Source organism: Catenuloplanes sp. NPDC051500 (genome assembly GCF_044454585.1).
GTDB lineage: Bacteria > Actinomycetota > Actinomycetes > Mycobacteriales > Micromonosporaceae > Catenuloplanes.
On sequence record NZ_JBITDX010000009.1, the window covers coordinates 167663 to 224762 of the forward strand.

The window sequence follows — 57100 nt, forward strand, 5'->3', positions numbered from 1 at the left end:
GCGGCCGCGCTGTGGGCCACCTACCATCCGGGGCAGGTGAGCCGGGCGTCGTTCCTGTCGCGCTGCGCGGAGCTGGACGCGCTCGGCGTGCGGTACTCGGCCGGCGTGGTGGGACTTCCGGCGCACCTCGCGGAGGCGCGGGCGTTACGCGCCGCGTTGCCGCCGCACGTGTACCTGTGGGTCAACGCGGCCGAGGGGCACGTGTACAGCGCCGCCGAGGAGGCGGAGTGGACCGCGCTCGACCCGCGCTTCGGTGACAGCGTGCGGCCGCATGCCTCGTTCGGGCTGCCCTGTCACGCGGGCGAGACAGCGATCTCGGTGCGCGGCGACGGGACGGTGCGGCGCTGCCACTTCGTGCCGGACGTGATCGGCAACCTCTACGACGGGAGCTGGGAGGCCGGGCTGCGGCCGCGCACCTGCCCGAACACCGCCTGCGACTGCCACATCGGATATGTGCACCTCAAGCCGCTCGGCCTGCGCGAGGTCTACGGAGACGGCCTGCTGGAACGGATCCCGCAGACCTTTGTCCACAGGCTCCGGGAGTTAACACCGGGACGTATTTAGATCTACTAACATGCTCGTAGTCAATCGTAGATGATCATTGGAGTGCGGATGGTACGCAGGCCCGTGGTGGTTCTCCTGGCAGCGCTGACCGCCGTGTTCGGCGCGGTCGCACCGGCCTCCGCGCACGGCGGCCCCCGGCACGTGCGCGGCACCGAGACCGTTCCCGTCTACGACTACGCCACCGCGATCCGCGAGACCGTGTGGGTGGAGACGCCGCTCGACTCCGACAACGACGGCGTGCGCGACCGCATCGCGGCCGACATCGTCCGCCCGCGCGAGGCCACCACCCGCCTGCCCGTGGTCATGGAGGCCTCGCCGTACTACGCCTGCTGCGGCCGCGGCAACGAAAGCGAGCTGAAGCAGTACGACGCGGCCGGAAACGTCTCACTGATGCCGCTCTACTACGACAACTACTTCGTGCCCCGGGGGTACGCGTTCGTCGGCGTCGACCTGTCCGGCACCGCCCGCTCCACCGGCTGCGAGGACGTCGGCGGCCCGGCCGAGGTCGCCAGCGCGAAGGCCGTGGTCGACTGGCTGAACGGCCGCGCCAACGGCTTCACCGCTGACGGAAAGCGGGCCACCGCGTCCTGGACCACGGGCAAGGTCGGCATGATCGGCAAGTCCTGGGACGGCTCGGTCGCCAACGGCGTGGCCGCGACCGGCGTGCGTGGCCTGGAGACGATCGTCCCGATCGGCGCGATCTCCAGCTGGTACGACTACCAGCGCTACAACGGCATCCTGCGCTCCGGCGATTACCCGTACTTCCTGCACTCCTACGTGAACGCCCGCCCGGCCGGGACCTGCGCCGCGCTTGCCGAGCGCCTGCGCACCGCGAGCGGCGAGGACACCGGCGACTTCACCGAGTACTGGGCGGAGCGCGACTACCGCACGGCCGCGAGCAAGGTGCGGGCGTCGGTCTTCATCGCACACGGCGTCAACGACACAAACGTCTCCACCCGCCAGTTCGGCACGTGGTGGGACGCGCTCGCCGAGAACGGTGTGGACCGCAAGCTGTGGCTCTACCAGGCGGGCCACGAGGATCCGTTCGACGTGCGCCGTGCCGAGTGGGTGGACACGCTGCACCGCTGGTTCGACTTCTACCTGCAGGACCTGCGGAACGGCATCGACCGCGCGCCGCGGGCCACGCTTGAGACCGCCCCGGGTGTCTGGCAGGACGAGCGCGACTGGCCGGCCCACGGCGCCCGCGACCGCAGGCTGCCGCTCGGTGGCGGCACGCTCGGCGCCGGTGCCAAGGGCAACGGCGTGACCAAGGCCTACACCGACGAGTCGCTGGGGGAGGACGAGCTGGTGGCGAACCCGACCACTGTCGTGCCCGGCCGTCTCGCATTCGTCTCCGCGCCGCTCACCGCCCCGCTGCGGATCTCCGGCGACCCGGCCGTGACGTTGCGGATCTCGGTGGACAAGCCGACCGCCGCGCTCTCCGCCCGCCTCGTCGACTACGGCTCCGCGTCGCGCGTCGACTACTTCCGCTCCGAGGGCATCGTCACGCTCGGCACCGAGTCCTGCTGGGGTGCTGCCTCAGCTACTGACAACGCCTGCTACCGGGACACGGCCGAGGTCACCGCGACCGCCGATCACGCGGTCCTGACCCGCGGCTGGGCCGACGCCGCCCACTACCGGTCGCTGCGCTTCACGACGCCGCTGCAGCCCGGCCGCTGGTACGACGTGACCATCCCGCTGATGACCTACGACGTCACGCTGCCCGCGGGTCACGTGCTCGGCCTGGTCCTCGGCCAGAGCGACCCGGACTTCACCGAGATCAACGACCAGAATGCCACGGTCACTGTCGACGCGGCCCGCAGCAGCGTCACACTTCCGGCCACCGGCGCCACAGTCACCGCCCCGGCCGCCCCGCAGACGATCAACACCACGACCGCGGGCCCCGGTGCTACGGCCGAGCGCCGGGCCACGCAGTTCGGCCCGGTGGTCCCGTAACGGCCGTCCGGCGCCGGGACCGCGGCCAGTCCGCAGCGGTTCCGGCGCCGGACGACACCGACGCCCGCGCGAGCACCTCGTCCTCAGGACCCGGCGTCGTCCTCAGGACCCGGCGTGGTCCGGCCGTCCCCCTTCGCGTACCGCGTGCGCCTCGGTCAGGTCCGGCGCCTCCCACTTGCCGATCAGCCGGTCGATCACCGCCGGTGGCACCGGTGCGTCGCGTCCGGTGTTCTGCCGGCGGATCGTGTCCCGCGGCGCCTCAAGCGCGACGATCTCCACCCGCGCGTGGTAGGCGGCACCGAGGCCGATGCACAGGTCGCGGTGCTGCCGGGAGATGTTCGTGGCGTTCCAGATGAAGTCGCGGTGGGCCCGCAGGTGCACCCGGGCCTCCTCGTGCGCGGCCGCGGCCACCGCCCGCTGCCCGTCCGCAGGCGAGATGCCCAGCCGGGCCCGAATCGCGTCCAGGCTGACCACCGGCCGGTCGCCCGCGTGCGCGGCCACCCAGGTGTCCTTGCCGACGCCGGGCAGCCCGGACAGTACGGTCATGGTCAGGCGGGTGTCGTCATAGGCCGCGTAGCGCGGGTCACGGCCGGGCGTGCGGAAGTACATGAACCGCGCGTGGTCGGAGGCGAACGGCCACGGCCGGTCCAGCACGCCGAGGTCCGCGCAGTACTCACTGAACATCGCTATGTTCTCCAGCACCTGTGGCAGGTCGCCGCAGATCCGGCCGGTGATGTCCGCGCGCGCGAGCATCGCCAGGTCCCGGTTGCGGGTGACCAGGCTGGCGCGCAGCACGATCTCCTCCAGATCCGGCCGCTCGAGCGCCCAGAACGGCACCTGATGGTGCCGGACCAGCGCGGCGACGTGCTCCCGCCAGGCCCGCGGCGCGCCCAGGTCCCACAGGATCCGCCGGACGGCCAGATCGCCGCGCCGGGAGTGCCCGTGCGCGGTGATCCGCCCGTTCTCCTCGGCGCGGGTGCAGTCCGGCTTCGCCACGTCGTGCAGGAGCACGGCCGCGAACAGCCGCACCCGCTCGTCCGCCGGTAGCGACCGCCACTCGTCCTGCGCGGCCAGCGCCTCCGCGGCCATCCGGGTGTGGACGGCGACGTCGCCCTCGGCGTGGTGCAGCGGGTCCTGCGGCACCCCCGCCAGCCGGCGGATCCAGTCGAACGCGTCGGTGATCTCCGCCCACGGCACCGTCCAGGAGGGGGCGGTGGGGCACAGTCGCTCAAAGATCCGCATACATCACCTCCGGTGCGGCCAGCCGGTTCGGCACGATGGTCCGGTCGGCCCAGTGCGAGCCGGAGTCCAGCACGGCCTGCAGGAACCCGGCGCGTACCCACTTGTAGCGGCCCACGACCCGCCCGTCCGCCTCGTCCTTGATGTACAGGCCTTCCATGTCGTCGCCGGGGTCCGTCTCGGCCACGGCACGGTCCGGGTCGGCGCCGGCCTCACGCGCGGCCGCGCGAAGCGAGTCCCGCCAGGCCGGTGTGCGCACTGTGGACGGGCCGACGAGCGAGGTCAGTGCCGCGAGTGAGGCGAACGTCCCGGCGCGTAGCACCGGCACGCTCACCACAGGCGTGCCGGCCAGCAGCGCGCGCCGGCCGGGCGTGTCAAGGAACGTGCCGGTCGGCAGGTCCAGGATGTCGAACTCGCAGAAGTAGTGCGGCAGCGCGTCGTAGTAGACCGTGTGTTTCGCGTACATCCACTCGCCGTAGAGCACGAACCGGTCGGTCAGCCGCGGCCAGAGGAGCGGCGCGACAGTGGCCGCCCACGACTTCAGCGGCGCGAACTGGCGCTCGCGCGGCCCGCCGCTGAGGTAGTGCCCCCGGGACTGCAGGCGCAGCTCGCCGGACGCGGTGAAGCTGATAGCCGCGTTCGCACCGTCCAGTTTCTCCTCGACGACCAGGTGCCGTCCGCGGATCTCGGCGAACGGGGTCTGCGACAGGTCCTCGTCGCCCGGCTGGAGGCGCGAGCCGGCCAGGTGCGGCGTCCGGGGGTACTTCGTGATCACGACTGTCATTAGTACAGGTGAGCGCCGTGACCGGCCATCGAAATACGCTCGACGTGGGAATCCCATATGCACAAGCTCTTGGCGACAATGGTACGAAAGTCCGATACCTGACTGTCGGATCATCCAATCGGCGGTAGAACTTCGGGAGTGCCGATGTACGTCTGGGTGGCGGCGACGCTCGCCGTCGCCTCGTGTGGCTTCATGGTCGTCTCGCTCGTGACATTACGTGCGGTGCGCCGGGAGCGGGCTCTGCTCGCCGCGACCCGTGCGGTCGTGGCGACCTCCGAGGCGTCCGAGGATCCCTCCTACGCCGGCGCCGGCCTGATGGCGGACGAGAACGTCGCCACCGGGGCCATGCTCGGCACGATCCTGGAGGCCGACGTCGCCGCGCTCAACGCCCGGCTCAGCGCCGCGCGGACCGGCGTCGCGGACCTCGGTGCCAAGGCCGAGCTGGACCGCGTCGCGGACAAGCTGCGCGAGGCGACCACCGAGGCGCACCTCTGGCGGACCGTGCCCGAGGGGCGTGAGCACCTGACCGCGGCGACCGGCGCGCTGGCGTCCGCCGGCCGGCACCTGTCCCGGGCCGCCGCCCTGTCGATCGGGCGCCCGGCCCCGGAGGACGCGCCGCCGTGCCTGTTCGATCCGGCGCACGGCCCGGCCAGCCGCGAGGTCGAGTGGGCGCCGAACCGGTCGGCGCCGCCGCGCCGCATCCCGGTCTGCGAGGCGGACCACGCGCGGGTCGCGGCCGGCCGCTCCGGCGCGATCCGTTCCGTCATCGGCCCGCGCGGCCAGCAGCCCTACTACGACACACCGGGGTACGGCGACTGGCTGCTCGGCTACTTCGACGGCTACGACCCGTACCAGGTGGCGCGGCTGCTTGACGGCACCGTCCTCGGCCGCCAGCTCCCGGGCCGGATCACCGGCCGCACCCGCTCGGCCGGCGGCTCCAGCGGCGAGTTCGGCACGGTCCACTTCGCGTGAGGACTGCCTACACCGCCGGCTCGTAGTCGTACAGCCATCCGGTAGCGCGCTCATAGCCGTGCCGGAGAACCAACGGCATGATCAACCCCTGGAGGGTACGACTCAGGGACCCCGCCGCCTTGAGATTGCGGTTGTCGTCCGCGGTCCGGAGCACCTTGGCGATCCGTGGCCGCCGCACCGCCTCGTAGACGGCAAGCGCAGCCTCCACGGTGGACGCCCCGCGCACCGCCCCGGTCAGCGCCGCCGCGTCCTCGAGCGCCATCGCCGCCCCCTGCCCCGCCCCGATCGGGTGCAGCGCGTCCCCGAGCAGCGCCACCCGTGACGACGTCCAGACGGACGGCGCCGGATCGAGCAGGTGGTGCGGCTGCGGCCGGTCGACGGAGGTGGCCGCCGCGATGATCGCAGACGGTACCGCCGCGTCCGCGAACGCCTCGGACACGTCCAGTGCGGCAAGCGCGCCGTTGATCTGCGCCTGCCACCAGATCGCCCCGTCCGGCGCCCGCAGGTGGATGAACGCGCCGTTCCGGCAGATCGTCATGTTGAACGCGGAGTCGCGCGCGGAGTCCCGCGGCAGGTCGAGCGCAGAGGTGCCGGCCACTGTGTACAGCCCGGCATAGACCGGTTCCGCCGAGGCCGGGTCGAGCGCCGCGCGGATCGGTGACCGCAGCCCGTCCGCCGCGACGATCAGGTCTGACTCCAGGATCGTCTCGTCCGCCAGCCGTACGCCGAGGAGGTCGTCGGAGAGCCCGGCGACCCGGGAGCCGGGCCAGATGGTCGCGCCCGCGGCACGGCAACGGTCGCGCAGCGCGTTGACCAGGCCGGCCCGCGGCGCCGTGATGCTGAGCGTCGGGTCGGACGCGCGACGGCCGCGGGCGACGTCGCCGAGCAGCCGCCCGGACGCCGTCCACATGCGCTGCCGGGCCACCGGGAACCCGACCGGCAGCTCGGGAACGCCAAGCACGTCGAGCGCCCGCAGCGCGTTCGTGGCCAGGCTGATGAACGATCCGCCGGTGGCGACGGCCGGCCCGGCTTCGCACACGGTGACCTGATGCCCGAGTGCGGACAGCCCGATTGCGGTGGCCGAGCCCGCGATCCCGGCTCCGACGATGGTGACCTGCATGAACGTACCCCCGCTGGTTTTAATGAATGTAAATTCACCGAATTGCGGTTCACTGTAGCGGGTCTCATTCTGGAATGGGAAGAGGCGTTGAGCGAAGGAGCGGGCCCGTGGGTGTGCGGCAGGAGAAGGCGGCGGAGACCGAGGCGGCGTTGAAGACGGCGGCCCGGCAGCTCTTCGCGGAGCAGGGCTACCTCAACACGAAGATCACCGACATCACGACCACTGCCGGGCGGGCCACCGGGTCGTTCTACGACCACTTCGCAAGCAAGGAGGAGCTGCTCCAGGCGCTTGTCGCGGACATGAACGCGCACGCGGACGCCACCATCGCGGAGGAGGCCCACCCGGAGGACCACGACCTGCGTGACCGCGGCCAGCTGCGCGCGCACATCGGCACCGCGTGGATCGTGCTCCGCGACCACCTGCCCGTGGTCGTCGCGCTGATGCAGTCCGCGATGACCGACAACCTGGCGGCCGGGCGCGGCTGGCGGGCGCTGCTTGAGGACACCGACATCCTGCGGCAGCACCTTGAGGCGCTGGAGGCGCAGGGGCACCCGCTGCCCGGCTCGCCGGAGCTGGTCGGGGCCGCGATGGGCGCGATGCTGTCCATGTTCGGATATGCCCTGCTCACGGCGGGGGAGTTCGCGCCGCGTGCCACCGAGGAGGAGATCGTGGACATGCTCACCGGCCTGCTCCTCTACGGCCTGACCGGACCGCGTTCGGACGAGCGGCAGGACGAGGAGCACAGCGAGGGTAAGGAAGCGGTCGCCGTAGGCTAAGACGCCACCGCCCCCGGCCGATCGGGGGAGTGTGCCGCGTCGAGCGTTGTGGCCGATCGTGCTGCCCGTGCTGACCTTCGCGGGCGGCCTCGGCGGCATGCTCACCGTCCTGATCACGGATGCGCGCCCGGAGCCGCTTGTGGGCGGCGCGTTCATCGGTATGCAGGCGCTCGGCATCGGGCTCACCGGGTGGGCCGCCTTCGACCGGCTCAACACGCTCCGCGAGCGTGCCCCCTGGCTGCTCATCCTGCTGTCCTGGCTGCTCTGGCTGCCCGCCGGCCCGGGCCTGGCCGCGGCCGTCAGCGGCGGCTCCCGGGCCTCCGGCGTGCTGTGGTGGGGGACCGTGGCCGGCACGCTGCTGCAGGGCGTGGCGCTGCTGGCCGGCGTGCTGCTGTTCCCGCAGCGGCCACTGAGCGGGCGCGAGCGGCTCACGTTCGCGCTCGACATGGCGACAGTGGCCGGCGGCGGGTTCATGCTCACCTGGTACTTCATCCTCGGGCCGGCGCTGGCCGGGCCGATCCACCTGGACGCGATCTCGATGGCCACGCTCGCGTTCCCGCTTGAGGACCTGCTCGTCATCTTCGGCATCTGCGCGGTGCTGATGCGCGGGGCGGTGCGGAGCCTGCGGCACCCGCTGCCGACGCTGCTGGCCGGGCTGTTGATCTACCTGGCGTGCGACGTCTACACGTCGTACCTGACGGTGCGCGACGGCCTGCACCCGTACCGCAGCGAGAACCAGCAGTTCGGGCTGGGTGTGTGGCTGCTGACCGGGATGTTCCTGATCGTGCTCGCAGCCGGGCGGCAGATCCGGCACGTGCGCCTCGGCCGGGATGCCGGGCGGCGGGTCCACGCGCGCGGCGTACCCGGGATCGCTCATCTGCCTTTTCTGGCGCTCGGCATGGGCTACGGCCTGCTGGTGGCCGCGCTCAGGTACGACGACCTGTTCCCGTGGGCCGGGCTGGTGCTCGGCGTGATCGTGATGACCGGCGCGGTCGCGGTGCGCCAGTGGTCGTCGCTGCGGGAGAACCAGCGGCTCGCCACCACGGACAGTCTCACCGGGCTGGCCAACCGGATCCGGCTCCGCGAGGCGCTGGCCGCGGCCGTCGAGCGTGGCGACGCGGCAGTGCTCCTCTTCGACCTGGACGGCTTCAAACAGGTCAACGACCAGCACGGACACGAGGCCGGCGACCGGGTGCTGACCGAGTTCGGCGCGGTGCTGACCCGGTCGCTGCGCCGGGCGGACGTCGCGGCCCGGCTCGGTGGCGACGAGTTCGCGGCAGTGCTGTCCGACATCAAGGCGCCGGAGCAGGCCGTCATGGTCGCGGAGCGCATCCTGGAGAGCGCCCGCGCGGCAGGCATCCGGACCAGCGTCGGCATCGCGCTCACCGAACCCGGGTTGGTTCCCACGGAGGTGCTGGCGCACGCTGACTCCGCCATGTACGCCGCGAAACGCCGCCACTCGCACGGACTGCAGCTCTACGCGCAGACCGCCGCGGACCTGGCCGAGGGCCTGCTCGCGGACGAGCTGACGAACGCGATCCGCGGCCACCGTCTGGCCGTGTTCTACCAGCCGATCGTGGACCTGGCCGGCGGCCGCATGATCGGCGCGGAGGCGCTTGTCCGCTGGCCCGACCGGGAGATCTTCCCGGACGTGTTCATCCCGCTGGCCGAGAAGATCGGGATGATCGGCGAACTCGGCATGTTCGTGCTTAGCGAGGCCGCGGAGCAGGCGGCGCGGTGGCGGGTCGCGATGCCGGACTTCTACGTGACAGTGAACCTCAGCGCCCACCAGCTGCGCGAGCCCGAGCTGGCCGAGCGGGTGGCCGGCGTGCTGGACCGGGCCGGCCTGCCGCCACGGCACCTGGTGCTCGAGCTGACCGAGAGCGCGCTGGTCAGCGAGCGAACCGACATCCCGGTCCTGGAACTGCTGCGCGCACAGGGGATCCGGATCGCGATCGACGACTTCGGCACCGGGTACTCGTCGCTTCGTTACCTGACCCGGCTGCCGGTGGACGTGCTGAAGCTGGACCGGAGCTTCGTCGGGGAGCTGAACGGCGAACCTGAGGGCTCCGCGGTCACCGAGGCGGTGATCCGGCTGAGCCAGATCCTCCGGCTGAGCCTGGTCGCGGAGGGCGTGGAGACGGAGGCGCAGGTCCGCGAGCTGCTGCTGCTCGGGTGCATCACAGGTCAGGGCTATCACTTCTGGCGCCCGATGGACGCGGCGGCGATGGACCGGCTGATCACTCAGCCGGCCCACACCTGAGGATCACTTCAGGTCGACGAGGTCCACCACGAAGATCAGCGTCTCGTTCGGGGCGATCAGACCGCCACCGGCGCCCTGCGGGCCGTAGCCCAGGTGCGGCGGGATGACCAGCCGGCGCCGGCCGCCCACCTTCATGCCCACGACGCCCTTGTCCCAGCCGCCGATGACCCGGCCGCCGCCGAGCGGGAACGAGAACGTGTCACCGCGGTTGTACGACGCGTCGAACTCGGCGCCGGTCGAGTGCGCGATGCCCACGTAGTGAACGATCGCGTGGCGGCCGGGCGTGGCCTCCTCGCCGTCACCGACGGTGATGTCCTCGACGATCAGGTCCGCCGGCGGCGGACCGTCGTGCGGGGCAACCTGCGGCTTGCTCATGGAACGGCTCCGTTCGCTGTGAATGCTTACCGTCCCAACCTATCCGGAGGTCGCGGCCGAGAGCACCTCGGCGTGCAGCGAGGCCGTCATCTCCGGGATCTCGTCACCCGGACGGTAGGCGAACCGGATACGCACGGTGTCGCCCGCGGCCACCTCTGCCGGCTCGGGCAGCGGCACTACCAGGTAATTCATCAGCCACTCCACCGGCTCGGGGCCCTCGGTGAGCAGATTTTTCGTGATCATCCGCACCGCGTTGAGGACGCCGGGGGTCTCAATAGCAAACTGGACATCTCCGGCGCAGGACGATGGCAGCGCGTCACCGTAGAAGAAGCTCTGGAACACGGCCGGCGGGGCCAGCTCGACGGTCCGCGGCTGCACCACCGCCGGTTCCTGAAACAGCGGCGCCGGCACGGTGTACCCATAAAACGTGAAATTTTGGGACAAAGGCTGGACTGCCTGGATGGTGGCGCAGGGGAGGAACAGTGGCGGCGGGCCGGCATACGACGCACGGAACGCACGGATCACCTCCACCTGACGCTCCCGCAGCAGCCCCACGTGAAGCATCTCGCAGATCACCACGTCCACCGGCCCGGGCGGCACGAACGACCGCGCGTCCCCGTGCACCACACGCACCTGGTCCCCGTGCGCGGCCAGCGCCCGCGACGCCGCCTGGTACACGCTCAGCTCCCGCTCGACCGCGGTGACGAGCGCCCCGGCCGACGCCGCGAAGTGCGCGAGCACCCCGGTCCCCGCGCCCAGCTCAAGCACCCGCATCCCCGGCCCGACCACCCGCGCGATCGCGTCCCGGAACGCGCTCATCCGCCGGTCGTCGAGCAGCATCTGCGCGTGATACTGCAGCGGAATGATGTCCGCCGGACTTCCCCTGTGGTGCATGAAACCGAAATTACAGCAGGTCAGCCTCGGTGAGCAGCTGCGACAGACCGGCACCGTCCGGCGCGCCCAGCCACTTGCGGCCGAACCGGGCCGACGACACCGACGTGTCCGACTCCGGAAGCGACGGCAGGCCGCCGGCAAGCACCGCCTGCGCGGGGGAGAGGCGCCGGATCGCGACAGCCGCCACATTGTCCGGATGCTTCGACGCGAACTCCGCGTAGATCTCCGGGTCGTGCTGGCCGTCGTCGCCGATCAGCAGCCACCGGACCCGCGGGAACTCCTGGGACAGCCGCTCAAGCGTCAGCCGCTTGTGCTCCGGCCCGCTGCGGAACCACCTGTCCTTCGTCGGCCCCCAGTCCGTGAGCAGCAACGGCCCGACCGGGTAGAGGTGCCGCCGCAGGAACCGGGTCAGCGCGGGCGCCACGTTCCACGCGCCGGTCGACAGGTAGAACACCGGCGCGCCCGGGTGCGCGGTGCGCAGCCGCTCGTAGAGCACAGCCATGCCGGGCACTGACGCGCGCGCGTGCTCGTCGAGCACGAACGTGTTCCACGCCGCGAGCATCGGCCGGGGCAGCGCCGTCACCATCACCGTATCGTCGATGTCGGACACCACGCCGAACGTGAGATCGGGCTCCAGGATCTGCACCGGCGCCTCGACCGGCTCGCCCGAGCCGCTCTGGATCGTCACGGTCTGCCAGCCCGGCTCCAGATCGGCAGGCACCACCGCGTCCACGAAGCCGCCGCGGTCGCCGACCGCCTGATGCTCCACACCGCCCGCGGTGATCGTCACCGGCGCGTTCATCTGGCTCACCGTGGCGAAGCTACGCCACCCGCGCACGCTCTCCGGCCGCTGCGATGCCGCGCGGCGGGCCCACCAGCCGGTCTTCGGCACCGGCCGGCTGAGCAGCACGCGCGCCATCACCCGCACCCAGCCGGGCGCGCCGTAGCCCGCATAGCCGATCACTGTCGGCTCCCACCCGCGCCTCACCAGTCGCCGCTCGACGACCTCGTGCACCGCGTCCTCAATCCGGGCGGCGCGATGCAGCTGGGGTCCGTTGCCGTGTCCGACGGGGATAAGCGCCACCGTCACACCTTGCCACACCCACATCCGTCCGGCCACGGATGGTCCGATCTTGCACCCGTCGTTCACACAGGATTCAAACCCCCAAATCACATTCCCCCGAGGGTACGACCAGAGTCACGCCCCAACGGCCCGGTTCTCCTGGGGCCTCGAAAGACCGCAGCAGCCCCAGATCTTCTTCTGCAGTTCCCCCCGACCCCAGCGAATCCGGACCACGTCGTGAGGCGCGGGCGACCAGAGGTGACGCATTCTCCCTCAGGAAAATGTGTCACCGCCGGGAGTGGCGCCGAGCCCGGAGGAGCGAAGCGACGACCATCAGCAATCACCATCAAGACAAAGCGATCACCACGTCGCCGCCGAGCCTCCCGTGCTCCGGCTCGCGCGTCACCGCCTCGCTGTCCAGCAGTCCGTGCAGCGCCCGTACCGTGTCCGCGGGCCGGTAGACCGTGTCGGTCATGGTGAAGTGCTTGAGTTCGGTGACCGTGCACGCGCCCACCTCGTCCAGGTGTTCCTGCAGCGCGCGGCGCAGCGGGCCGGGGTCGGGGCTGAGCGAGATGTCCAGCAGCCGCCCTTCGGGGTCCTTGGGGTCGCGCAGCCGTACGCCCGCGTACTCGTCGACGGCCCACAGCTCGCTCTTGAACGCCTCAAGGCTCTTCGCGGACGGCGTGCCGAGGCTTAGCAGCAGCGCGCGGCCGTCCGCGTCGACAAGTTCCACGGCCGCGTGCAGGGAGAAGCCGGCGTTTCGTACCCCCTCGGAGCCCTGCTCTGTGATCATCAGCAGTTCGCCCGGGCGCCCGGCGCGGACGATGCGGAGCGTTTCCCGGTCGGCGGGCCCGTCCAGTGCGACGAGCAGCGGCGCACTTCCGGCCCGGGCCGCGTTGAGCCCGGCCGGGAGCAGCGCCGCGTCCGGGAGCGTGTGGACGGTCAGCCCGGCCGGTGTGCGCAGTTCCGCCTGGACGTCGGCCAGCCGCACCCGGGCGTCCTCGGCGCCGGGTCCCGCCACGAGCATGGTCAGCTCGCGCCCGCGCAGCCGGTCGCCGAACTCCGCGAACACCCGCACCGCCGCCTCTGCGGCCGGCACGCTGATCGCAGTGCCCGAGACAAGCGCGAACGTGGCGCGCCGCCCGCCGGAGAGCGCGCCCGGCGCCCACGTGTCGAGGTAGCGGATCAGCAGTTCGCGGGTGACGTCGGTGAGGGGCACGCTCCCTATTGAAGCGGACGCGCTCCGGCCGGTGACGGCGCCCGGGTCATCCGGTTCCGGCCGGCGGCCTTGGCGGCGTAGAGCGCGGTGTCCGCGCGGTGCAGTACGTCGTCGGGGCGGTCGACGCCGTTCCAGACCGCGAGTCCGGCCGAGAACGTCTGGCCGTCTGGCGTGGCGCGCCGCAGCCGGTCCAGCAGGCCGGCCGCCTCCTCCTCGGTGCATCCGGGCATGAGCAGCACGAACTCCTCGCCGCCGTATCTGGCGAGCGTGTCCCGGTCGCGGAGCAGCAGACTCCATGCGGCCGCGGCGCCGGCCAGCAGGTCGTCGCCGGCCTGGTGCCCGAGCGTGTCGTTGTACCGCTTGAAGTGGTCCAGGTCGAAGATCGCCACTGACAGCGGTGTGCCGTCCGCGGCAGTCGATGCCATGTCCCGCACGAGCTGGGCGGCGAGGGTACGCCGGTTCGGCAGTCCGGTCAGCATGTCGGTACGGGCCAGTTCGTCCAGCCGGCGGGCCTGCTCGGAGAGCTGCCCGGCCTGCTCCTCGAGGCGGCGCACCATGCCTGCCATCCGTGCCACGACAAGGACGAAGAGCCCGGCGGAGGAGAGTGCGACGGCCCAGGTGCTCGGTGCCACGCCGATCAGCAGTTGCATGATCAGCACGCCCGGCGCGAGCAGCACGGCCAGGGTGAGCGTGATCAGCCGGCGGTGGGTGAGTATCGGTGAGCGTGGCACCGGATCGCCGAGCGACCCGGCGGACGGCAGCAGCGCACCCACGCCCCAGAACAGGTACGAGGCGAGGAAGGCCACGGTGCCGCCGACCGTGTCCTCGGTGAAGGTGAACGTCACGTCGGCCACCAGCAGCGTCAGCACTGCCGCGGTGACGAGCCGGAACGACGGGTTGCGGGCACCCGCGGTCAGCAGCAGCCGTACCACGCCGGCGAGCAGCAGCACGTCGCCGAGCGGGTAGCCGAGCGCGATGAGCGTGCCGAACGTGGAGCCGCCGTCGGTAAGCGCCGGCGCGATAAGCAGCACCCAGTAGGGCAGCGCCAGGCCGGCCACCAGGATGGCGCTGTCCAGTCGTGCGAGGCGGTCGTCGGCGGTGCGGTGCCGCCGGGCCAGCATCAGCAGACTCAGCGTCAGCAGCGGGTACTCGGCGAGGTAGAACCCGTCCGCGGCGGATGGGAACGGGTCGGTGTGGGCGATGTTGGCGTAGTAGAGCCAGAGCAGGTCGCCGACGACCGCGGCGCCCTGCCCGGCAGCGAAGAGTCCCCAGGTCCAGGAGCGCCAGCGCCGGGCCGCGACCGCGTTGGCGGCCACGCTGAGGGCGCCGATGACGGCGTAGAGCACGTCGCGCGGCAGGCCGTCGGGCAGCAGCAGCCAGACGGCTATGAGGAGGGGCCCGCCGATCAGCAGGAAGCGGCGGAACATGGTGATCACGGCTCACCATCGACCACCCCCGCTGGTCACTGAGTGTCTGTGAGCCGACACTCACTCTCGGTGGTGCGATGCGGTGGTGCGGTGCGACGGCGGACGCGCGGTCCGCCGTCGCCGCGCGGGCTCAGGCGCCGGACCTGACCAGCCCGGCGTCCTCCTCGGTCTCGTTGGACTCGGCGAGGCCCGCGCGCTCCTGGAGGCGGCGCAGCGGCCCGGGAGCCCACCAGGCCGCGTCGCCGAGCAGGCGGATCACGGCCGGGACCAGAAGCATCCGGACCACTGTCGCGTCCAGGACCAGCGCCAGGATCATGCCGACGCCGATGAAGCGCATCATGGTCAGCGAGGAGAGCGCGAACGCGCCGGTCACCACGACGAGCAGGATCGCGGCCGCGCTGATCACCCGGCCGGTGCGGACGATGCCCGTGGTGACCGCATCGACCGTCGACGCGCCCCTGGCCCGTGCCTCCACCATCCGGGAGAGCAGGAACACCTCGTAGTCGGTGGAGAGGCCGAACACCACGGCGGCCATCAGCACCACGATGCCGACCTCGAGCGGCGCGGGCGTCACGTTGAGCAGGCCGGCGCCGTGGCCCTCCTGGAACACGAAGACCAGCACGCCGAACGTGGCGGTCAGGCTCAGCGCGCTCATCACCACCGCCTTGATCGGCAGCAGGATCGAGCCGAACGCCAGGAACATCAGCACAAGCGTGGCGCCGGCCAGCAGCAGGACCATCCACGGCAGCTGCGCGGTGGTCGCCTCCAGGCTGTCGACGTTGCGGGCGGTGAAGCCGCCGACAAGCACCTCGGCGCCGGACGGCGGGGTCAGCCCGCGGATCTCCTCGACCGCGTCCTTCGACGCCTGGCCGAGCGCGTCCTCGGACTCAAGCGCCGCGGTGATCACCGTGACGTCGTTCTGCGCGCCGGAGACGGTGGCCTCGCCGATGCCGTCCACGGCCGCGACCTGCGCCGCGAACGGGGTGGCGGCGGCCGCGTCCGCGCCGCGGAGCACGATCTGCACGCCGGTGCCGCTCATCGCGGGGAACTCGGCCTTGAGCTCGGCGAGGGCCTCGCGGGCCGGGTCGCCGGACGGCAGCACGCGCTCGTCGATCTCGCCGAACTCGACGCCCTTGATCGGCACGGCCAGGAAGATCAGCAGCGCGAGGATGGGCAGCGCGATCAGCACCGGGCGCTTCATCACGAAGCGGGCCAGGCGCTCCCAGCCCGTACTCACGAGATGTTTTTCGCCCTCGATCTGCTTCTTGCGGCGCGGCAGCGCCAGCTTGTCCACGCGCGGGCCCAGCAGCCCGAGCATGGCCGGGAGCAGCGTCAGGGAGGTGAACGCGGCCAGCGCGACCGCGGACATGCCGCCGTAGGACAGCGACTTGAGAAAGCCCTGCGGGAACAGCATCAGGCCGGCCAGCGCGATGATCAGGAGCGTGGCGGAGAACGCGACGGTACGGCCCGCGGTGGCCACCGTGTTGCGCACCGCGGTCGCGGTGGCCCGTCCGGCGGCTAGCTCCTCCCGGAACCGGCCCACCATGAACAGCCCGTAGTCGATCGCCATGCCGAGGCCGAGCAGGCTCGCCACGTTGACGGCGAACGAGTTGACCTCGGTGGTCAGCGCGATCACGTGCAGCACGCCGAGCGCGCCGAGCACGGCCAGGCCGCCGACCAGCACCGGGAGCGCGGCGGCGACGAGCGAACCGAAGATCACCACCAGCAGGATGAGTACGACCGGGAGCGACACCCCCTCGGCGAGCGTCAGGTCCTGCTTGGAGCGCTCGGACGTGGAGTCCTGAAGCGCGGCCGCGCCACCGACCATCGTCTCGACGCCGTCCACAGTGAACTCGTCCTTGAGCTCGCGGTAGTTCGCAAGCTTCTCGGTCTCGTTCGCGCCGGCAAGCGTGACAAGCGCGATCGCGCTGCGCTTGTCCGGCGTGGCGAACTGCGCGGCCTGAGCGGCGGCCTGGGCGGCCCGCGGGTCCTGTGGGTTGGCCTGCGCGGCCTGGCTCGCGAGCGCGGCCAGCTGCCAGTAGGAGTTGACGCCCTCGATCCGGCCGGCCGGGAGCGCGGACAGATCCGCGGTGACGGACTGTGCGACGCCCGGATCGTCGACGGTGCCGGTGGCGGGCGTGTAGATGACGATGACGTCGCCGCCCTGCGGGCCGAGCGCCTCCTCTGCGACCTCGGCCGCCCGGGCCGACTCGCTGCCCGGGTCGATGTAGCCGCCCTCGGAGAGCTGGCCGAAGACGCCGAGACCCCACACGCCGGAGGCGATGGAGGCGGCCACGACCACGATCACCGTGGTCCAGCGCAGGCGGTACATGAGTGAACCCCATGACGCGAACACGAGTGCGTACCCTCCGGTGTCCCGATGATTGTCAAGCGGCGTGATGGCGCGCTGCCAACCGATGCCGAAAAGTAAACACGTTTCACGACCGGTCGCGGGGGCCGGGGGGTGCTTACCCGCTTTTCCCGATTCGACCCCCGGACCACCGCGCGCGCGTTAGCGTGAGTTCGTCCTCTTTTATGCCTTTATAACGTCATCTTGACGGATGTTTCTCGCGGGAGGTGGTGGCCCGTGGCCTCCCAGCCGCGACCCTCCGCCGCGGGCCCCTCGGCGCCGGGCCCGGAGATGGCGGCCGCGCTCGCTGATCTCGAGGCGCGCGCGGACGAGATCGCCCAGGCGATCGGCCTGCGGCGGGTGCTTGAGACCACCACCGAGGCGTTCGTGTCGATGGACTCCAAGGGACTGATCCGCGCCTGGAACCCGGCCGCGGAACGCCTGCTCGGCTGGCACGCCGCCGAGGTCATCGGCCTGGTCCTGGCCGACACGATCATCCCGGAGCCGCTGCGCGAGGCGCACGCGGGCGGGATGAAGCGCTACATGGCCACCGGCGAGGCGCGCGTCGCGGGCGAACGGCTGGCGCTGCCCGCCCTGCACCGCGACGGCCACGTGGTCACTGTCGAGGTGGTGATCTGGCCGAACGAGGTCGACGGCGTGTGGTGGTTCCACGCGTTCCTGCACGACATCAGCGACCGGGTGGCCGCTGAGGAACGGCTCCGGCGCGAGCGGATGTTCCTCGCCACCGTGCTTGACAGCCTCTCCGACGGCGTCATCGCCTGCGACGCGGACGCGGTGATCACCACGGTCAACCCGGCGGCCCGGCACCTGCACGGCAACCCGGCTCCGGCCGTACCGATGCGGCAGCTCTTCGGGAAGATCGACGTGCGTCACGCGGACGGCTCGCCGATGGAGTACGAACAGCTTCCGCTGATCCGTGCGCTGTGCGGCGAGGTGGTCACGGACGCGGAGATCCTGCTCGACGACCGCCGCCTGGTCTGCGCCGCCCGCCAGCTGCGCGACGCCACAGGCGCGGTCTCCGGCGCGGTGGTGGCCGCCCGGGACGTCACCGCCGAACGCGCGGCCGAGTCGCATGCCGCGCTGCTGGCCGCGCGGCTCCGGCAGACCATCGCGGTGCAGCGCGAGGTGATCGAGGCCGCCGCCGACCGTGCCGAGACGCTGCGGCTGGTCGCGGACCGGGCGCTGGAGATGTTCCCGCTCGCGGACGGCGCCGCGGTGGCACTCGTCGACGGCGACGACCTGCTCTACACCGCGGTGTCCGGGGCGATGACGCCGCTCGCCGGGCTGCGGCGGCCGATCGCCACGTCGCTGAGCGGGCACGCGGTACGCCACGCGGCCCCGATGCGCTGCGACGACCCGGAGAACGACCCGCGCGTGGACCAGGACGCCCGACGGCGGGCCGACGTCGCGTCCGTGCTTGTCGCGCCGCTGCTGTCCGAGGACCACGTAACAGGCGTGCTGCTGGTGACCGGGCGGCGGTCCGGCGCGTTCGACGACAGCGACATGCAGCACCTGGAGCTGCTCGGGCACAGCCTGAGCGGCGGGCTGCGGCACGCGGACGACTACGCCGAGATCAACAAGCTGCTTGCCGAGCGGACCGCGGCGCTGTCCGAGCTGGAGGACGCGAACCAGCTCAAGCTCGACCTGATCGGCATGCTCGGCCACGAGATCGCCACTCCGCTGATGTCCATCCTGGCCACTGTCGAGCTGGCCGGCCCGGACGCGGGACCTGCCGAGACCACCGAGGCGCTGGCGCTGATCGGGCGGCAGGCCGGGCGGCTGGACACGCTCGTCCGCGAGGTGCTGACCCAGGTCGCGCTGGACGCCGGCCGGCTGCACGCGGACCGGGAGCCGGTGCCGCTCCACACCGCAATCGCGGCCGCGATCGACCTGACCGGTTCGCCCGCCGCAAGTGGCGAGGTGTCGGAGCTGGTCCTGGTGAATCGCGGCCATCTGCAGCAGATGCTTGTCAACTACCTGACCAACGCGGCCAAGTACGGCGGGGGCGCGGTAGCCGTCGATGTCACCCGTACGGCTGAAAACACGGTCCGGATCGCGGTGCGGGACGAGGGCGAGGGGGTGCCCGAGGGGTTCCGTGACCAGCTCTTCTCGCAGTTCAGCCGCGCCCGCCGGACCGCGTCCAGCCGGCCCGGCACCGGGCTCGGGTTGTACATCGTCCGAGGTCTCGCGCGTGCGAACGGCGGCGATGCCGGATATCTCCCGGCCGTACCGCATGGGTCGATCTTCTATCTCGACCTGGAAACGGCGTGATGTCCTGATCGTCCCGGTCCCGGCGGGTTGCTGATGATGCTTTGCCAGACTGGGTGCTGTGCGGACCCGCCCAGCCACCGTCAGCGACGCCAGCGTGCTCGCCGACATCCACGTGCGCACCTGGCGGGACACCTACCGCGGCTTCGTCCCCGACGAGTACCTGCGGGCCCTCGACCCGGTCCGCTGGCGCCCGTTCTGGCAGGACCGGCTGCGCGGCCAGGAGCACCCGTCCGGCACGGACCAGGCGTCACAGTTCGGCACGGATGGAGCAAACCAGGCCGCACCGTCCGGAACGCTCGTGCTCATTCAGGTCAACGGCGGCAAACCGATCGGGTTCGTCTCCTACGGCCCGTCGCGCACGGGTTCGCCGTCCGGCGCCGGGGAGATCTACGCGATCTACGTGCTGCCGCAGCATCAGGGCGGCGGCGGGGGACGGATGCTGATGGCCGCCGCACTGGACGCGCTCGCCGCGGCCGGCTTCGACCGGGCCACGCTCTGGGTGCTGGACGGCAACGCACGCGCCCGGCGCTTCTACGAGCACGGCGGCTGGCGGCCGGACGGAGCGGTGCAACGCGACGAGACCCGCGGCTTCCCGCTGGACGAGGTGCGTTACGCCAGAGCGCTGTAACTCCCGCCGGAATTAACGTATATCGCGTGGTGGGGCTTGCCGCAAGACCCGGGTCCCGGCGCAGAATCGTCGACCGTGACTGATGTCCTCATCGTCGGCGGTGGGCCGACCGGGTTGCTGCTCGCCGCCGAGCTGCGCCTGCACAACGTGCACGTCGTGGTGCTGGAACGGGAGGCCGCGCGCCCGCCCTACGTGCGGTCGCTCGGACTGCACGTGCGCAGCATCGAGCTCCTCGACCAGCGCGGCCTGCTGGAACCGTTCCTCGCGCTCGGGCAGCAGCACCGGATGGCCGGCTTCGCCGGGATCATGAAGCCGTGGCCGGCACACCTGGACACCGCACACGGGTACGTGCTGGGAATCCCGCAGACCGTCACGGAACGTCTGCTCGAGGAGCATGCCACCGCGGCCGGCGCGGCGATCCGGCGCGGGCGAACCGTGACCGGCCTCCGCCAGGACGACGACGGCGTGACCGCGGAACTGGCCGGCGGCGAACGGCTCCGGGGCCGCTACCTGGTCGGCTGCGACGGCGGCCGGAGCACGGTCCGGAAGCTGCTCGGCATCCCGTTCCCCGGCGAGCCGAACCGGATCGACACGCTCATCGGCGAGATGGAGGCGACCGCGGCACCTGAGGAGATCGCGGCCGTGGTGGCGGAGGCGCGGAAGACGACGCTTCGCTTCGGTCTGATGCCGCTCGGCGACGGCGTGTACCGCGCGCTCACCCCGGCCGCGGGCGTCGCCGAGGACCGGGCCACCCCGCCGACAATCGACGAGTTCCGGGCGCAACTCGTCGCGGTGGGCGGGACCGACTTCGGCGTGCACTCGCCGCGCTGGCTCTCCCGGTTCGGCGACGCGACCCGGCTTGCGGACAGCTATCGGGCGGGACGCGCGTTCCTGGCCGGCGACGCCGCGCACATCCACCCGCCGACCGGCGGGCAAGGGCTCAACCTCGGGCTCCAGGACGCGTTCAACCTCGGCTGGAAGCTGGCCGCGGCGGTCGGCGGCCGGGCGCCGGCCGATCTGCTTGACACCTATCAGGCGGAGCGGCGCCCGGTCGCGGCCGACGTGCTCGACAACACGCGCGCGCAGATGGCGCTGATGTCCACCGAGCCGGGTCCGCGGGCGGTGAGCCGGCTGCTGTCCGAGCTGATGGACATCGAGGAGGTGACCCGCCTGCTCACCGAGAAGATCACCGCGATCGGGCTTCGGTACGACTTCGGGGCGGACGACAACGCGCTTGTCGGCCGCCGTCTGCGCGATCTGCCGCTGAAGCAGGGCCGCCTCTATGCGCTGATGCGTGCTGGCCGCGGCCTGCTGCTGGACGGCACCGGCCGGCTGTCGGCCGACGCGTGGTCCGCCCAGGTCGACCGCGTCGCCGACGCCCCCGCGGACATCGGCGAGGCGGTTCTGCTCCGCCCGGACGGCCACATCGCCTGGATCGGCGCGGACCAGGCGGAGCTGGAGACCGCCCTGTCCCGCTGGTTCGGCGCGGCCCACCACACCGGTCCCGGGCGGCCCGCCGGGTCGGACCCGAACACGCCCCAGGCGCTGTCCACGGACCCGGGCTAGCGTGCCGGTTCCGCGCAGCCCGGCCCGACCGCCCGGCCGTCCTCGATCCGGTATTCCGCCACCTCGCCCAGGTCGTATTCTCGCAGCTCCGCCACAGTGACGGGGGTCCGGCCGTGCGCGGTCGTATACGCCAGGATCGCGAAATCGACGGCCCGGCACTCGCCCTGCGCCGCTGCCACCGCCGCACGTTGCCGGTAGTCGTTCATCAGCGCCGGAACGTCCGCCGCTGCCAGGCCGGACACCCCCGCGCCCCCGGCGATCGTCATGGACACGAACAGCCTCGTGATCGCCCGCATCTCGCCGACCCGCTTTCCGCAACACCGTCACCCACCGTGGGCTCGGACCGGAGCCTATGGCGACGAACCGCTGAGAGAATCCGCAGGTCAGAAAGCCGATAGCGGCTTTTGCTTGAGGCGCGGCCGACCACGGAACGTGCAGGGAGGAGCGCCAGCGACGACCGCAGCCCGCGGGAGCGTGCGGGCCGGACCACCCGCAGAGCGGGAAGATGTCCTTGATCGTGAACTCAGAGGTCCCACTCCGCGCGCAGCGCGCCGAACACCTGGTGGAACTCGGGGAACGTCTTCTTCACGCACGCCGGATCGTCAAGCGTGATCTTCGGGGCGCGCAGCGACGCGACCGAGAAGCTCATCGCGATCCGGTGGTCGCGGCGGGTGCCGATCTCCGCCGGCGCGGGCACGCCCGGGTGGATCTCGATCCAGTCCTCGCCGGTCTCGACGCGGATGCCCTGGCGGCGCAGGTTGTCCGCGCACGCGTCGAGCCGGTCGCACTCCTTGACCCGCGTGTTGTAGACGTCCTCGATGCGCACCGGCCCGTCCGCGAACGGCGCGATCGCGGCGAGCGTCGGCATGGTGTCCGAGATGTCGCGCATGTTGGTGGTGATGCCGGTCAGCCGGCCGGTGCCGCGGACGGTGGTGGCGTCCGCGCCGATCGTGACCTCCGCGCCCATCCGGCCCAGCACCTCGACGAACCCGAGGTCGCCCTGGAGTGCGCCGGCGCCGAGCCCGGGCACGGTGACCTCGCGGCCGGTGAGCGCGGCCGCGGCGAAGAAGTAGCTTGCGGTCGACGCGTCCGGCTCGATCGCGTAGCTGGTGGCCTTGTAGCCGCCCGGCGGGACGTGAAGCGTGGCGCCGTCCCGGACCACTGTCACGCCGAACCGGCGCATCATGGCGAGAGTGATCTCCACGTAGGGCGCGCTGACCAGGCCGGTGACCGTGATGGTGAGGCCCTCGCGGGTGAGCGGCGCGGTCAGCAGCATCGCGGTGAGGAACTGCGAGGACAGGCTCGCGTCAAGTTCGAGGTCGCCGCCCTTGATGCCGTCCGCGACCACTGTGAGCGGCAGGTGGCCGTCCTCGCCGGTGTGCCGGACGTCGACGCCGAGCGCACGCAGCGCGGCGGTGAGCGGCGCGACCGGGCGGCGGCGCATCTGCGCGGACGCGTCGAACCGGAACGTGCCGGTCCCGGCCGCGACCAGGCCGGGCAGGAAACGGGCGGCGGTGGCGGCGTCGCGGCAGAACACGTCCGCGTCGTCGCGCGCCGGTCCGGCCGGCCGGCCGGTGATGGTCCAGTCCTCGCCGCCGCGCCGGACGTCGTAGCCGAGCACTGTCAGCCCGTTCGCGAACGCCTCGGTGTCGTCGGAGAGCAGGGGACGGCGCAGCACCGTGTCGCCGTCCGCCGCGGCCGCCAGGAACAGCGCCCGCGCGGTGATCGACTTCGACCCCGGAATCGCCACCACAGACACGGAATTACCCCCTGCGCTCGTGAACCCACTCGTCACAGATGGTATCGGTCGGGGAGAGGCACGCTGACGGACTCACTGCCCGTCCCGCCGGTCGGGAGTCCCACCACAAACGAGCATGCGGGGGTACGGAGAGGAGCCCCGCGCGGACGGCGACGTCCACGCGGGGCCCGGTAGATCTAGCGCTTCTTCGCGTCGCGCGAGTCGCCGCCGGAGCTGAGACCCTTGTCGAGTCCGGCCCGCTTCAACGCGTCCGCCAGGGCGGAGTTGCCGAAGTCCGGGCGGGCGCCGTGGCCGCCGCCGGACCTGTTGTCCCGGCCACCGCCGCCACCGCCGCCACGCCGGTCCTGGCCGCCACGCTCACCGCCACGGCCGCCACCGGCACCCTGACCGGCGCGTTCGCCACCACGGCCACCGCCGCCGCTCTGACCGCCACGGCCGCCGGGACCGCTGCCCTGACCGGCACGCTCGCCGCGGCCACCCGCGCCGCCGCCCTGCCCGGCGCGCTGACCGCCGCCACCGGCCCCGCCACTGCCGGCACTGCCCGGCGCTCCGGTCTGGGCGCGCGGACCACGCTGCGGCCGTTCTCCACGAGGCGGCCGCTCGCCGCGCGGCGCACCACCGCCCGCGGTCTCCGGCTCGTCGTCAAGCCGCAGCGTGAGCGAGATGCGCTTGCGCGGGATGTCCACGTCGAGCACCTTGACCGTGACGATGTCACCCGGCTTGACCACCTCGCGCGGGTCCTTGACGAACGTCTTGGACAGCGCGGACACGTGGACCAGTCCGTCCTGGTGCACGCCGACGTCGACGAACGCGCCGAACGCGGCCACGTTCGTCACGACGCCCTCGAGCTTCATGCCGGGGACCAGGTCGGAGAGCTTCTCCACGCCGTCCGCGAACGCGGCCGTCTTGAACGCGGGTCGCGGGTCCCGGCCCGGCTTCTCCAGCTCCTTGATGATGTCGGTGACCGTGGGCAGACCGAACGTCTCGTCCACGAACTGCTGCGGGGCCAGCCGGCTGAGCGCGCTGCCGTTGCCGATCAGCGTCTTCAGGTCACCGCCGGCCGCGTCCACGATCCGGCGGACCACCGGGTACGCCTCCGGGTGCACGCCCGACGCGTCGAGCGGGTCGTCGCCGGCCGGGATGCGCAGGAAGCCCGCGCACTGCTCGAACGCCTTCGGCCCGAGGCGCGGCACCTGCTTCAGCGCGCTGCGGGACCGGAACGGCCCGTTCGCGTCGCGGTGCATCACGATGTTCTCCGCGAGGCCGGCGCCGATGCCGGAGACCCGGGTGAGCAGCGGGGCGGACGCGGTGTTCACGTCCACGCCGACGCCGTTCACACAGTCCTCGACGACCGCGTCGAGTGAGCGGGAGAGCTTCACCTCGGACAGGTCGTGCTGGTACTGCCCGACGCCGATCGAGCGCGGGTCGATCTTCACCAGCTCGGCGAGGGGGTCCTGGAGGCGGCGGGCGATGGAGACCGCGCCGCGCAGCGACACGTCAAGGCCCGGCAGCTCCTCGGACGCGTACGCCGAGGCGGAGTAGACGGACGCGCCCGCCTCGGACACCACGATCTTGGTGAGCGGCAGCGCCGGGAACGCCTTGATCAGGTCGCCGGCCAGCTTGTCCGTCTCCCGGGACGCGGTGCCGTTGCCGATCGCGATCAGCTCGACCTTGTGCTTCTCGGCCAGCACCGCGAGCGTGGCGAGCGACTCGTCCCACTTCTTCCGCGGCTCGTGCGGGTAGATCGTGGCGGTGTCGACGACCTTGCCGGTGGCGTCCACGACCGCGACCTTCACGCCGGTACGCAGACCCGGGTCGAGACCCATTGTCACGCGGGTGCCGGCCGGCGCGGCGAGCAGCAGGTCACGCAGGTTGGCCGCGAAGACGCGGACCGCCTCCTCCTCCGCCTCCTGCCACAGCCGGGACCGCAGGTTGATCTCCAGGTGCACAAGGATGCGGGTGCGCCAGGCCCACCGTACGGTGTCCTTGAGCCAGCGGTCGCCCGGCCGCCCCTGGTCCTCGATGCCGAAGCGCGCCGCGATGGCCTGCTCGTACGTGGTCGGGCCCTCGGTCTCGGTCGCGTCGGGGGAGAGCGAGACCTCGAGCACCTCCTCCTTCTCGCCGCGGAACAGCGCGAGGATGCGGTGCGACGGCAGCTTGGTCAGCGGCTCGGAGAAGTCGAAGTAGTCCTTGAACTTCGCGCCGGCCTCCTCCTTGCCCTCGCGGACCTTGGAGCCGATCACGCCGCGCGCCCAGACCTGCTCGCGAAGCGTGCCGATCAGGTCCGCGTCCTCGGCGAAGCGCTCGACAAGGATCGCGCGGGCGCCGTCAAGCGCGGCCTGCGCCGTGGCCACGCCCTTGTCCTCGGACACGTAGGCCGCGGCCTCACCGGCCGGGTCCCGCGTCGGGTCGCCGATCAGCAGGTCGGCGAGGGGCTGCAGGCCGGCCTCGCGGGCGATCTGCGCCTTGGTCCGCCGCTTCGGCTTGAACGGCAGGTAGATGTCCTCCAGCCGCGCCTTCGAATCGGACGCGAGGATCTGCGCCTGCAGCTCCTCGGTCAGCTTGCCCTGGCCGTGGATCGACTCGAGGATCGCGGCGCGCCGCTCCTCCAACTCGCGCAGGTACCGCAGGCGCTCCTCGAGCGTGCGAAGCTGCGCGTCGTCGAGCGTGCCGGTCACCTCCTTGCGGTACCGCGCGATGAACGGCACGGTCGAGCCGCCGTCCAGCAGGCCGACCGCGGCGGCCACCTGGGCCTCGCGCACGCCGAGCTCCTCGGCGATGCGCTGGTTGATGGCGCCGGCGCTCGCGGCGACGAACGCCGCGGTGGTCGCCGTCGGCGTCACCGCCGCGGGCTCGGCCGCCGCGAGCACCTCGGGCTGCGCCTCGGGCAGGGGCAGTGCAGGGTCCACAGACGTTGTCACGGCCGCCATTCTGCCCGCACCCACCGACACTTGTCGCGGCACCCCGCTCCGCCCGGCGGGTCGCACCGGGCCACCCCGGGGGCGCCCCCGCACCCCGATCCCGCCGCGTGCGTGGTGGTCACGCGGCGTCGTTCTTCTAGATCAAGATCTCTCGCGGGTACGCGGTGAGGAGCCCTTCCCCGGCGCCGGGCCGATCCCGATGTTGATCAACAGGCTGTTAGCGTGGCGGAATGGCCGACTCCGAGGACCCCCGCGCACAGCGCCTGTCCGGCGCCGGGCCCGCGCCGGGTGATCTCGCCTCCTCGCCGTTCCGTGCGGACCGCGACCGGATCGTCACCTCGACGTTCTTCGCCCGGCTGGCCGGCGTCACGCAGGTGATCAGCCCGGGCGGCTCCGGCCTGCTCGTGCACAACCGGCTCACGCACAGCCTCAAGGTCGCCCAGGTCGGCCGCGCGATCGCGGAACGGCTGCTGGCGCACCCGGAGCATCAGGCGCTGCTGGACAAGCTCGGCGGCTGCGACCCGGACGTGGTCGAGGCCGCGTCGCTTGCGCACGACCTCGGCCACCCGCCGTTCGGCCACCTCGGCGAGCGGGTGCTGGACCGGCTGGCCCGGGAGCGGCTCGGACTCTCCGACGGGTTCGAGGGCAACGCGCAGTCGTACCGCATCGTCACCAGCACCGAGATCCGCGGCGAGGCCCGGGGCCAGACGATCATCGGCCTGGACCTGACCGCCGCGGTCCGGGCCGCGCTGCTGAAGTACCCGTGGACCCGGCGCGGCTATCCGGACCCGCACCCGTCGACGCTCGACCCGGCGCCGCGCGGCGCGAAGGCCCCGGCCGCCGAGCCGGAGAGCGGGTCGTCGAAGTTCAGCGCGTACAGCACTGAGGTCCGCGACCTGCGCCAGGCGCGGGCGCCGTTCGAGGGCCGGATCGCGGACTGGCAGCAGACCGCCGAGGCGTCGATCATGGACACCGCGGACGACATCGCGTACGCGATCCACGACGTCGAGGACTTCTACCGCGTCGGCGTGCTCCGGCAGGGCGAGGTCGCGGCCGAGCTGTCCGCCTGGCAGCGGCACGCGGGCGAACTGGCCATCGAGTCGGACGAGGCGCTTGAGCTGCACGCCCGCCGGCCCGGCCGGTCGATCGAGCGGTTGCGCCGTACCCTCCATCGCAAGGACGCCTGGGTCAGCGACGACGAGGCGTTCGGCACCGCTGTCGCGCACGTGCGCCGCGAACTTGTCGACGGCCTGCTCTCCGCGCCGTTCGACGGCTCGGTCGAGGCCGAACACGCGGTCTCCCGGTTCTCCGACACGTGGACGCGCGGCCTTGTCGACGCGATCACCGTGACCGAGCGCCCGTCGCTGCGGTCCGGGCACGTGTTGCTGTCGCCCGTGCAGTGGCACGAGGTGCAGGTTCTCAAGTTCGTGCACCACCGCTTCGTGCTGGAGCGCCCGGACCTCGCGTTGCACCAGCGCGGCCAGGCCCGGCTGCTCGGCACGCTGGTCGAGGCGCTGCTCTCCTGGCTTGAGGACCCGGACGAGGTCACCCGCCTGCCCCGCCGCCTGCACGACCTTGTCGAACTGGCCCACGCCGAACTGGACCCGGCCACGCCGCGCCGTGCCGCGCTGGCCCGCGGCCGCGCGATCGTCGACTTCGTCGCGTCGCTCACCGACCGCCAGGCCGTAGCCATGCTCGACGCGCTCTCCGGCCGCTCGGGTCAACTGTGGACGGACGCGTTCGTGCTCTGACCGGCGGCGTCTCCGGGCGGCGGAGAACGGGGTGTCGCACCGAAGATCATTTCGGTAGCGTGCGCGCGTGCAATCACCCACCCCCGATCCCGCCGCGCGGCCACAGCCGTCCGCCGGCGACCCCACGGCGCAGTCCTGCCAGCCCGGCCAGGCCGTACCGGACGCCACCGACCAGCGGCCGGCGCCCGCCGCCGGCGATGCCCCGCCGCAGCCGGGCATCTCGATCCAGCCGGCCAAGGCCGCCGCACCCACCGCCGCGCCGACCAGCGCCCCCGATGCGGCCACCGGGCCGCCGATGGGGACGCACCCGCAGCCCGGCCCGCCGAAGTTCGCCGGGCCGCTGCGTGGGCCGCGGCCGGCCACGGTGAATGTCGCGCTGATCATCCAGTATGTGGTGGTCGGGCTGCTTGTCGTGTTCGCTGGCTGGGCGCTGTGGGAGGGGATCGCCTACAACAACCTGATCACCGATGCCGCGAGTGTCGGCGGCGCCTCGCAGACGGACGCGGCGGCCGAGCGGCTGTCGAACTGGACGTTCACCGCGGTGGCCGTGTCGCTGCTCATCCTGCTGGCCGGGTGGCTGCTCACCACCATGCTGCTGCTCGCCCGCGGCCTGACCGTGGCCCGCATCCTCAACCTGGTCGGGCTCGGCACACCGATCGTCATGATCGCGCTGCTCCTCTGCGCCACGGGCGCGTTGAGCACGATCGTGTTCACCCCGTTCGGCACGGGTGACGACTACTCAAGCGCTGATCCGTATGCGGCGGACCCGTTCGGCGAGGACTTCGAGGGCGGGCTGCCGTCGCCGGACAGCTACTACCACGAGGACGCGTTCTACTCGCGGCTCTACGATCTGGTCGGCGAGCGGAACACACTCGTTCCCGATGTGGCTCTGCCGGTGCTGTCGATCACCGCGCTGTTCCTTGCGGTCGCCGCGTTCGTGCTGCTCGTGGTGCCGACCACGCACCGCTGGTTCAGCCCGGCGGACGCCCGCCCGCGCCCGCAGCGCTTGACGCCATCGCCCGCGTTCACCGGTTACGGCCCCCTGCCACAGCACCTGCTGTACCAGGCGCACCCGTTCCCGCCGATGCCGCACCAGCCGTTCCCACCGCACCAGCCGTTCCCACCGCACCAGCCGTTCCCGCCACAGCAGCCGTTCCCACCTCACCAGTACCCGCACCGGCCGCACCAGGGCAACTTCCCACCGCAATAGATCAGAAGCATTCGGGGGTACGGGGTGAGCGCGCGCTCACCCCGTACCCCCGATGCGTGTTGTTCCTAGTTCGTCAGCTCGCGGAGCAGCGCGTCGAGCGCGACGTAGGACTGCTGCGCCCCGTCGGCCATGCCGGACTCGACCATCCCGTCGCGGTCCGCCTTCGTGTCGAAGCGGGACGTGGTGGTCACCGTGGTGCGGCCGTTCTCCTCCGTGAGCTCGAGCGAGTCGGTGACGACGTGGCCGGGCATGCCCTCGAACTCGAACGTCTGCACCAGCCGGGACGGCTCCTCGATCTCCAGGAACTCGCCATGGAACGCGTAGGCGTTGCCGTCGTCCGCGTGCTCCACGAACCTGTACTTCCCGCCGACCCGGAAGTCGATCTCGACGTCCAGCGGGTGGCCGCGGCCCCACCACTTGCGCAGGTGCTCCGCCTGGGTCTGGCAGGCCCAGACAAGTGTGCGCGGCGCGTCCAGGACCCGGGTCATGACGATCTCGGTGTCGGACAGTGTGGTCACGCTGAGCTGCTCGGTCATTGCTCTGTCTCCCTCTGTTGCAGGTCGCTGAGGTAGGTGTCGAGGCTTGCGTAGCGCTCGTCCCAGAAGCGGCGGTACTGCTCCATCCAGTCCGCCACCTCGCGCAACGGCGCCGGGTCGAGCCGGCAGGGCCGCCACTGCGCGTCCCGGCCGCGGGTTATCAGGCCGGCGCGTTCAAGAACCTTGAGGTGCTTGGAGATCGCCTGCAGGCTGACCGGGAACGGCGCGGCCAGGTCGTTGACGGTCGCCTCGCCCTCGGTGAGCCGGGTCAGGATCGCCCGGCGGGTCGGATCCGCAAGCGCCCCGAACACCTCGCTGAGCCGGTCGTCAGTCGTCATCGTTCCCAACCATTCGGTTAATCAACCACTGCGTTGACTATATTCGCGCTGTCAACCCTCGGGTTGAATGCGCTGGCCAAGCCGCCGTCAGCCCGGCTCACCACCGTGTGCGGATGCGGCCCGCCGCTAATCGGCTCGCCGCGGACGGACGCCTGGATCATCATCGTCGGATGACCGAGGAGATCTGGCGGCGCGCCGTCGCGCACGTCGCCGCGTCGGCCGCCGGGCCGCCGCTCACGCCGGGCCTGACCATCACGCTGCACTTCCATCCGGACCGGCCGACCGTGTCCGGGCAGCCGATCCTCGCCGCGATGCGGCGGGACAACCGGTACCGCTCCCAGTTCGAGACCGGGACCGGGAACGGCGGGCTCACCGCGCACCCCGGCGGCGACAGGTGGCGGTGGGAGAGCCGGCTGTTCGGTGGTGTTTACGACGACGCCGGGCCGGAGCACCGGCCGGTCTACGGCTCGCTCAACCATCTCGGCAGCCCGGCCGGCGGGTCGCCGCGCTTCGGTTCGTCGTACTTCCGGCTCGCGCCGCACGTGCTTGACCGGGTCACGTTCTGCTACCCGGACAGCTTCGCCGATCCTGCGGACTTCGGCGTGCGCGAGCGGATGGGGCTCGTCGCGCTGCTCGAGGCGACCCCCTCGGAGGATCCGCTGAACGACTACGTCGAGGCGCACGTGCACGGCCCGGTGCTGCTCGACCGGGACGTGGACGCGCTCGTGCTCGACCCGAGCTTCGCCGGCACCGCGGTGGAGGAGGCGGCCCGCGCGCTGCCCTGCCCGCTGGAGTGGCATCCCGGGTTCCGCGCCACTGTGGACGCGCTGGAACCGGGATACCGGCCGGACGCGGGCCGGGACTGCGCCCGCCGGCTCGCCCGGGACGGCGTGCTGGTCCCGCGCCTGATCGGTACGGCCGACGACGACCCGCAGCTGCTCAAGTGGGCCTGGCACTATCTGGCCCGGTTCGGATCTCCTACAGTTTCCATAGGGATAGGAGGTCGTTGAGGAACGGTACGGACCGGGCTACCAGGGGGCGAACCACATGACTGTCGCAATCATCGGCGCGGGCGCGAGCGGCATCCTCACCGCCCGTGCACTGCGCCGCCGATGTCCGGGCGTGGACCTGATCATGGTCGACGACCGGGCGCCCGGCGGCGTCGCCTACCGTGGCCCGGAGCCCTGGCACCTGCTCAACTCGCGCGCCTGCGTGATGGGGGCGGACGACGCGCGCGGCTTCGCCGACTGGGCCGGCCTGGACGGGGACGCGTACGCACCACGGCGGCTGTTCGGTGACTACCTGCGCGCGGTCCTGGCGGAGACGCCCGTCGACCTGCGGGCCGGGCGTGCGATCCGGATCAGCCGAGGGCCTGGCGGCCTGACGATCCACCTCGCCGACGGGCTGCCGATCCGTGCCGATCACGTGGTGCTCGCGCTCGGGCCGCCCCGGACCGCGGTGCCCGCGTTCGTCGACGGACATCCCGAGCTGGTTCCGGACCCGTGGCTGCCGGGCGCGCTCGACGTGATCGACCCGGACCGGCCGGTGGTCGTCGCCGGCACCGGGCTCACCGCTGTCGACACCGCGCTCACGCTGCTGCGACGCGGCCGGAGTGCGCCGATCACGCTTGTCTCCCGGCACGGGCTGCTGCCGCGCGACCACGTGGAGCCCCGCGACGAGCCCGCCACCGAGGCCGTCGGCGCGCTGGTGGCCCGATCCGGGTCGCTGCGCTCACTCGTCCGGGGGATCCGGGAGATCGCGGACCGGCACCCGGGCGGCTGGCGCCCGGTGGTGGAGGCGGTGCGCCCGCACGCGAACCCGCTCTGGCTCGCGGCCGGCGACGCGGACCGGGAGCGGTTCCTGCGGCACTGCGCGCGGCACTGGGACGTGCACCGGCACCGGATGGCCGCGCCGGTGGCGGCGGAGATCCGCGCACACCTGCGGAACGGCGCGCTCCTGGTGCGTACCCCCGCAGATGTTGACCTTGAAAGTGTGCAGGTGGTGAACGCGACCGGGCCGGGGCGGCTGCCGCACGCGGCGGACCCGCTGACAGGTGCGCTGCTCGCTGACGGGCTGGCGCGCGTCGGGCCCTTCGGGCTCGGACTTGACGTGGGGCCGGACGGGCGCGCGACCGGCGGGCCGCTGTGGGTGATCGGGCCGCTGCGGCGCGGGCGACTCTGGGAGACCACAGCGGTGCCGGAACTCCGCGAGCAGGCGCTCGCGCTCGCCGAAACGCTCGGCGCGGCATACAGGTCGAATGTTGCGGCCTGATTCCGGCTAGTTTGTGGGAATGACTGATGCGGCGACGATGCGCTCCCGGGCGGAACAGATTGCCGAGGAGATGTTCCTGCCGGCGGCGGCCGAGGTGGACCGGGCCGGGCGGGTGCCCCAGTCGCACCTGGACATGCTCAAGCGGTTCGGCTTCTACGGCGTCGCCGCCCCGGCGGAGCTCGGCGGCCTCGGCATGGAGGACATGGCCACGGCCGGCTACCTGCTTGAGGTGCTGGCCAGCGGCGACCTGACCACCACGCTTGTCTGGATGCAGCACCACGGCGTCGTGCTCGGCACCGCGGCCAGCCGCACGCCCGGCCTGCGCGACACCTGGCTGCGCAGGCTCGCGTCAGGTGACGTGCGCGGCGGCGTGGCGCTCGCCGGGCTGCGGCCGGGCGGCGAGGGGATGCGCGCACGGCGGGTCGACAGCGGCTACGTGCTCGACGGCGAGGTGCCGTGGGTAAGCGGCTGGGACATGATCGACGTGGTCCAGGTCGGCGCGCGCGACGAGAGCGGCGCCGCCTGCTTCTTCCTGATCGACGCGGTCCCGTCCGGCACACTGACCGGAACCGTGCAGGACCTCGCCGCGCTGCGGGCCAGCCGGACCGCGGTGCTGCGCTTCTCCGAGCACCTGGTCCCGGCGGACCGGCTGATGCACGCGCTGCCGATGGACGCGTGGACCAGGGCGGAGGCGCCCGGGTCCGCCCTCAACGGCTTCCTGGCGCTCGGCGTGGCCCGCCGCTGCCTCGCGCTGCTCGGCCCGTCGTCGCTTGACAAGGAGCTCGACTCGGCCCGCGCCGGCCTGCTCGCCGCCGACCCGGAGCGGACGCCCGCGGCCCGCGCGGTCGCCTCCGAACTGGCGCTGCGCGCGGCGACCGCGCTGATCGTGCACCAGGGCTCGACGGCCGTACTTCGCGGCGGCCACCCGGAGCGGCTGCTGCGCGAGGCGGGAATGCTGCTCGTCTACGGCACGCGGCCGCTCATCCGCGACGAACTCCTGTCCCGGTTCTCGGTTACTACAGAGTGACGATCGGGTCGTGCAGCGGCAGCGCCCCGCTCGTGAACCCGGCAAGCGCGTCGCCGCCGATCACCCGGCCCGGGTCCTTCTCCCGGGCGGCCCGCGCGGCCAGCCGCTCACGCGGAATGCGATCCGCGGCCGGGCTGCCGACAAGCACCGTATTGCCGAACCGCCGCCCGCTCAGCATGCCGGCCGCGGCCATCACACACACGTCCGGAAGCACCGCGGCGAGCGTCGCGGTAAGCACCCGGGTGCGGGCCAGCGGCGGGCTGTCCACCACGTTCACCGCGAGGAGGCCGCCGGGCCGCAGCGCCCGCCGCGCCTCCCGCACGAACCCGGTGCTGGAGATGCTGCGCGGCATGACGGCGGCCTGATAGACATCCGCCACGATCAGGTCGAACGTCTGGTCGGGCAGGCCCTCCAGGGTCTCGCGCGCATCGCCGAGCAGCATGGTCACGCCCGCGTCGTCGGCCAGCGGCAACCGATCCCAAATCAGCGCCATCAACAGCTCGTCCCGGTCCACCACTGTCTGCGCCGACCCCGGCCGGGTCGCCGCAACGTACCGCGGCAGGCTCAGCGCGCCCCCGCCCAGGTGCAACACGCTCAGCGGCGCACCCGGAGCCGCCGCCAGGTCGACCACCGTGACAAGCCGCTGCATGTAGTCGAACTTCATCCGCGTCGGGTCACCGAGGTCGACCCACGACTGCGGCACATCGTCCACCGTGAGCGTCCACGCGCCCGGCACAGTCGGATCGGGCGACAACTGCGCCCGGCCGAACCCGGTCGGCATGGTAATCCCCGCGGCGGGATCAGGCAGATTCACGCACCCAAACTACGCCGACACCAAAGGGCCGGCACGCTTGCCGGCCCTTTCGGTCACGGTCGTTACTTCGACGGCTCGGGCGCCTCACAGTTGAGCTTCGGGTTCAGCCCGACATAGTTCAGCGGCCCCGCCACGATCGTCACCGCAGTCGTGGACACCTCCGCACAGTTGTCCGCGTCATTCGCGAAATATCCCCGCTGCCCCGCCGCCAAGGCCCCGATGATGAGCCAAACGATGATGACGACCGCTCCGATGCGCACGGAAATCCTCCTATATCGAGCGTTGGGCATTCCCGCCCGCACGCTGCCTGCCGTGTGGTAGTGACCCCCTTCTACCCACCCGCGCTTCGCGCTACACGAACGTGAGAACCGGGCTTTCCCGCTCTGCGCATGGTGCTGCCCGCACGCTCCCGCGGGCACCGCTCGGCCCCCAGGGGGCCTCCCTTCCACTCCCGTCGCCGCTCCCGCCGCACCCCCAAATCCGCCCGGTGCCGGAGAGCAGCGGCAGCCATTCCGACCCCCCGGCGGCTCACCCCGTCGCGAGTACGCGCTGGACACCGCTTACCTGCTCGGCGTCGGGGTTGAGTCTCGGACGCTCCGCGTCGGATGCCGCGTACTGGGTGTTCGGCGTCGGGGTTGAGCCGCGAACGCTCCGCGCCCGACATTTCGGCAGGCCCGGCTTTGGGGATTCCGCGCCCGAAATTTCGCCATATAGGTGCTGCTGCCGCTCGCTACCCCTGACCGCCCCAGAGGCCAGTAGACGCATTGAAGATCCTTGCGATTCTGGTGGCCCTTTGAAGGCACCCGAATGGGCCACCAGAGTCGCAAGGATCTTGATTCCCGCCAGATGGACACCCGATCCCCGGATCTTGCCTCGCACGGCCCGGCCGTTGCCCTACCCGCCCACCCTTGATCTTGTGTTAAGTGCGCAGCACACACAGGTGACCGCCTGGCTGCCCCGTCTGCCATCGACCCGCCCCACGGGGAGCAGATCATCGGCAGGGCCGCCACCGACGGACAGATACCAACACTGCGAACCGCGACCAACAGCGCGCGCCCACCCACGGGCCGGAGCCCGGCGAACTCAGCGTGACCAGCAGACTCGCGAGAACCGATCAAGCCGCTGCCAACACCACTCAGCCTGGCGGCCCTGCCGATGATCTGCTCGGCTCTGCCCGGGTCGATGGCAGACGGGGCAGACAGGCCACACGAAACCCAGCCACCCCGGGTCGGAAGGCGAAGCCGCAATGCTCTTTCGGCTGCCCCGGAGCCGGAGCGCTCCTCCCGGAGGGCCGCCGGAGGCGAGACCGCACCCACCATCACCCAGACCTCCTCTGATGATCTTCGATGTCGGCCGAGCGCCGCAGACGATTGCGAAGCGCCCGCGCACAGCAATTAGCCCAGCCTCCTAGGACGACTCACGCGACGTGCGCCACGCGACGTGCGCCACGCGACGTGCGCCACGCGACGTGCGCCACGCGACGTGCGCCACGCGACGATCAGTCCAAGCGTTTGTGGAAGTGGTGTTTGCCGACGCCGCCGGGCATGTCCGGCGTGTAGCCGACCTCGCGGTATCCGTGGCGCACGTAGAACTCCGGCGCATGGAACGACATCGTGGCGACCACCACCCGGTCACAGCCGCGGCGCCGGATCTCCTCCTCGGCCGCGATCAGGAGCCGGCTGCCGAGCCCACGCCCGCGGTGCTCCGGTGCTAGCCACAGTGAGTTGATACCGCCGCATCCGCCCCAGGTGTAGCCGGTGATGCCGCCGATCAGCGCGCCGTCGTCGCCGGTAAGGCGGATCGCCAAGTTGCGGTGGTCGTCGGCGCCGACCGCGGCGTCGTTTATCGCGTCGAGTTCGTCGGAGAGCCGCTTCTCGAGGTCCGGATCGTCATCGGTGAGGCTGAACATGTGAGTGAGTCTCGGCCAGCGTCACCGGCCGCGCATCCGGATTAGGCGGTGCCGGCCCGCGCGAACTGGCGGTGCCGACCCGCGAACGGCGGTGCCGACCCGCGAACGGCGGTGCCGACCCGCGAACGGCGGTGCCGACCCGCGTTAACCGTCGGTGAGCCGGGTGACCGCGGCCTCCAGCAGTGGCCGGATCGCGTTCGCCTCGGCGCGCAGTACGCCCATCGCCGTCGTCTCGGGCAGGTGGCCGGCGCGGATCTCGTCCTCCACGGCGCCGGCCAGCACCGCGAGCCCGTCCGCGCCGATGTTCGAGGCGGAGCCGCGCAGCGCGTGGGCGGCGACGCGGGCCGCGCCCGGGTCGGCGGCGGCGAGTTCGGCCTCCAGCAGGTCGAGCATCATCGGGGCCTTGCGCAGGAATGATTCGAGCAGCCGGACCATCAGCGCGCGTTCCGCCGGGGACGGCTCCGGGCCGGCGATGTCGTGCAGCCGGTCGCGCAGCGCGGTCTCCCGGTCGGCGTCGGCGGGCGGGGTCATGACGGCTGCCGCCAGTGGGACGCGAGGTCGGCCGGGATGACCGCGAGGACCGGCTCCGCGATCTGGGCGATGTGGCGGAAGTTCATCAGCCGTTCCAGAAGCAGGTCGGTCACGCGGGTGCCGCGGCCGATCAGGACGAGCCCGTTGGCGGCTGTCACGTTCTCCGCCATCCGCATGCCGACTTCCAGTTCGGCGAGCGCCATCGCCCGTACCGTGTCGGGGATTGCGGTGATGCCTTTGATGCGGCGGAGCGCCGCGAGCGCGTCCGGGCGGTGGCGCGCGTCCGGCTGCTGTTCGAGGGCTCGGAGCGCGGCCTCGCCGGAGACGCCGCGGGCGGTGTGGTTCTCGAAGTCGCGGGCGGCACGGATGACGCCGACCGCGAGCGGGACAAGTGGGGGCGCGTCGGGGTCGGGTGGGGAGGTGAGGCCGCGGATGATCGCGATGACGTCGTCGAGGTTGGGTACGTCCGCCAGCAGCCGGACCGCGACGTCCGGCATCGCGTCGACCATGCGCTGTTCGTGTGGGGCGAGCGGGATGCCGGCGTCCATCTTCTCGAGCACCGCGGGCGGGAGCGCGACCGCGCCGAGCTGGGAGCACATGGCCGCGACCTCGATCTCCCACAGGTTGTCCAGGCCGAGGTCGTGGCAGATCGCGGTGACCAGCTCGCGGATCCGGCCGGCGCGGGCGAAGGCGGCGGGGTTGGCGAGTTCGAGGCAGCCGAACAGGGCTTGGAGGCTGGCGCGGAGCGTCTTGTCGAGGACGGCGCGTTCCGCTACCGCGATCCGGTGGTGTTCGGCCGCGTCGCCGACCGTGGTGCGCAGTTCGCCTGTGGGGCAGGGTTTGGTGAGGAAGCGGTAGACGCCGCCGTCGTTGATCGCGGCGATCGCGTGGGAGACGTCGGCCTGCGCGGTGAGCAGTACGCGGGTGGTGTCGGGGTGGCGCAGCCGCATCTCGCCGAGCAGCTGCGCGCCGGACATGTCCGGCATGAGCATGTCGGAGACGATGACCGCGATGTCGTCCTGCGTGGCGAGCAGCGCCAGCGCGTCCCGGCCGTTCATCGCGGTGTGCGTGCGGAAGTCGCCGCGCAGTTGGAGCGTGAGCGTGTCGAGCACAGCCTCGTCGTCGTCGACGAGCAGCACTGAGGGGTGGTCGGCCATCGGAACCTCCTGCTCGCCCCATCGGATCGGGCAGCGCGGGCTTTAGGACTCCCGGCGCATCGCGACCCGGGGCCACCGGTCCAGGCCGTGCGCCTTCTCACGGGCGCGGAGCGCGGCGAGCCCTGGCGTCAGCGAGGAGGCCGGGACGACTGTGAAGCCGAGCCGGGCGTAGTAGGGCGCGTTCCACGGCACGTCCGCGAAGGTGGTCAGCGTGGTGGTGCGGGCGCCCCAGCCGCGGCCCCACGTGGCGCAGACGTCGATGAGCGCGGCGCCGATCCCATGGCCCGCATGCGCGGGATGCACGGAGACCTGCTCGACGTGCGCGGCATCGTCAACCCGGTCGGCCAGCAGGTAGGCGACCGGCTCACCCCCGGCAGGCGGGTAGGTGAGGGGCTCACCCACGGCCACCCAGGCCCGCCCGTCCCGCTGGTAGACAGCCAGCTCGTCCAGGGAGAAGGGCTCGTCGGCTGCGATCTCCGGCATGCCGACGTCCGCGAAGCAGGCGCCGGCCGCGCGTTCGATAGGCGCGAGGAGGGGCAGGTCGTCGGCGGTGGCGAGCCGGAGCTGGTGCGACATCGGCTCAGACTAGGGAAAAGCTTTCGGGGGTACGAGCGAGTTCGCCCGTACCCCCGAATGGGTTGCGTGGATCAGTTGACCGGCCAGGAGAATTCGGCGACGCGGGACGCGGCGATCTCCACGGTGCCGGCCTGCTCGGCCTCGCCGCGCCAGACGGCGTAACGGCCGGCGGGCAGGCTCGGGTACACCGCGCAGTAGAGCTTGCCCTGGTTGACCAGGCGCTCGCGGACCGCGACGTGGGTGCGCTGTGCCGGGATCAGGTCCAGCGGGCTGATCTCGATCTCCAGGCCCTGCTGCTCCGGCCCGGTGTAGATGACAAGCGCGCCGGTGTCCCGCCCGATGTCGAGCATCACGCTGCCGGTCTCGGAGGTGCCGTAGTTGTGGTGGTGGTGGTGAGTGTGCATCGCGACGCTCCTTAAAGGACGGTCAGGACGGGTTGTTAAAGCCGTCGTAGGGCAGGCCCAGGTACGGGAAGTGGCCCAGGAACCCCGCGGAGACGTCCTTCGCCGTGATGCCCTGCTCCAGCAGGCCTGTCGCCTCGTCCGGCTTGAAGTCCTTGTCGATCAGCGGGAACGTGGCGCCCGCGACCGCGCGCAGTGCGATGCCGACCACGTCGTCCTCGGGGCGGCGGCCGTTGGGCCAGCCGGCCGCGTCGCCGGCGACCAGTCCGAACGCGTTGGGCTTAGCGGTCGGCGGGATCGCGGTGTTCAGGCGCAGCATGTCGGACTGGGTCTCGCCGGTGAAGTTCGTGAAGCCTTCGATGATGCCCTCGGGGATGCCGGTGAGCAGGATCGCGAGCAGGTCGGCGCGCTCGGTCTTGTCCGCGACGAGCTTCTCCAGGTTCGGGAAGACGTCCGGGTAGAGGACCGGGAGGAGGCCGGCGAGTTCGGGCTGGGCGACGAACTCGGCGAACTGCTTGTCCTCGGCCGGCTCCAGCGCGTTGAACTTGTCCTTCTGCGCCATCGGCACGATGACCTCGTTGAACAGCGGGTTGCCGAGCCGGGAGACCTGCACGGTCGGGCCGAGGTCGAGGTCGTCGCCGTTCTTGCCGTGCAGCACCCGGACCTGGCGGCGGCTGGCGGTGGTCCACACGCCGATGGTCGCCGCGCCCTCGGTGTACTTGTACTTCTTGCCGTCCTTGGTGACCGAGGTGAGCGGCAGCTGGAGCGCGATGCTGTGCACGTTCGTCTTGTCCAGCGCGTTCACGCCGTCGCCGGGCGCGTCGAAGATGTTCTTGCCGGTGAGGTGCAGGTTCTGGAACGGGCGCAGCGTGCCGAGGTCGAAGATGGCGCCGAGGTCGACGAAGAAGCCGTCCGCGCGCTGGCCGGCGAAGACGCGCGCGCCGCTCTCCAGCTTGTAGACCGCGTCCTTGGCGAGCTTGCCGTAGTCGGGTGTGGACGACGGGCCGATGTTGCACGGCGGGCAGGGGATGTCCTTGCCGACGATGGTGGCCTTGCCGTGCATGTCGACGCAGGTGACCGTGTAGAACTGCTTGCGGTTCCAGTCCTTGTCGTCGAGCGTCTCGATCGGTCCCGTGTTGTAGAGGAACGTCCGGTCGTTGGTGATCTCGGTCCGGAACCGGAATTGGTACGTGATGTCGGCCTTGGAGTCGCCGTTGTTGTCGATGTGAATCTCGTAGAGCACGTCGTCGCCGAACTCGAAGAAGTTCGGGCCACCGGACGGGACCTGGAGCGGCAGGTAGTTCGCGATAATCGTCACGGTGTCCGGCTTGTCCGGGCTGACGAACGCGTAAAGGTCGGTGCTGTCGGCAACCGGGTCTTTCGAGATCTCGGGGGCCTCGCGGTGCGAAGACATGCTGTTTACCTCTTCGAAGTCGGGAGAGTGGTGAGCGAGGGGGAGTTACTTCTTCTTGGACGCCTTGACCAGGTCGGACGCGAGGCCCTTGTCCTTGATCTGGACGACGCGGTCACCGACGAAGATGGCAAGCTCGCCGTTCTTGGCGTTGACGACCTGGACCACGATCGCGTCACCGTTGTCGGAGCCGTTCTCCCGCGCGGCTGCGAATCCGGCGACGGCGGCGGTACCGATTCCGACGGTGGCGGTGCCGGCGCCGATCAGCACCTTGCGGCGGGAGAAAGCGAATCGAGGCATCGTCAGATCCTTAGGTTCCGCCGCCGCGGTAAAGGCGGCGGGTGGGTGTTTTAGCGAGGCGCCCAGGAGTACGCGTGCGGGCGGCTGGATGGTTCGACAGTTTTCGGGGAGATCCACATTTGTACAGCTCACGCACAGTTGTGACCTGGATCACAAGAATCCTGGGGGTGAACGGACCCATCCACGCCGCTCGCGGCTCCGGATACTCCTGCGCCGGAGTCTCTGTCACACCCTTGTTGCGGCGGGAGCCTCGGTCTACCCGTGCGGGGGGCGGCATGGCAAGGTAACCGGGGTGGAGCAGTTTGTAGTCAGCCCGTGCGCGTGTTGCGGATATCGAACCGGCGGCGGTACGTGCCCGGTGTGTTTCTGGACAGAAGACGGATCGACCGACCAGGACGCGAAGGTCGTCAAGGGTGGTCCGAACGGGGATCTCAGCCTCGACGAGGCGCGCCTGAACTTCGCCATCTACGGCGCGAGCCATCGGCGGTACGAGGACGTGGTGCGCAAGCCACGCGAGGACGAGTTGCCCTGACATCAGACGTGGTGGCCTCCCTCACCGGGAGGCCACAGTGGACGTGAGCCGGGGTTAACCCGGGTTTCTCGCCGGAGAAACCCATCCGATATAGGTGAGCGTCGAAGATTCCGGGTATGGCCGCCCTCTCGGTCCCGCGCTTCTACGATCTCGTCACCGCCGACGGCACCCCGTACCACCGGATCGCCCGCATGCCCGAGCCCGGCCTCGTCACGTCGACGGTCGTGCAGACGTGCGTGCGCTACGACGAGGCGGCCCGCTGCCGGTTCTGCGCGATCGAGGACCTGCCCGGCACGGTGCCGGTGAAACGCCCTGGCCAGCTGGCCGAGGTGGTGCGGGCGGCCGTCCGGCTGGATGGTGCTCGTGGCGTCTCGCTCACCACCGGCACCACTTCCGGCCCGGACCGCGGCGCCCGTTACCTGGCCCGTTGCGTGCGGGCGATCCGTACCGAGGTCGGGCCGGCGCTGCCGATCCAGGTGACCTGCGAGCCGCCGGCCGACCTGTCCGCGCTCGGGCTGCTGCGCGAGGCCGGCGCCACCGCGATCGGCATGAACGTCGAGTCGCTCGACGACCGGCTGCGACGCCGCTGGCTGCCCGGCAAGGCCCGGGTCCCGCTCGCCCAGTACGAGGCCGCCTGGGAGCACGCGGTTCGTGTCTTCGGCCGCAACCGCGTCTCCACCTGCCTGCTGATCGGGCTCGGCGAACGCCCGGAGGTGCTGATCCAGGGCGCGGAGCGGCTGATCGGGCGCGGCATCCACCCGTTCGTCGTGCCGCTGCGGCCGACGCCCGGCACGCTCGCCCACCGTGACGGCCTGGCCGGCCCGCCGCCGGACGTGGTGGCGCTGATCACCGCCGTGGTGGACGGGCTGCTGGCCGAGCACGATCTGGCCGGGGGCGCCTGCACGCCTCGCCGGGCGGCCGCGGCAGGCCTCGGTTTCTAGCCCGGCAGGCGGGGTATGCGCGGCTCATGACATTGCGCGCCGTCGTCCTCGGCTGTTCCCTCCGTTCCTCCGCCGGTGAGTCCGGCCAGTCCAGCTCCGAACTGCTCGGCCGCGAGGTGCTCGCCGCGCTCGCCGACCACGACGTCGAGGGCGTGGTGATCCGGGTCGCGGACCACGACGTCAAGTTCGGCGTGAGCACCGACGAGGGGGACGGCGACGAGTGGCCGGCCATCCGCGCAGCGATCCTCGACGCGCAGATCCTGGTCATCGCCACGCCGATCTGGATGGGCCAGCCGTCAAGCGTGTGCAAGGTCGTGCTTGAGCGCCTGGACGCGGAGTTGTCCGAGACCGACGATCAAGGGCGGATGCTGACGTTCGGCAAGGTCGCTGCCGTCGCGGTGGTCGGCAACGAGGACGGCGCCCACCACGTCGTCGCGGAGGTGTTGCAGGCGCTCAACGACGTCGGCTTCACTGCCGCGGCGGCCGGGTCCACGTACTGGGTCGGCGAGGCGATGGGCAAGCTCGACTACAAGGACGCGGGGCCGCGGCCGGACACCACAGGCAGCGCCACCAAGACGCTCGCCGCCAACACCGCGCACCTCGCCCACCTGCTCGCCGCGAACCCCTACCCTCCGGTGGGATGAGACTGCGGGGCGTAGCCTGGGGCCGGTGTCGAGCGATCTTGAGCAGCGGCCCCTGCACGAACTGAGGCGGCTCCTCCTCCCTCTCGCCGTCATCTGCGTGGCGGCCGGCCTGTCCGGTGCGGTGTTCGCGCCGCTGCTCTCGCTCTTCCTGAGCACCGAGGTGGAGGCGAGCCCGGCCCAGATCACCATGTTCCTGGTGGCGTCGCCGCTCGCGTCCGTGGGCGTCTCGACAGTGGTCGGCCGGCTGTCCGACAGGTATCCGATCCGGCGCCCGCTGCTGATCGCGACCGGGGCGGCCGGCGTGGCGGGGATGGTGGCGACCGCGTACGTCCGCGACTTCTGGGTTCTGATCCTGCTCGCGGTGACGCTGACGGCCTTCGCCCAGACCACGTTCCCGCAGTCGTTCGCCTATGCGCGGCAGGCGCTGGCCCGGGTCGACTCCGGGCGCTCCGCGATGGCGATCTCCACGCTTCGCACGCTCTACTCGGCCGCCTGGGTGGCCGGGCCGCCGGTCGCTGCAGTCGTGCAGTCGGTGGGCGGGTTCCGCTGGGTGTACCTGCTGGCCGCGGGCGCGTTCGGGGCCGCGACGCTTGTGGCGCTGGCCTGGCTCGCGGAGCCGCCGCCGGTGCCGGCCGGGGACACGCATGCGCCGGTCGCCGCCGGGGCCGCGCCGGAGGCCATGCCCGGTGAGGCCGTGCCCCCGCCGCGGCCGCCGCTGCGGGAGAACGCGCCGGGCTGGGTGCTCGCGGTGACAATCGCCGGCTTCACGCTGCTGCAGACGCCGCTCACGCTCGGGATCCAGGCGCTGCCGCTGTTCATCACGCAGGACCTGCAGGGCATGACCCGCGACTCCGGGCTCATCCTCGGGCTCTGCGCGGCGCTCGAGATCCCGCTGATGCTCGGCTCGGGCGCGCTCGCCACCCGCCTTCCGCTGCGCGGGCTCGTGCTCGGCGGCGCGGTGTTCGGGGCGCTCTACTACGGGCTCGCCGGACTCGCCACCGACGTGTGGATGCTCCTCGCCGGGCAGGTGCTCAACGCGGGGTACATCGCGGCGGTCACCGGGATCGGCATCTCCTACGTCCAGGACATGCTGCCGCGCGAGCCGGGCCGGGCGACCACGCTCTACAGCAACACCTACACGATCGGCGCGGTGGTGGCGGGCCCGCTGCTCGGCGTCGCCACCACGGTCGGGATCCGGTGGGCCTACCCGATGTGCGCGGGGCTGTGCGCGGCCGGGCTGGTGCTCCTGCTGGTGACGCGGCGCGCGTACCGCGGATAGGGCCTTGACTTCATGGTCCCGCTTCCGCGGTGGTCCGGCCCGCACGCTCCCGCGGGCCGCGGGCCCGTGGGTGGCCGGGACGAACCACCGCGGTCAGGCCAGGTCGAGGAGCGTGTCCACGCCGGAGAGGGTGAGGACGCGGCGCAGGCGGGGGCTGGGGTGCAGTGACAGGGCGGTGTTCGTGGTGGCGGCATAGCGCCAGGCGGCGATCAGCGCGGCGAGGCCCCGGGAGTCGCAGAACGTGACCTCGGACCCGTCGATGCGCAGCTGCCGTGGGCTTGCGGACAACGCCTTCAGCAGCGCCTGCTCGAGCATGGGCGCGGTGGCGCCGTCGATCTCGCCGGCCACGTGGATGGTCGGCGCGTCGGGGCGGCCACTCTGCCGCAGCACCAGGTCGGTCATGGTAGGCCTCAATGTGATCCTGGGTCGGGTGGGGTCCAGTCCAGGCAGACGGCGACCGCGTCGTCGATCATCTCGCCGCCGATGAACGCGCGGAGGTCACCGATGACGGAGCGGACGGCGGCGAGCGGGGAGAGCGCGCCGCTACGGGTCAGGAAGCGGTCGAGCAGGCCCTCGCCGTAGCGGACGCCGCGGGCGGTGGCGTCGATGATGCCGTCGCTGACCACGAAGAGCCGGTCGCCGGGCGCGAGCGTGAACGTCTGGGTGGCGTACATGGTGCCGTCGAACATGCCGAGCGGGTCCTGCGCGTCGAGCGTGACCGGGCTGACCTCGCCGTCGCGCAGGCGCCTCAGGCGCGGGGAGCCGGCGTCGACAGCGGTGACGACGCCGGTGGCCAGATCGAGGTCGAGAAGCACCGCGTCGATGTGCAGCGTGCCCCGGTGGTACGAGTAGATCGCCTGATCGGCAAGCATGGCCTGGTCCGCGATGTCCAGGCCGGCGCGGCGGGCGTTGCGCAGCGCGTTCATCGCCAGGCAGGTGAGCGTGGCGGCCTCGACGCCCTCGCCGTGCCCGTTGACCACGACGACCTGCAGCCGGCCCAAATCGTCGGACCAGTCGAACGTGTCGCCGCGCACCGCGTACGCCGGCTCCAGCTGCCCGGCCAGCGCGAACGCCGACCCGGTCCGGGCCCGCCCGGGCAGCAGACCCCACTGCATCTCGGCCGCGAGCGTCAGCCGTCTGGTGCGGGCCGCGACCGCGTACCTGTCGGTGCCCTCACGTGCCGCGGCAAGCGCATGCGCGAGCAGACCGGCGATCTCGGCCAGCTCCGCGCGGACGTCCGGCTCGGTGGGGGCGGGGGTGAGGCGTACGACGCCGAGCCGGTCGCCGCGCACGGAGACGGGCAGCCACAGCGTGCCGCCGTCGACGACCTCGGCCAGGTGGTCGAACGCGCGCCAGGCCGGCGCGCCCGGGTGGGTCACGGCGGCGCCGCCGTCAAGCGGCACCAGCTCGCTCAGCCGGTAGTCGACCTGGTACAGCTCGTACGTGCCGACCGCGTACTCCTTCGCCAGGAATTCGGCGAGGTGCTCGACGATCTGGTGGGCGGGTGCCGACATCAGCGTCCGCTGGGCCCCGATCAGGCGATGGTGCATCGTGCCTCCCGCGGGCGAACGAGGATAGTCTTGCCTGCACCATGGGTGCCGACCGTGTCCCGGACGCCGCCGCCGTCGACGCGGCGGCGAACGGGTTGCTGGCCGCGCTCGACGACGACGTGCTGCCGCAGCGGCTGTCGGCGTCGCAGCTGCGGGCCATGCTGACGCTTGAGGAGATCTCCGGCGGCATCAATCTGCGCGGCCTGGCCGAGCGTCTCGGCGTGGTGCTCTCGTCCGCCAGCCGGTTGTCCGACCGGCTGGTCGCGGCCGGGCTGCTGGAGCGCCGCCAGTCCGACGAGGACCGGCGTGAGGTGCTGGTGCGGCTGTCGTCGTCCGGCCGCCGGCTGCTCGCAGACCTGCGGAGCCGGCGGCGGGAGCGGCTGGCCGAGGTGTTGTCCCGGATGACGCCGGAGGACCGCGCGGCACTGCGCCGCGGCCTCGAGGCGTTCCGGAAGGCCAGTCCCTAGGACTGCCCGGTGTTGACGCACGAATAATCCCCTCCCGCGCAGAAAGATACTTGCTGGAAGGCAACTATTCAACGCCGGGCGGCGTGGCGTGCCTTGTGTCATGCAGCTGTCGGGTAAAAGGTGCATAAAGGGCGGAGATACGGGGGTTTCTCCATGGTGTCAGCTGGTGGTCGTCGCGGACTTCTCAAAGCCGCGGCGGGAGGACTGGTGGCGGCCGCGTTACCTGCCGGGCAGGCGCGGGCGGCCGTGCCGTGGGTGCAGGCGGCGCGCTTTCTCGACGTGATGACCGATGTCCACGAGCGGGACGGCCCGCGGCTTCCGCAGTCGTACTCAGATCAGGTCGGGCTGATGAGCACGGCGTTCACCTACGATGCCGCGCTCGCCATCCTCGCGTTCCTCGTGCTGGGGGATTTCAAACGGGCCCGCGCGATCGGGGACGGGCTGCTGCACGCGCGCACCCACGATCCGGAGTGGGGGACCGGGCCGCTGCGGCAGGCGTACGCGGCCGCGCCGTACCGCCGGGGGGACCGCAGTTGGGCGCACGGCTTCACCGGACCGGACGGTGCCGTCGACGCGGGCGGGCCGTTCCGGTTCACCGCTGCCTACACCGGCGATCAGGCGTGGGCCGGGCTCGCGCTGCTGTCGCTGCACCGGCGCACCCGCGACCGGCGCTACCTGGAGGGCGCGACCGCGCTGGCCGCCTGGGTGCGCGACGAGGCCGCCTCGCGCGGGAAGCTCGGCGGTTACACACTCGGCTTGACCCGCCAGGGCGCGCCGAGCCCCGGCCAGTCCACAGTCCACAACGCCGACCTCTACACGCTCTTCTCGCGACTCAACTGGACGAAGGAGCAGGAGAACGCGCGCCGGTTCGTCGAACGCGCCTGGATCGTCGGCGACGAGGAGTGCTGCTTCTCGGCCGGATCGCCGGACGGCGACACCCGGGACGACGGCGCCCGCACGCTCGAGGCGCAGACCCACCCGTGGCTCGCGCTGCGCGACGAACGGCACCGCGGCGCGCTGCTGTTCGTCGACTGCCGCCTGCGCGTCGCGGACACACCTGACGCGCCGAACAGCGCGCTCACCGGCCGCCAGCACTTCCGCGGCATCACCGTCAGCACCGGCAGCCCGCAGGCCGACCCGGCCACGCCGATCGAGGAAGGGCTGCCCGCGCCGGACCCGCAGGCCGTCTGGTTCGAGGGCACCGCGCAATACGCGGTCGCGCTGCGGGCCGCCGGGGAGCCGCGCCGGGCACTGCGCGAACGCGACCCGATCACCGACGCGCAGACCGAGCTGGGCGCCGGCCAGACCGTGGCCGGCCGCGCGCTGCCGGAGCGGGCCGGCGTGGTGGCCGCGTCCAGCCCGCTGCACGTCGGCTTCGCGGACTCCGGCTACTACCCGAGCCGGCACGTCGCGGCGACCGCCTGGCACGTCCTGTCGATCAAGGGGGTGAACCCGCTTTCCTGACCCCACCCCCGGTCGTTATCCGATCAGAAGCGACACATCACGGGGGTACGGATGAGGGCAGCGGCAGCCATGGTGCTCGCGCTGGTCGCCACGCTCGGACCGGCCCAGCCGGCTCACGCGGACGACCGGCGCGACACCCTCGATGTCTACACCGGCACTGTCACGCCGGACCAGCTCACCAGCCTGCGCGCGAGCGGCGTCGACGTCGACCACGCCGGCGGGATCGAGGCCGTGCTCTCCGCGCGGCAGGCAGGCCGGCTCGCGGGCCAGGGCGTGCGGCTCACGCCCAGGACGATCCGCGGCGAGAGCGCCTCGGAGAACCTGCGCGCGCAGGCCCGGGCCGGCTGGACCGCGTTCCGCTCCTACAGCGAGGCGGGCGGGATCCGGGACGAGCTGACCGCGACCGCGGCCCGCTACCCGGACCTGACCAAGGTGGAGACGATCGGCCGTACCGTCCAGGGCAAGCCGATCCTCGCGGTGAAGGTGACGAAGGCGGCGCGCACGGTCGCTGACGGCAAGCGGCCGTCGGTCCTCTACGCCGGCGCGCAGCACGCCCGGGAGTGGATCACACCGGAGATGATCCGGCGGCTCTACCACCACGTGCTCGGCGCCTACGGCACGGACCCGGAGATCACCCGGCTGCTCGACACCACCGAGCTGTGGTTCCTGCCGGTCGCGAACCCGGACGGCTACGACCACACGTTCACCGAGGGCAACCGGCTCTGGCGCAAGAACCTGCGGGACAACGACGGCGACGGGAAGATCACCACCACGGACGGCGTCGACCTGAACCGCAACTTCGGCTACAAGTGGGGCTACGACGACGAGGGCTCGTCCAAGGACCCGTCCGCCGAGACCTACCGGGGTACCGCGCCGGAGTCCGAGCCGGAGACGCGCGCACTCGACTCGCTGTTCGCCCGGGTCGGCTTCGAGTTCTTCGTCAACTACCACTCCGCCGCGCAACTGCTGCTCTACGGCGTCGGCTGGCAGGTGGGCACGCCCTCGCCGGACGACGTGATCTACCAGGCGCTGGCCGGCGACGACGCGAAACCAGCTGTTCCCGGGTACGACCCGGACCTGTCCGCGGAGCTCTACACCACGAACGGCGACACGGACTCGCACGCGACCGAGAAGTACGGCACGCTCGGCTTCACACCGGAGATGTCGACCTGCAAGAGCGCCTCCGACGCCGTACCCGATGACCGCTGGAAGGCCGAGGACTGCGCAAGCGAGTTCACCTTCCCGGACGACGAGAACCTGATCCAGGCCGAGTTCGCGAAGAACCTGCCGTTCGCGCTCTCCGTCGCCTCCTCCGCCAAGGACCCGGCGCGTCCGGCCTCCTCGGTCGGCCGCAGCACCCCCGACTTCGCCGCCGACCCGTTCGACGTCTCCTACGGCACCTCCCAGCAGGTCGCGGCCGTCGCCCGCCGCTCGCTGCGCCGCCTCGAACTCCAGTTCAGGATCAACGGGGGTACGCCGCGGCGCGCCTCCGCCCGGGAGTGGAAGGGCGGCTCGCGCTACGGCACGGACGGCACCGACTACTACGCGGAGATCCGCGGCACCGTGCCGAAGCAGCAGGCCGGCGATCGCGTCGAGGTCTGGTTCACCGGCCAGGACGCCGGCGGCGCCACGGTGGTCTCGCCGCGCTTCACCTACACCGTCGCCGACGACATCGGCGGTGACGTGCTGATCCTCGCGGCCGAGGACGTCACAGGCGCCGTGCCGGAGCAGCCCGGCGCGGCCGCCCGGTACGCCGATCTGCACGCCGCGTCCGTCCGGGCCGCCGGCTACGACACGGACGTCTACGACCTGGACAGGCACGGCCGGAAGGCGCCGCACCACCTCGGCGTGCTCTCCCACTACAAGGCGGTGGTCTGGGAGACCGGCGAGGACAGCATCCCGCGCGACAAGGGCCAGCCGGCCGGCACTGTCGCCGCGGCCGCGGCCGCCACCGAGACGGCCGTCCGGGACTACCTCAACGAGGGCGGGAAGCTGCTGCTCGGCGGCCAGAGCGCGCTCTACCCGCAGTCGCTCAACGGCGGGCTCGTCTTCCGCCCGGGCGCGCCGCCGGAGTGCGCCGACGCGTCCTCGACCGGCTGCCTCGGGCTGTTCAACGACTTCCCGCAGTACTGGCTGGGCGCGGAGAAGTACATCGACAACGGCGGCACGAACGGCGCGGACCACACGCCGCACGCGCTTACCGGCACCTCCGGCGCGTTCAAGGGCTGGACCGGCACGCTCGACGCCGGGCAGAAGCACACCGCATCGTTCCTGGCCCGCGGTGACTCCCGGATCGGCGGCGGCTGGGTGCGCCCCGGCCCGGCGCCGTTCCTGCCGCGGACCGGTGCGAAGTATGCCTGGGCCGGCGAGACCAGCTCCGCGTACAAGCGGCTGACCAGGTCCGTCACGGTGCCGGCCGACGGTACCGCGGCGTTGCGCTTCGCCGTCTCGCACGACACGGAGAAGAGCTGGGACTTCCTGATCGTCGAGGCTCACCGCGCCGGGAAGGACGACTGGACCACGCTCCCGGAGGCCGGCGGGCACACCGGCACCGACGTGGGGGAGAGCTGCGGGGCCGGCCTGCTCGACCTGCACCCGTCCCTGGCCCGGTACCTCACCAGCTCCGGGAAGACCTGCACCGCGGTGGGGACGACCGGCCGGTGGAACGCCGCGACCGGCTCGTCCGGCGGCTGGCAGGACTGGCGGTTCGACCTGTCCGCCTACGCCGGCTCCACGGTCGAGGTCTCGATCACCTACGTGACGGACTGGGGCACGACGGGGCTCGGCGTCTTCGTCGACGACGCCTCGGTCGAGGTCTCCGGTACGCCGGCCGCGTCCACCTCGTTCGAGACCGACCTGGGCGGCTGGGCAGTGCCGGCCGGCCCGGCACCCTGGGCGCGCACCGGCCCGCCGTTCGAGGAGGGCGGCATCGTCACCACCGCGGACACCGTCTACCTGGGCTTCGGCCTCGAAGGACTGCCCGCCGGGTCGCGTGACGACCTGGTGCGGCGCGCCCTGAAGCACCTCCTGGCCGGTGCGTCATAGACTTTGTCCGCTTTCCAGCAGTTTTCTCTCTCAGCGGTAGCCGGGTCGGGTGCAGTTGGTTGTCATTCAGTTACCGGTCTACCACTCCGCGTATTTACTGCCTAACGTTCAGCGCATGAACAACGAGATCCCCGCCGTGACCGCCCAGGGCCTCGACGCCGAGCTCCTGCTCAACGCCGACCTGCTCTTCCTGGACGAGATCATGGCCCGCGTCGGCGTGGACGGCATCACCGCCGCGTACGCCAACGCCGGCCTGCTGGCGGCGGTGGATCAGCACGCCGCCGCGGTACGTGAGTCGCTGCGCGGTGCGGGCCGGGCCGTCGACGCGCCGTCCCTGGCCGCCTACGGCCGGTCCATCGCCGCCGCGGCACGCCGGGCCGGCCGGTTCCTGCCGGACCCGGGTGGCGCGCACGTCGCCGCGATGGACTGGCTGACCGCGGAGTGGCACCTGCTCCGGCTGGTCGCGGTCTGCATGCTCGCGGAGGACGCGGCGGTGCTGTGAGCGCGGTGGCCGTGGTGCTGTGAGCGTGGTGGCCGTGGTGTGATGTGAGCGCGGCTGCCGTGGTCGCGCAAAGGATGCGTACCCACGCTGTCTTTTTATCGCCCTTTTGGGGACGGAGAGTCTACTTCCCGGGCAAACCGTCCCTAACTACTCTGCCCGGCATGAACAAGACACTGTCCTCGCTGCTGATGACGGCGGCCGTGGTGCTCTCGGCGGCCACCCCGGCCGCCGCGGCCCCGGCCACGGCGGCTCCCGTGATCGTGGCGAAGTACTCGTTCGACGCGGCGGCCGCGACCGTCAACGACCTGTCCGGCCGCGGCGTCCCGCTCAAGATGCGGGCCGCCGACGGTGGCGCGGTCAAGTACGTCGCGCACGGTGACGGCAAGGCGCTCACCTTCCCGGCCCGCTGCGCGGACAACGCCACCAAGTGCGCCCGCGTGCTCCTCGAAGGCCAGGACGACCCGGACCTCGACCCCGGCACCAAGGCGTTCTCGTTCGGCCTGTCGCTGGCCGCGTCCGCCGCGGCCGTGGGCAGCGAGTCCAACCTGCTCCAGAAGGGCGTCGCGGACGCCCAGGGCCAGTGGAAGCTGCAGATCGGCGGCAAGAAGAAGCTGCCGTCCTGCGTGGTAGCGGGCGCCGGCAAGGGTGCGAAGCGTTACATCGCCAAGTCGTCCGCCGGCGTGCTCGACAACAAGTGGCACACGGTCACCTGCCAGCGCACCGCCACCCAGCTGATCATCTGGGTGGACGGCCAGAACAAGGGCTCGGTCGCGGTCCCGTCGACAGTCAGCATCGCCAACAACCTGCCGCTGCGTGTCGGCGCGCAGAACCTCAACGCGAAGAAGACCATGTTCGGCGGCGCGATCGACGACGTGACCGTCTCGCTCGGCTAGGAATGGTCCCGGGTGATCGTCACCGTGACGATCACCCGGTCCTTCGACGCGCGGCGGGCGACCGCGTGGCCCGGCACCTCGGCGCCGTCCAGCCGCAGCGTCAGCGGCCCGCCCGCGCCCAGGAACACCCGCCACCAGCCCTTCGTCTCCGGGATCATCACGTCGATCCGGACCGTGTCCCCGGTACGCCGGTAGCCGACCGGGAAGCTGTACGCCCGCCCCGACCTCGGCCCGGCGTAGGACAGGACGGTCAGCCGCCGGCGCACGATCCGCCCCCACCGCGGCGACTCCTGCAACGCGACCACACACCCGTTGAAGCGATCGACGACACCCCTGGCCATCGCGCTCGACTGAATCCTCATGCGGCCACCGTAGGGCGCCGGATCGTCCGCACCCGGATAGTGCGACAAACCGGTGTGCGTTCCTCTCAGTTACGCGGCACCGCCACCCCCTCGCCCGGCGCGGTCCGCACCGGCACCCGCCCGCCGTGCGCCTGCCGAAGCGGTCAATCACCTCGAACAGGAGCACGCCAGCGCCAAACTGGTCCTGACCGTGCGCTAAGGCCCTCGTCCTTCCCGCCGACATGGGGGAGGAAGAGAGGTGGGTGCCGGAATGCGCTCCTTGAGTATGCGGACCAGCCTGCTGGCCACGGCCGCGGTCGCGCTGATCGTCGCCGTGGTCGTCGGCAGCGTGAGCGTCGTGCGGATGCACACCATCGCCGACCACGCCGAAGCCGTCTACGACCAGGCGCTGCGGCCGCTGAGCGTGGTCCAGGACATCGAGCAGCTGATCTGGCACTCGCGGTGGGCCAGCCTCTCCAACCTGACCGGCACCGACCCGGCGAAGGTCGCGGCGTACGCGGAGGAGACGACCGCGAACCTGGACCAGGTCACCGTGCGCCTGGAGGAGTACCGCGGGCTGACCGTCACCGGCGGCGAGCGCGAGGCGATGGACACGTTCGAGGGCTCCTGGGCCACCTACCTCGACCTGCGCAAGCAGTCCTCCGCGCTCAAGCAGGCCGGCAAGATCGAGGAGTGGCAGGCGTTCCGCAGCGGCACGCTCAACCCGTCCATCGTCACCGCGATGGAACACCTCAGCGCGCTCAAGGACCTCTCCCAGAAGCACGCCACCGCCACCGCCGCGGCCGCCCGGGACGCCGCCGACCAGGCGCGCACGCTCATCGTCGCCCTGCTGGCCGTCGGCGTGCTGCTCGCCGGCGGGTTCTCGCTGCTCGTCGCCCGGGTGCTTGTGCGCCGGCTGTCCGCGCTGGAGACCGTGCTGGCCGGCATGGCCGCCGGGGACCTGACCGAGCACGCGGCCGACAGCAGCGGCGACGAGATCGGCCGGATGTCCCGCGCCGTGCAGCAGGCGAACGGCCAGATGCGCGCGGCTGTACGCACGCTTGCCGAGGCGAGCGCCGGGCTCGCCGAACGCTCCACCGACCTGCAGGCCGCCAGCCGTACGCTGTCAAGCAACACGGACGAGGCGTCCGGCCGGGTCAGCTCGATCGACGAGGCCGCGGGCGAGGTCACCGCCGGCGTCAGCGCGGTCGCAAGCGGCGCGGAGGAGATGGGCGCCGCGATCCGGGAGATCGCCGTGAGCGCCACCGAGGCGGCAGGCGTCGCCGCGGACGCGGTCCGGGTCGCCGCCCAGGCCGAAGAGCTGATGACCAAACTCGACCTGTCCTCCGCCGAGATCGACACCGTGGTCAAGACGATCACCGCGATCGCCGGCCAGACCAACCTGCTCGCGCTGAACGCCACGATCGAGGCCGCCCGCGCCGGTGAGACAGGCAAGGGCTTCGCGGTCGTCGCCGGCGAGGTCAAGGACCTGGCCCAGGAGACCGCGAAAGCCACCGAGGAGATCAGTCGGCGCATCGAGGCGATCCAGGCCGACACGCGCACCGCCGTCGAGTCGATCTCCGGCATCGGCGAGATCATCGGCCGGATCAACGACTACCAGAACACCATCGCCTCCGCCGTCGAGGAGCAGTCCGCCACCACGAACGGCATGACCTCCGACCTGAACCGCGCCGCCGGCGGCACCTCCCAGATCAGCAGCCAGATCGGCGAGGTCGTCCAGGTCACCGCCGCCACCCGCGAGGCCGCCCACGCCACCGAGACCGCCGCCGGCGACCTCGCCCGCATCTCCGGCGAACTCCGCACCGCGGTATCCGGCTTCCGCTACTGACCCGGCGGCCGCCGGGTCGCGTTGCTCGCGCTCTGATTCAGCCCGCGAGGGCTGCACACCAGGGGGTTTACCACCCGCGGATCCGCGGCCGCGGGAGCTCGCGGGGCGGGACCACGCTGGAAGCGGGAGAGCGGCTCTGATCTTCTGGGAGCTTTTGTGGATCTTCGGCGCTGCGATTTTTGAGGACCTTCGGCGCTGCAACACTTGAGGACCTTCGGCCCTGTAGGCGAGGTGGGGGCGGCGGTAGAAAGGAGGGGTGATTCGTGTGTTCCTCCTTGATGACCATGAGGTCGTGCGCCGGGGTATCGCCGGCCTGCTCGGTGCGGCCGGCGACATCGAGATTGTCGGTGAGTCCGGCCTGGCGCAGGAGGCCGCGCGCCGCATTCCGGCGCTGCGGCCGGACGTGATGATCCTGGACGGGCGGCTGCCGGACGGCAGTGGGATCGACGTGTGCCGGGACGTGCGCGCGGTCGACTCGTCGATCAAGGGCCTGATCCTGACGTCGTACGAGGATGACGAGGCGCTGTTCGCCGCGATCATGGCGGGCGCGTCCGGGTACGTGCTGAAGCAGATCCGCGGCAACGACCTGGTCGACGCGGTGCGGCGGGTGGCGCGGGGGCAGTCGCTGCTCGACCCGGCGGTGACCCAGCGGGTGCTTGAGCGCATCCGCGCCGGCGTGGAGGAGCCGCACGAGTTGCGCGCGCTCACCGAGCAGGAACGGCGGATCCTTGAGTACGTCGCGGAGGGCCTGACCAACCGCGAGATCGCCGGGCGGATGTTCCTGGCGGAGAAGACGGTGAAGAACTACGTGTCGAGCGTGCTGGCCAAGCTGGGCCTGGAGCGCCGCACCCAGGCCGCGGTGCTTGCCACCCGGCTGCTCGGCGACCACCGGGGCTGAGCGGGCGGTAGCCTCTGCGCGCGTGGACTACTACCTGCTCGACGGGACGACAGTGCTGGTCGAGGAGTTCACGCGCGACCGCGACCATGTGACGGTCGGGCTGCGGGCCGCCGCGTGGGATCATGACGTGCGCCGGTGGGTGAGCTGTGCCGCGTTCAGCCGGGCGCTGCGCGGCGACCCGGGGCTGCTCGCCCGTGTGACGGCGGTGGACCGGGCGGGTGCGGAGGCGGCGCACGGCGAGGTGCTTCCGTCCGAGGCCGACCTGCGGGCCGCGTTCCTGGACGTCGCGGCGGCGGCTCGGACGGCGCCGCTGCGGCTCGGGCCGGACGAGGTGCCGGAGGGGTCCCAGGAGCAGCGCGTCTACCGGGTGCTGTTCGCGGCGCGTACAGCCACGCCCTACCGGGGTGACCGGCGGGCCGGTGCCGATGTCTTCAGCTGGGAATTGCGCCGCGTGGCGAACGGTGCGGCCTGGGCGCTCGATCTCACCGCGCTTCTCGCGGACGGCGGTGACGACTCGGTCGGCACGGTGCTCGCCGACCTGACCCGGGAGGCGCGTGCCCGCGGCCTCGTCCCGATCGCCACCGAACGCTTCGCCTGACGCCCGCCCGCGGTGCCGGGTGAACCTTCCACGCGGGAAACCTCCGCGCGGTGTCCGAAAGATCACCTATGTGGTGCCGACTCGGTCCCCCGGAAATCCGAATAACGCATATGTAACGTCCGTATTGCGGAGAACTAATTGTGTATGGATTTGCATGGTCGTCAAATGCCAGGCCCCCAGAAGCGATTGTCCATAGTGCTTCCAGGCGATCTGCCAGGTGGCCGATCGCGGGGCCGCACGCCATCGATTTAACCAGCTCAGAAGCTTGATCGCTACTCTGGAGGACCACGCCTCGGATAGAGGGTTGCGCCGCGCCGGTAATCGTGGCAATACTCGTTGTCTAAGTTGGAGGTGGAAAGGTCATGACTGATCTTGGGTGGCGTGAGGCGGCGGATGAAAGGGAATTCCGCGTCGCTCTCAAAACGCTTCAAGAATCACGCGGCCTCACCAACAAGGACCTCGCCGCCGCCATGCAGTTCCACCCGTCGTATGTCAGCCACATCGTCAGCGGCCGATGCGCCCCCACGCCGAACTTCGCCATGCGCGCGGACGCGGTGCTCGGCGCGGACGGTGAGCTGCTGAAGCTGTGCGTGAAGGCCCGGCACGGCGACCCGGCCGACCCGGTCCGGCGCGCCGGCATCGCCCGGGAGGCGGAGGTCGCGTCGCCCGGCTCGGCCGAGCTGATCGTGGAGCGCGAGGAGGCGAGCGTCCGCTACGACGAGGTCTCGGAGAGCTACCAGATCACCATCCGCCGGCACCTGCTCAACCGCACGGGCGCGCCTGTCACCTGGTTCCCCGCGCACGTCGCGCCGGACGCCGCGCCCGACGACTACCAGGCCGCCAAGCGCCTCTACTCCGCGCAGCCGATCACCGACCGCGACCTGGCCTTCTACGCCCGCTACAACGGCCGCCCGGTCACCTGGGAGGTCGAGCGGGTCAGCGAGTGGCGCCGCGACATCGCGATCCGGTTCCGCCGCTTCGGCCTGCACGAGCCGATCTACCCGGGCGAGCGCGGCGTCGTCGAGTACGGCTATCGGCTGCCCGAGACGCACTGGGGCGACTGGTTCGAGCGCGAGGTCCGCTGGCTCACCAAGCAGCTGGTGGTCCGCCTGGAGTTCCCCCGCCGCCTCGCCATGCGCGTCGCGGGCGAGCTCTCCTCGATGAGCGGCGACCGCCCGCTCGACCCGCCCGCCACCATGACCCCGGTCGGTGACCTGGACCGTTTCGAGTGGCGCAGCGACGGCCCGCTCAAGCCCGGCGTCTCGGTGCAGTTCGCCTGGACCGTCACGGCCGCGAGCCCGGCCCACCGGCGCGCGGTCCTGCTCGCGGCCTGACGGCCGGTCGCGGCTAGTCGTCGAAGGCGAAGCCCTCAGCCTCGGCCGTGGTGACCAGGCGGCGGGTGCGGTCCGCGTCGGTGGCAACCGAGGACAGGTGCGCGGCCAGCTCCTCGAGCGCGCCCCGGTCCTGCCCGTATGCGCTGAACAGCCCGCCCTCCGGGTCGTAGCGGAACCGGCCCAGCAGGTGCGGCGCCTCCGCACGCACCAGCAGCTGGGCGACGCCCTCCCAGAAGTAGCCGTTCGGCTCGTGGCCGAGTTCCGAGATCACCCCGTCGACCGGCGTGCTGCCGGCGATCAACGTCAGTGAGAACTGCCCGGGCTGCGTCTCGATGAGGCTCAACGGATCCACCGCACCATGCT

At 71.7% G+C, this 57100-nt stretch carries 53 protein-coding genes (1 of these 53 only partly in view); 26 read left to right on the forward strand and 27 right to left on the reverse strand.

Annotated features, from left to right (window positions below; all coding sequences use genetic code 11):
• A protein-coding gene (locus ACIA8K_RS20110; RefSeq protein WP_396061164.1) for an STM4011 family radical SAM protein crosses the window boundary here: on the forward strand, positions 1-564 show its 3' portion. The gene continues 321 nt to the left of window position 1, outside the view; 564 of the gene's 885 nt are visible here — the last part of the coding sequence; the start codon falls outside the window, past its left edge; the stop codon is at positions 562-564.
• Positions 565-630: 66 nt separating this feature from the next.
• Entirely contained in the window at positions 631-2520 is a 1890-nt protein-coding gene (locus ACIA8K_RS20115; RefSeq protein ID WP_396061167.1) for a Xaa-Pro dipeptidyl-peptidase, read from the forward strand.
• Between the two features lie 102 nt (positions 2521-2622).
• Here ACIA8K_RS20115 and ACIA8K_RS20120 read toward each other — a convergent pair whose 3' ends face one another.
• A complete protein-coding gene (locus ACIA8K_RS20120; RefSeq protein WP_396061170.1) occupies positions 2623-3762 on the reverse strand; it encodes an AAA family ATPase in 1140 nt (379 codons plus the stop codon).
• Positions 3749-4543 (reverse strand): RNA ligase family protein, encoded by a 795-nt coding sequence (locus ACIA8K_RS20125; RefSeq protein WP_396061172.1) that lies wholly within the window; start codon positions 4541-4543, stop codon positions 3749-3751. Before ACIA8K_RS20125 ends, ACIA8K_RS20120 begins: the two co-directional genes overlap by 14 nt.
• Positions 4544-4687: 144 nt before the next feature.
• On the opposite strand from ACIA8K_RS20125, the gene ACIA8K_RS20130 reads away from it, so the two are divergent.
• Positions 4688-5515: a hypothetical protein gene (locus ACIA8K_RS20130; RefSeq protein ID WP_396061175.1), complete on the forward strand. Its 828-nt coding sequence runs from the start codon at positions 4688-4690 to the stop codon at positions 5513-5515.
• 7 nt (positions 5516-5522) lie between these two features.
• Here the strand turns inward: ACIA8K_RS20130 and ACIA8K_RS20135 are convergent, their stop codons facing one another.
• Complete coding sequence (locus tag ACIA8K_RS20135) at positions 5523-6635, reverse strand: FAD-dependent oxidoreductase (RefSeq protein ID WP_396061178.1); 1113 nt, start codon at positions 6633-6635, stop codon at positions 5523-5525.
• Positions 6636-6742: 107 nt separating this feature from the next.
• Here ACIA8K_RS20135 and ACIA8K_RS20140 point away from each other — a divergent pair, with 107 nt between their 5' ends.
• Together ACIA8K_RS20140 and ACIA8K_RS20145 are read left to right on the forward strand one after the other, a co-directional pair.
• On the forward strand, positions 6743-7411 hold the full coding sequence (locus ACIA8K_RS20140) for a TetR/AcrR family transcriptional regulator (protein ID WP_396061181.1): 669 nt from the start codon (positions 6743-6745) through the stop codon (positions 7409-7411).
• Between the two features lie 67 nt (positions 7412-7478).
• On the forward strand, positions 7479-9674 hold the full coding sequence (locus ACIA8K_RS20145) for a putative bifunctional diguanylate cyclase/phosphodiesterase (RefSeq protein ID WP_396061184.1): 2196 nt from the start codon (positions 7479-7481) through the stop codon (positions 9672-9674).
• Positions 9675-9677: 3 nt separating this feature from the next.
• Here ACIA8K_RS20145 and ACIA8K_RS20150 read toward each other — a convergent pair whose 3' ends face one another.
• The 6 genes from ACIA8K_RS20150 to ACIA8K_RS20175 form a co-directional block, all read right to left on the reverse strand.
• On the reverse strand, positions 9678-10049 hold the full coding sequence (locus ACIA8K_RS20150) for an FKBP-type peptidyl-prolyl cis-trans isomerase (protein WP_396061187.1): 372 nt from the start codon (positions 10047-10049) through the stop codon (positions 9678-9680).
• 39 nt (positions 10050-10088) lie between these two features.
• A complete protein-coding gene (locus tag ACIA8K_RS20155) occupies positions 10089-10943 on the reverse strand; it encodes a methyltransferase domain-containing protein (protein WP_396061190.1) in 855 nt (284 codons plus the stop codon).
• A 10-nt stretch (positions 10944-10953) separates the two neighbouring features.
• Positions 10954-12051, reverse strand: a complete 1098-nt coding sequence (locus ACIA8K_RS20160; protein ID WP_396061620.1) for an App1 family protein — start codon at positions 12049-12051, stop codon at positions 10954-10956.
• A 301-nt stretch (positions 12052-12352) separates the two neighbouring features.
• Complete coding sequence (locus ACIA8K_RS20165; RefSeq protein WP_396061193.1) at positions 12353-13225, reverse strand: hypothetical protein; 873 nt, start codon at positions 13223-13225, stop codon at positions 12353-12355.
• Positions 13226-13230: 5 nt separating this feature from the next.
• Positions 13231-14652, reverse strand: coding sequence for a GGDEF domain-containing protein (locus ACIA8K_RS20170; protein ID WP_396061622.1), 1422 nt, complete (start codon positions 14650-14652; stop codon positions 13231-13233).
• A 130-nt stretch (positions 14653-14782) separates the two neighbouring features.
• Positions 14783-16984 carry an MMPL family transporter gene (locus ACIA8K_RS20175; RefSeq protein WP_396061195.1) on the reverse strand — a complete coding sequence of 734 codons (2202 nt, stop codon included), beginning with the start codon at positions 16982-16984 and terminating at the stop codon, positions 14783-14785.
• A 255-nt stretch (positions 16985-17239) separates the two neighbouring features.
• Between ACIA8K_RS20175 and ACIA8K_RS20180 the strand changes: the two genes are divergently transcribed.
• The 3 genes from ACIA8K_RS20180 (at position 17240) to rox (ending at position 21488) form a co-directional block, all read left to right on the forward strand.
• Positions 17240-19294 (forward strand): PAS domain S-box protein, encoded by a 2055-nt coding sequence (locus tag ACIA8K_RS20180; RefSeq protein ID WP_396061198.1) that lies wholly within the window; start codon positions 17240-17242, stop codon positions 19292-19294.
• A gap of 58 nt (positions 19295-19352) precedes the next feature.
• Positions 19353-19922 carry a GNAT family N-acetyltransferase gene (locus ACIA8K_RS20185; RefSeq protein WP_396061201.1) on the forward strand — a complete coding sequence of 190 codons (570 nt, stop codon included), beginning with the start codon at positions 19353-19355 and terminating at the stop codon, positions 19920-19922.
• 75 nt (positions 19923-19997) lie between these two features.
• Positions 19998-21488, forward strand: coding sequence for a rifampin monooxygenase (gene rox, locus ACIA8K_RS20190; protein WP_396061203.1), 1491 nt, complete (start codon positions 19998-20000; stop codon positions 21486-21488).
• On the opposite strand, the gene ACIA8K_RS20195 is transcribed toward rox, so the two are convergent.
• From ACIA8K_RS20195 to ACIA8K_RS20205, 3 genes are all read right to left on the reverse strand, one after another.
• Positions 21485-21754, reverse strand: coding sequence for a hypothetical protein (locus tag ACIA8K_RS20195; RefSeq protein WP_396061206.1), 270 nt, complete (start codon positions 21752-21754; stop codon positions 21485-21487). The genes rox and ACIA8K_RS20195 overlap by 4 nt on opposite strands.
• A 257-nt stretch (positions 21755-22011) precedes the next feature.
• A complete protein-coding gene (gene aroA / locus ACIA8K_RS20200) occupies positions 22012-23238 on the reverse strand; it encodes a 3-phosphoshikimate 1-carboxyvinyltransferase (RefSeq protein WP_396061209.1) in 1227 nt (408 codons plus the stop codon).
• Between the two features lie 185 nt (positions 23239-23423).
• Positions 23424-26090: a Tex family protein gene (locus ACIA8K_RS20205; RefSeq protein ID WP_396061625.1), complete on the reverse strand. Its 2667-nt coding sequence runs from the start codon at positions 26088-26090 to the stop codon at positions 23424-23426.
• A 308-nt stretch (positions 26091-26398) separates the two neighbouring features.
• Here ACIA8K_RS20205 and ACIA8K_RS20210 point away from each other — a divergent pair, with 308 nt between their 5' ends.
• Together ACIA8K_RS20210 and ACIA8K_RS20215 are read left to right on the forward strand one after the other, a co-directional pair.
• Positions 26399-27919 carry a deoxyguanosinetriphosphate triphosphohydrolase family protein gene (locus ACIA8K_RS20210; protein WP_396061212.1) on the forward strand — a complete coding sequence of 507 codons (1521 nt, stop codon included), beginning with the start codon at positions 26399-26401 and terminating at the stop codon, positions 27917-27919.
• 67 nt (positions 27920-27986) lie between these two features.
• Complete coding sequence (locus ACIA8K_RS20215) at positions 27987-29129, forward strand: hypothetical protein (RefSeq protein WP_396061215.1); 1143 nt, start codon at positions 27987-27989, stop codon at positions 29127-29129.
• 65 nt (positions 29130-29194) lie between these two features.
• On the opposite strand, the gene ACIA8K_RS20220 is transcribed toward ACIA8K_RS20215, so the two are convergent.
• Complete coding sequence (locus ACIA8K_RS20220) at positions 29195-29665, reverse strand: SRPBCC family protein (protein WP_396061218.1); 471 nt, start codon at positions 29663-29665, stop codon at positions 29195-29197.
• A complete protein-coding gene (locus ACIA8K_RS20225) occupies positions 29662-30003 on the reverse strand; it encodes an ArsR/SmtB family transcription factor (protein WP_396061221.1) in 342 nt (113 codons plus the stop codon). The genes ACIA8K_RS20220 and ACIA8K_RS20225 overlap by 4 nt, the downstream gene beginning before the upstream one ends.
• Positions 30004-30173: 170 nt before the next feature.
• Between ACIA8K_RS20225 and ACIA8K_RS20230 the strand changes: the two genes are divergently transcribed.
• The 3 genes from ACIA8K_RS20230 to ACIA8K_RS20240 are packed head-to-tail and all read left to right on the forward strand — an operon-like array spanning position 30174 to position 33301.
• Positions 30174-31013 carry a DUF3626 domain-containing protein gene (locus ACIA8K_RS20230; protein WP_396061224.1) on the forward strand — a complete coding sequence of 280 codons (840 nt, stop codon included), beginning with the start codon at positions 30174-30176 and terminating at the stop codon, positions 31011-31013.
• Positions 31014-31050: 37 nt separating this feature from the next.
• Complete coding sequence (locus ACIA8K_RS20235; RefSeq protein ID WP_396061227.1) at positions 31051-32274, forward strand: FAD/NAD(P)-binding protein; 1224 nt, start codon at positions 31051-31053, stop codon at positions 32272-32274.
• A gap of 19 nt (positions 32275-32293) precedes the next feature.
• Positions 32294-33301 (forward strand): acyl-CoA dehydrogenase family protein, encoded by a 1008-nt coding sequence (locus tag ACIA8K_RS20240; protein WP_396061230.1) that lies wholly within the window; start codon positions 32294-32296, stop codon positions 33299-33301.
• Here ACIA8K_RS20240 and ACIA8K_RS20245 read toward each other — a convergent pair.
• The 9 genes from ACIA8K_RS20245 to ACIA8K_RS20285 form a co-directional block, all read right to left on the reverse strand.
• Positions 33291-34082 carry a spermidine synthase gene (locus tag ACIA8K_RS20245; protein ID WP_396061232.1) on the reverse strand — a complete coding sequence of 264 codons (792 nt, stop codon included), beginning with the start codon at positions 34080-34082 and terminating at the stop codon, positions 33291-33293. The two genes, ACIA8K_RS20240 and ACIA8K_RS20245, sit on opposite strands and share 11 nt — an antisense overlap.
• 95 nt (positions 34083-34177) lie before the next feature.
• Positions 34178-34375 carry a hypothetical protein gene (locus ACIA8K_RS20250; RefSeq protein ID WP_396061235.1) on the reverse strand — a complete coding sequence of 66 codons (198 nt, stop codon included), beginning with the start codon at positions 34373-34375 and terminating at the stop codon, positions 34178-34180.
• A gap of 1238 nt (positions 34376-35613) precedes the next feature.
• Entirely contained in the window at positions 35614-36024 is a 411-nt protein-coding gene (locus tag ACIA8K_RS20255; protein ID WP_396061238.1) for a GNAT family N-acetyltransferase, read from the reverse strand.
• 144 nt (positions 36025-36168) lie between these two features.
• A complete protein-coding gene (locus ACIA8K_RS20260) occupies positions 36169-36555 on the reverse strand; it encodes an Hpt domain-containing protein (protein ID WP_396061240.1) in 387 nt (128 codons plus the stop codon).
• Complete coding sequence (locus tag ACIA8K_RS20265; protein ID WP_396061242.1) at positions 36552-37712, reverse strand: response regulator; 1161 nt, start codon at positions 37710-37712, stop codon at positions 36552-36554. The genes ACIA8K_RS20260 and ACIA8K_RS20265 overlap by 4 nt, the downstream gene beginning before the upstream one ends.
• 42 nt (positions 37713-37754) lie before the next feature.
• Entirely contained in the window at positions 37755-38288 is a 534-nt protein-coding gene (locus ACIA8K_RS20270; protein ID WP_396061244.1) for a GNAT family N-acetyltransferase, read from the reverse strand.
• Between the two features lie 71 nt (positions 38289-38359).
• Positions 38360-38692, reverse strand: coding sequence for a phospholipase (locus ACIA8K_RS20275; protein ID WP_396061246.1), 333 nt, complete (start codon positions 38690-38692; stop codon positions 38360-38362).
• A gap of 22 nt (positions 38693-38714) precedes the next feature.
• Positions 38715-40103 (reverse strand): DUF4331 domain-containing protein, encoded by a 1389-nt coding sequence (locus tag ACIA8K_RS20280; protein ID WP_396061248.1) that lies wholly within the window; start codon positions 40101-40103, stop codon positions 38715-38717.
• Between the two features lie 45 nt (positions 40104-40148).
• Positions 40149-40400, reverse strand: coding sequence for a hypothetical protein (locus ACIA8K_RS20285; protein WP_396061251.1), 252 nt, complete (start codon positions 40398-40400; stop codon positions 40149-40151).
• 88 nt (positions 40401-40488) lie between these two features.
• On the opposite strand from ACIA8K_RS20285, the gene ACIA8K_RS20290 reads away from it, so the two are divergent.
• From ACIA8K_RS20290 to ACIA8K_RS20305, 4 genes are all read left to right on the forward strand, one after another.
• Positions 40489-40932 (forward strand): CPCC family cysteine-rich protein, encoded by a 444-nt coding sequence (locus ACIA8K_RS20290; protein ID WP_396061253.1) that lies wholly within the window; start codon positions 40489-40491, stop codon positions 40930-40932.
• A 116-nt stretch (positions 40933-41048) separates the two neighbouring features.
• On the forward strand, positions 41049-41873 hold the full coding sequence (locus ACIA8K_RS20295) for an MSMEG_0568 family radical SAM protein (protein ID WP_396061255.1): 825 nt from the start codon (positions 41049-41051) through the stop codon (positions 41871-41873).
• A gap of 26 nt (positions 41874-41899) precedes the next feature.
• Complete coding sequence (locus tag ACIA8K_RS20300; RefSeq protein ID WP_396061258.1) at positions 41900-42517, forward strand: flavodoxin family protein; 618 nt, start codon at positions 41900-41902, stop codon at positions 42515-42517.
• 25 nt (positions 42518-42542) lie between these two features.
• A complete protein-coding gene (locus tag ACIA8K_RS20305; RefSeq protein WP_396061261.1) occupies positions 42543-43796 on the forward strand; it encodes a sugar efflux transporter in 1254 nt (417 codons plus the stop codon).
• A 93-nt stretch (positions 43797-43889) separates the two neighbouring features.
• Here ACIA8K_RS20305 and ACIA8K_RS20310 read toward each other — a convergent pair whose 3' ends face one another.
• Entirely contained in the window at positions 43890-44198 is a 309-nt protein-coding gene (locus ACIA8K_RS20310; protein WP_396061263.1) for an STAS domain-containing protein, read from the reverse strand.
• An 8-nt stretch (positions 44199-44206) separates the two neighbouring features.
• Positions 44207-45346 (reverse strand): PP2C family protein-serine/threonine phosphatase, encoded by a 1140-nt coding sequence (locus tag ACIA8K_RS20315; RefSeq protein ID WP_396061265.1) that lies wholly within the window; start codon positions 45344-45346, stop codon positions 44207-44209.
• A 41-nt stretch (positions 45347-45387) separates the two neighbouring features.
• Here ACIA8K_RS20315 and ACIA8K_RS20320 point away from each other — a divergent pair, with 41 nt between their 5' ends.
• The 5 genes from ACIA8K_RS20320 to ACIA8K_RS20340 all read left to right on the forward strand — a co-directional run bounded on the left by ACIA8K_RS20320 (position 45388) and on the right by ACIA8K_RS20340 (position 51717).
• Positions 45388-45813, forward strand: coding sequence for a MarR family transcriptional regulator (locus tag ACIA8K_RS20320; protein ID WP_396061267.1), 426 nt, complete (start codon positions 45388-45390; stop codon positions 45811-45813).
• A gap of 207 nt (positions 45814-46020) precedes the next feature.
• Positions 46021-47277, forward strand: coding sequence for a hypothetical protein (locus tag ACIA8K_RS20325; protein WP_396061269.1), 1257 nt, complete (start codon positions 46021-46023; stop codon positions 47275-47277).
• A gap of 51 nt (positions 47278-47328) precedes the next feature.
• Positions 47329-50322: a M14 family zinc carboxypeptidase gene (locus ACIA8K_RS20330; protein WP_396061271.1), complete on the forward strand. Its 2994-nt coding sequence runs from the start codon at positions 47329-47331 to the stop codon at positions 50320-50322.
• Positions 50323-50437: 115 nt separating this feature from the next.
• Positions 50438-50824 (forward strand): DUF6401 family natural product biosynthesis protein, encoded by a 387-nt coding sequence (locus ACIA8K_RS20335; protein WP_396061273.1) that lies wholly within the window; start codon positions 50438-50440, stop codon positions 50822-50824.
• Positions 50825-50985: 161 nt separating this feature from the next.
• Positions 50986-51717 carry a LamG-like jellyroll fold domain-containing protein gene (locus ACIA8K_RS20340; RefSeq protein WP_396061276.1) on the forward strand — a complete coding sequence of 244 codons (732 nt, stop codon included), beginning with the start codon at positions 50986-50988 and terminating at the stop codon, positions 51715-51717.
• On the opposite strand, the gene ACIA8K_RS20345 is transcribed toward ACIA8K_RS20340, so the two are convergent.
• Positions 51714-52079 carry a hypothetical protein gene (locus tag ACIA8K_RS20345; protein ID WP_396061279.1) on the reverse strand — a complete coding sequence of 122 codons (366 nt, stop codon included), beginning with the start codon at positions 52077-52079 and terminating at the stop codon, positions 51714-51716. The two genes, ACIA8K_RS20340 and ACIA8K_RS20345, sit on opposite strands and share 4 nt — an antisense overlap.
• Positions 52080-52329: 250 nt before the next feature.
• Between ACIA8K_RS20345 and ACIA8K_RS20350 the strand changes: the two genes are divergently transcribed.
• The 4 genes from ACIA8K_RS20350 to ACIA8K_RS20365 all read left to right on the forward strand — a co-directional run bounded on the left by ACIA8K_RS20350 (position 52330) and on the right by ACIA8K_RS20365 (position 56737).
• The gene (locus tag ACIA8K_RS20350) at positions 52330-53907 is read left to right on the forward strand and encodes a methyl-accepting chemotaxis protein (RefSeq protein WP_396061282.1); all 1578 of its coding nucleotides are present in this window, start codon (positions 52330-52332) and stop codon (positions 53905-53907) included.
• Positions 53908-54163: 256 nt separating this feature from the next.
• The gene (locus ACIA8K_RS20355) at positions 54164-54805 is read left to right on the forward strand and encodes a response regulator (RefSeq protein ID WP_396061284.1); all 642 of its coding nucleotides are present in this window, start codon (positions 54164-54166) and stop codon (positions 54803-54805) included.
• 22 nt (positions 54806-54827) lie between these two features.
• The gene (locus ACIA8K_RS20360; RefSeq protein ID WP_396061287.1) at positions 54828-55403 is read left to right on the forward strand and encodes a hypothetical protein; all 576 of its coding nucleotides are present in this window, start codon (positions 54828-54830) and stop codon (positions 55401-55403) included.
• 362 nt (positions 55404-55765) lie between these two features.
• Complete coding sequence (locus ACIA8K_RS20365) at positions 55766-56737, forward strand: helix-turn-helix domain-containing protein (protein WP_396061290.1); 972 nt, start codon at positions 55766-55768, stop codon at positions 56735-56737.
• Between the two features lie 13 nt (positions 56738-56750).
• Here ACIA8K_RS20365 and ACIA8K_RS20370 read toward each other — a convergent pair whose 3' ends face one another.
• A complete protein-coding gene (locus ACIA8K_RS20370) occupies positions 56751-57089 on the reverse strand; it encodes an Imm51 family immunity protein (protein WP_396061292.1) in 339 nt (112 codons plus the stop codon).
• Between the last annotated feature and the right edge of the window lie 11 nt (positions 57090-57100).

Bases quoted from the DNA above. Each gene is read 5' to 3' on its own strand.
- ACIA8K_RS20330 (WP_396061271.1), top strand. From the start codon at position 47,329: ATGAGGGCAGCGGCAGCCATGGTGCTCGCGCTGGTCGCCACGCTCGGA.
- ACIA8K_RS20315 (WP_396061265.1), bottom strand. From the start codon at position 45,346: ATGCACCATCGCCTGATCGGGGCCCAGCGGACGCTGATGTCGGCACCC.
- ACIA8K_RS20230 (WP_396061224.1), top strand. From the start codon at position 30,174: ATGACCGAGGAGATCTGGCGGCGCGCCGTCGCGCACGTCGCCGCGTCG.
- ACIA8K_RS20260 (WP_396061240.1), bottom strand. From the start codon at position 36,555: ATGACCCCGCCCGCCGACGCCGACCGGGAGACCGCGCTGCGCGACCGG.
- ACIA8K_RS20365 (WP_396061290.1), top strand. From the start codon at position 55,766: ATGACTGATCTTGGGTGGCGTGAGGCGGCGGATGAAAGGGAATTCCGC.
- ACIA8K_RS20225 (WP_396061221.1), bottom strand. From the start codon at position 30,003: ATGACGACTGACGACCGGCTCAGCGAGGTGTTCGGGGCGCTTGCGGAT.
- ACIA8K_RS20155 (WP_396061190.1), bottom strand. From the start codon at position 10,943: ATGCACCACAGGGGAAGTCCGGCGGACATCATTCCGCTGCAGTATCAC.
- ACIA8K_RS20135 (WP_396061178.1), bottom strand. From the start codon at position 6,635: ATGCAGGTCACCATCGTCGGAGCCGGGATCGCGGGCTCGGCCACCGCA.
- ACIA8K_RS20125 (WP_396061172.1), bottom strand. From the start codon at position 4,543: ATGACAGTCGTGATCACGAAGTACCCCCGGACGCCGCACCTGGCCGGC.
- ACIA8K_RS20210 (WP_396061212.1), top strand. From the start codon at position 26,399: ATGGCCGACTCCGAGGACCCCCGCGCACAGCGCCTGTCCGGCGCCGGG.
- ACIA8K_RS20290 (WP_396061253.1), top strand. From the start codon at position 40,489: ATGGTTCGACAGTTTTCGGGGAGATCCACATTTGTACAGCTCACGCAC.
- ACIA8K_RS20235 (WP_396061227.1), top strand. From the start codon at position 31,051: ATGACTGTCGCAATCATCGGCGCGGGCGCGAGCGGCATCCTCACCGCC.
- ACIA8K_RS20195 (WP_396061206.1), bottom strand. From the start codon at position 21,754: ATGACGATCGCCGGGGGCGCGGGGGTGTCCGGCCTGGCAGCGGCGGAC.
- ACIA8K_RS20175 (WP_396061195.1), bottom strand. From the start codon at position 16,984: ATGTACCGCCTGCGCTGGACCACGGTGATCGTGGTCGTGGCCGCCTCC.
- ACIA8K_RS20345 (WP_396061279.1), bottom strand. From the start codon at position 52,079: ATGAGGATTCAGTCGAGCGCGATGGCCAGGGGTGTCGTCGATCGCTTC.
- ACIA8K_RS20270 (WP_396061244.1), bottom strand. From the start codon at position 38,288: ATGTCGCACCAGCTCCGGCTCGCCACCGCCGACGACCTGCCCCTCCTC.
- ACIA8K_RS20300 (WP_396061258.1), top strand. From the start codon at position 41,900: ATGACATTGCGCGCCGTCGTCCTCGGCTGTTCCCTCCGTTCCTCCGCC.
- ACIA8K_RS20320 (WP_396061267.1), top strand. From the start codon at position 45,388: ATGGGTGCCGACCGTGTCCCGGACGCCGCCGCCGTCGACGCGGCGGCG.
- ACIA8K_RS20170 (WP_396061622.1), bottom strand. From the start codon at position 14,652: ATGTTCCGCCGCTTCCTGCTGATCGGCGGGCCCCTCCTCATAGCCGTC.
- ACIA8K_RS20350 (WP_396061282.1), top strand. From the start codon at position 52,330: ATGCGCTCCTTGAGTATGCGGACCAGCCTGCTGGCCACGGCCGCGGTC.
- ACIA8K_RS20150 (WP_396061187.1), bottom strand. From the start codon at position 10,049: ATGAGCAAGCCGCAGGTTGCCCCGCACGACGGTCCGCCGCCGGCGGAC.
- ACIA8K_RS20285 (WP_396061251.1), bottom strand. From the start codon at position 40,400: ATGCCTCGATTCGCTTTCTCCCGCCGCAAGGTGCTGATCGGCGCCGGC.
- ACIA8K_RS20335 (WP_396061273.1), top strand. From the start codon at position 50,438: ATGAACAACGAGATCCCCGCCGTGACCGCCCAGGGCCTCGACGCCGAG.
- ACIA8K_RS20160 (WP_396061620.1), bottom strand. From the start codon at position 12,051: ATGTGGGTGTGGCAAGGTGTGACGGTGGCGCTTATCCCCGTCGGACAC.
- ACIA8K_RS20280 (WP_396061248.1), bottom strand. From the start codon at position 40,103: ATGTCTTCGCACCGCGAGGCCCCCGAGATCTCGAAAGACCCGGTTGCC.
- ACIA8K_RS20220 (WP_396061218.1), bottom strand. From the start codon at position 29,665: ATGACCGAGCAGCTCAGCGTGACCACACTGTCCGACACCGAGATCGTC.
- ACIA8K_RS20240 (WP_396061230.1), top strand. From the start codon at position 32,294: ATGACTGATGCGGCGACGATGCGCTCCCGGGCGGAACAGATTGCCGAG.
- ACIA8K_RS20245 (WP_396061232.1), bottom strand. From the start codon at position 34,082: ATGCCGACCGGGTTCGGCCGGGCGCAGTTGTCGCCCGATCCGACTGTG.
- ACIA8K_RS20295 (WP_396061255.1), top strand. From the start codon at position 41,049: ATGGCCGCCCTCTCGGTCCCGCGCTTCTACGATCTCGTCACCGCCGAC.
- ACIA8K_RS20130 (WP_396061175.1), top strand. From the start codon at position 4,688: ATGTACGTCTGGGTGGCGGCGACGCTCGCCGTCGCCTCGTGTGGCTTC.
- ACIA8K_RS20275 (WP_396061246.1), bottom strand. From the start codon at position 38,692: ATGCACACTCACCACCACCACCACAACTACGGCACCTCCGAGACCGGC.
- ACIA8K_RS20340 (WP_396061276.1), top strand. From the start codon at position 50,986: ATGAACAAGACACTGTCCTCGCTGCTGATGACGGCGGCCGTGGTGCTC.
- ACIA8K_RS20310 (WP_396061263.1), bottom strand. From the start codon at position 44,198: ATGACCGACCTGGTGCTGCGGCAGAGTGGCCGCCCCGACGCGCCGACC.
- ACIA8K_RS20255 (WP_396061238.1), bottom strand. From the start codon at position 36,024: ATGTTCAGCCTCACCGATGACGATCCGGACCTCGAGAAGCGGCTCTCC.
- ACIA8K_RS20120 (WP_396061170.1), bottom strand. From the start codon at position 3,762: ATGCGGATCTTTGAGCGACTGTGCCCCACCGCCCCCTCCTGGACGGTG.
- ACIA8K_RS20265 (WP_396061242.1), bottom strand. From the start codon at position 37,712: ATGGCCGACCACCCCTCAGTGCTGCTCGTCGACGACGACGAGGCTGTG.